At 33.1% G+C, this 48,185-nt stretch carries 58 protein-coding genes and 2 other annotated features; of the genes, 6 read left to right on the forward strand and 52 right to left on the reverse strand.

Annotated features, from left to right (window positions below; all coding sequences use genetic code 11):
• Window positions 1-100: 100 nt before the first annotated feature.
• The 6 genes from Q0X02_RS02590 to mgtE all read right to left on the reverse strand — a co-directional run bounded on the left by Q0X02_RS02590 (window position 101) and on the right by mgtE (window position 5,152).
• The gene (locus Q0X02_RS02590; protein ID WP_297811120.1) at window positions 101-1,486 is read right to left on the reverse strand and encodes an aminopeptidase; all 1,386 of its coding nucleotides are present in this window, start codon (window positions 1,484-1,486) and stop codon (window positions 101-103) included.
• Between the two features lies 1 nt (window position 1,487).
• Complete coding sequence (gene murI, locus Q0X02_RS02595; protein WP_297811123.1) at window positions 1,488-2,276, reverse strand: glutamate racemase; 789 nt, start codon at window positions 2,274-2,276, stop codon at window positions 1,488-1,490.
• Complete coding sequence (gene ispE, locus Q0X02_RS02600; protein WP_297811125.1) at window positions 2,251-3,084, reverse strand: 4-(cytidine 5'-diphospho)-2-C-methyl-D-erythritol kinase; 834 nt, start codon at window positions 3,082-3,084, stop codon at window positions 2,251-2,253. The genes murI and ispE overlap by 26 nt, the downstream gene beginning before the upstream one ends.
• Complete coding sequence (locus tag Q0X02_RS02605) at window positions 3,071-3,340, reverse strand: glutaredoxin domain-containing protein (protein WP_297811128.1); 270 nt, start codon at window positions 3,338-3,340, stop codon at window positions 3,071-3,073. Before Q0X02_RS02605 ends, ispE begins: the two co-directional genes overlap by 14 nt.
• A gap of 76 nt (window positions 3,341-3,416) precedes the next feature.
• Complete coding sequence (locus Q0X02_RS02610; RefSeq protein ID WP_297811131.1) at window positions 3,417-3,656, reverse strand: Veg family protein; 240 nt, start codon at window positions 3,654-3,656, stop codon at window positions 3,417-3,419.
• Window positions 3,657-3,784: 128 nt separating this feature from the next.
• Window positions 3,785-5,152 carry a magnesium transporter gene (gene mgtE / locus Q0X02_RS02615; protein ID WP_297811133.1) on the reverse strand — a complete coding sequence of 456 codons (1,368 nt, stop codon included), beginning with the start codon at window positions 5,150-5,152 and terminating at the stop codon, window positions 3,785-3,787.
• Window positions 5,153-5,273: 121 nt separating this feature from the next.
• On the opposite strand from mgtE, the gene Q0X02_RS02620 reads away from it, so the two are divergent.
• Window positions 5,274-5,462 carry a DUF1858 domain-containing protein gene (locus Q0X02_RS02620; protein ID WP_297811135.1) on the forward strand — a complete coding sequence of 63 codons (189 nt, stop codon included), beginning with the start codon at window positions 5,274-5,276 and terminating at the stop codon, window positions 5,460-5,462.
• A gap of 71 nt (window positions 5,463-5,533) precedes the next feature.
• On the opposite strand, the gene Q0X02_RS02625 is transcribed toward Q0X02_RS02620, so the two are convergent.
• The 30 genes from Q0X02_RS02625 to Q0X02_RS02770 all read right to left on the reverse strand — a co-directional run bounded on the left by Q0X02_RS02625 (window position 5,534) and on the right by Q0X02_RS02770 (window position 27,680).
• The gene (locus Q0X02_RS02625) at window positions 5,534-5,764 is read right to left on the reverse strand and encodes a glutaredoxin family protein (RefSeq protein WP_297811138.1); all 231 of its coding nucleotides are present in this window, start codon (window positions 5,762-5,764) and stop codon (window positions 5,534-5,536) included.
• 51 nt (window positions 5,765-5,815) lie between these two features.
• Complete coding sequence (rsmA, locus tag Q0X02_RS02630) at window positions 5,816-6,667, reverse strand: 16S rRNA (adenine(1518)-N(6)/adenine(1519)-N(6))-dimethyltransferase RsmA (RefSeq protein WP_297811141.1); 852 nt, start codon at window positions 6,665-6,667, stop codon at window positions 5,816-5,818.
• Entirely contained in the window at window positions 6,657-7,187 is a 531-nt protein-coding gene (gene rnmV, locus Q0X02_RS02635) for a ribonuclease M5 (RefSeq protein WP_297811144.1), read from the reverse strand. Before rnmV ends, rsmA begins: the two co-directional genes overlap by 11 nt.
• 3 nt (window positions 7,188-7,190) lie before the next feature.
• Entirely contained in the window at window positions 7,191-7,958 is a 768-nt protein-coding gene (locus Q0X02_RS02640) for a TatD family hydrolase (protein WP_297811147.1), read from the reverse strand.
• Window positions 7,958-9,958 carry a methionine--tRNA ligase gene (gene metG / locus Q0X02_RS02645; protein ID WP_297811150.1) on the reverse strand — a complete coding sequence of 667 codons (2,001 nt, stop codon included), beginning with the start codon at window positions 9,956-9,958 and terminating at the stop codon, window positions 7,958-7,960. The genes Q0X02_RS02640 and metG overlap by 1 nt, the downstream gene beginning before the upstream one ends.
• 68 nt (window positions 9,959-10,026) lie before the next feature.
• Window positions 10,027-10,263 (reverse strand) — a binding site (T-box leader).
• A gap of 89 nt (window positions 10,264-10,352) precedes the next feature.
• Window positions 10,353-10,724, reverse strand: coding sequence for a 50S ribosomal protein L7/L12 (gene rplL, locus Q0X02_RS02650; protein WP_297811153.1), 372 nt, complete (start codon window positions 10,722-10,724; stop codon window positions 10,353-10,355).
• A 32-nt stretch (window positions 10,725-10,756) separates the two neighbouring features.
• Window positions 10,757-11,299, reverse strand: coding sequence for a 50S ribosomal protein L10 (rplJ, locus tag Q0X02_RS02655; RefSeq protein ID WP_297811156.1), 543 nt, complete (start codon window positions 11,297-11,299; stop codon window positions 10,757-10,759).
• Between the two features lie 19 nt (window positions 11,300-11,318).
• Window positions 11,319-11,442 (reverse strand) — a sequence feature (ribosomal protein L10 leader region).
• A 45-nt stretch (window positions 11,443-11,487) separates the two neighbouring features.
• Window positions 11,488-12,633: an AI-2E family transporter gene (locus Q0X02_RS02660; RefSeq protein WP_297811160.1), complete on the reverse strand. Its 1,146-nt coding sequence runs from the start codon at window positions 12,631-12,633 to the stop codon at window positions 11,488-11,490.
• Window positions 12,634-12,691: 58 nt separating this feature from the next.
• Window positions 12,692-13,393 (reverse strand): 50S ribosomal protein L1, encoded by a 702-nt coding sequence (rplA, locus tag Q0X02_RS02665; protein WP_297811163.1) that lies wholly within the window; start codon window positions 13,391-13,393, stop codon window positions 12,692-12,694.
• Window positions 13,394-13,431: 38 nt separating this feature from the next.
• Window positions 13,432-13,857 carry a 50S ribosomal protein L11 gene (rplK, locus tag Q0X02_RS02670; protein ID WP_297811166.1) on the reverse strand — a complete coding sequence of 142 codons (426 nt, stop codon included), beginning with the start codon at window positions 13,855-13,857 and terminating at the stop codon, window positions 13,432-13,434.
• A 90-nt stretch (window positions 13,858-13,947) separates the two neighbouring features.
• Entirely contained in the window at window positions 13,948-14,529 is a 582-nt protein-coding gene (gene nusG / locus Q0X02_RS02675; RefSeq protein ID WP_297811168.1) for a transcription termination/antitermination protein NusG, read from the reverse strand.
• 18 nt (window positions 14,530-14,547) lie between these two features.
• Window positions 14,548-14,772 carry a preprotein translocase subunit SecE gene (gene secE, locus Q0X02_RS02680; protein ID WP_297811170.1) on the reverse strand — a complete coding sequence of 75 codons (225 nt, stop codon included), beginning with the start codon at window positions 14,770-14,772 and terminating at the stop codon, window positions 14,548-14,550.
• A 9-nt stretch (window positions 14,773-14,781) separates the two neighbouring features.
• Window positions 14,782-14,931: a 50S ribosomal protein L33 gene (rpmG, locus tag Q0X02_RS02685; RefSeq protein WP_002835319.1), complete on the reverse strand. Its 150-nt coding sequence runs from the start codon at window positions 14,929-14,931 to the stop codon at window positions 14,782-14,784.
• Between the two features lie 76 nt (window positions 14,932-15,007).
• Entirely contained in the window at window positions 15,008-15,565 is a 558-nt protein-coding gene (gene efp, locus Q0X02_RS02690; RefSeq protein ID WP_297811172.1) for an elongation factor P, read from the reverse strand.
• A 57-nt stretch (window positions 15,566-15,622) separates the two neighbouring features.
• On the reverse strand, window positions 15,623-16,111 hold the full coding sequence (locus tag Q0X02_RS02695) for a molybdenum cofactor biosynthesis protein B (protein WP_297811174.1): 489 nt from the start codon (window positions 16,109-16,111) through the stop codon (window positions 15,623-15,625).
• A gap of 71 nt (window positions 16,112-16,182) precedes the next feature.
• Window positions 16,183-16,524 carry a YraN family protein gene (locus Q0X02_RS02700; protein ID WP_297811177.1) on the reverse strand — a complete coding sequence of 114 codons (342 nt, stop codon included), beginning with the start codon at window positions 16,522-16,524 and terminating at the stop codon, window positions 16,183-16,185.
• Window positions 16,505-17,128 carry a ribonuclease HII gene (locus tag Q0X02_RS02705; RefSeq protein ID WP_297811179.1) on the reverse strand — a complete coding sequence of 208 codons (624 nt, stop codon included), beginning with the start codon at window positions 17,126-17,128 and terminating at the stop codon, window positions 16,505-16,507. Before Q0X02_RS02705 ends, Q0X02_RS02700 begins: the two co-directional genes overlap by 20 nt.
• The gene (gene ylqF / locus Q0X02_RS02710) at window positions 17,115-17,972 is read right to left on the reverse strand and encodes a ribosome biogenesis GTPase YlqF (protein ID WP_297811182.1); all 858 of its coding nucleotides are present in this window, start codon (window positions 17,970-17,972) and stop codon (window positions 17,115-17,117) included. The genes Q0X02_RS02705 and ylqF overlap by 14 nt, the downstream gene beginning before the upstream one ends.
• A gap of 50 nt (window positions 17,973-18,022) precedes the next feature.
• Window positions 18,023-18,370, reverse strand: a complete 348-nt coding sequence (gene rplS / locus Q0X02_RS02715) for a 50S ribosomal protein L19 (protein WP_297811185.1) — start codon at window positions 18,368-18,370, stop codon at window positions 18,023-18,025.
• Entirely contained in the window at window positions 18,370-19,071 is a 702-nt protein-coding gene (gene trmD / locus Q0X02_RS02720; protein ID WP_297811188.1) for a tRNA (guanosine(37)-N1)-methyltransferase TrmD, read from the reverse strand. The genes rplS and trmD overlap by 1 nt, the downstream gene beginning before the upstream one ends.
• Window positions 19,071-19,559, reverse strand: coding sequence for a ribosome maturation factor RimM (gene rimM, locus Q0X02_RS02725; RefSeq protein ID WP_297811191.1), 489 nt, complete (start codon window positions 19,557-19,559; stop codon window positions 19,071-19,073). The genes trmD and rimM overlap by 1 nt, the downstream gene beginning before the upstream one ends.
• On the reverse strand, window positions 19,559-19,789 hold the full coding sequence (locus Q0X02_RS02730) for a KH domain-containing protein (RefSeq protein ID WP_297811194.1): 231 nt from the start codon (window positions 19,787-19,789) through the stop codon (window positions 19,559-19,561). Before Q0X02_RS02730 ends, rimM begins: the two co-directional genes overlap by 1 nt.
• Window positions 19,790-19,811: 22 nt before the next feature.
• Window positions 19,812-20,063 (reverse strand): 30S ribosomal protein S16, encoded by a 252-nt coding sequence (rpsP, locus tag Q0X02_RS02735; RefSeq protein WP_297811196.1) that lies wholly within the window; start codon window positions 20,061-20,063, stop codon window positions 19,812-19,814.
• A gap of 18 nt (window positions 20,064-20,081) precedes the next feature.
• Window positions 20,082-21,422, reverse strand: a complete 1,341-nt coding sequence (ffh, locus tag Q0X02_RS02740; RefSeq protein ID WP_297811199.1) for a signal recognition particle protein — start codon at window positions 21,420-21,422, stop codon at window positions 20,082-20,084.
• A complete protein-coding gene (ylxM, locus tag Q0X02_RS02745; RefSeq protein WP_297811202.1) occupies window positions 21,412-21,777 on the reverse strand; it encodes a YlxM family DNA-binding protein in 366 nt (121 codons plus the stop codon). The genes ffh and ylxM overlap by 11 nt, the downstream gene beginning before the upstream one ends.
• Window positions 21,778-21,905: 128 nt before the next feature.
• Entirely contained in the window at window positions 21,906-22,865 is a 960-nt protein-coding gene (locus tag Q0X02_RS02750) for an NAD(P)H-dependent glycerol-3-phosphate dehydrogenase (RefSeq protein WP_297811204.1), read from the reverse strand.
• 24 nt (window positions 22,866-22,889) lie between these two features.
• Window positions 22,890-23,294: a hypothetical protein gene (locus tag Q0X02_RS02755; protein ID WP_297811207.1), complete on the reverse strand. Its 405-nt coding sequence runs from the start codon at window positions 23,292-23,294 to the stop codon at window positions 22,890-22,892.
• A 224-nt stretch (window positions 23,295-23,518) separates the two neighbouring features.
• Window positions 23,519-25,006 carry an aspartate ammonia-lyase gene (locus Q0X02_RS02760; protein WP_297811210.1) on the reverse strand — a complete coding sequence of 496 codons (1,488 nt, stop codon included), beginning with the start codon at window positions 25,004-25,006 and terminating at the stop codon, window positions 23,519-23,521.
• 157 nt (window positions 25,007-25,163) lie between these two features.
• Window positions 25,164-26,456 (reverse strand): NAD(P)H-dependent oxidoreductase, encoded by a 1,293-nt coding sequence (locus Q0X02_RS02765; protein ID WP_297811212.1) that lies wholly within the window; start codon window positions 26,454-26,456, stop codon window positions 25,164-25,166.
• Complete coding sequence (locus Q0X02_RS02770) at window positions 26,457-27,680, reverse strand: NAD(P)/FAD-dependent oxidoreductase (protein WP_297811215.1); 1,224 nt, start codon at window positions 27,678-27,680, stop codon at window positions 26,457-26,459.
• Between the two features lie 488 nt (window positions 27,681-28,168).
• Here Q0X02_RS02770 and Q0X02_RS02775 point away from each other — a divergent pair, with 488 nt between their 5' ends.
• Window positions 28,169-28,345 carry a hypothetical protein gene (locus Q0X02_RS02775; RefSeq protein WP_297811218.1) on the forward strand — a complete coding sequence of 59 codons (177 nt, stop codon included), beginning with the start codon at window positions 28,169-28,171 and terminating at the stop codon, window positions 28,343-28,345.
• A 107-nt stretch (window positions 28,346-28,452) separates the two neighbouring features.
• On the opposite strand, the gene Q0X02_RS02780 is transcribed toward Q0X02_RS02775, so the two are convergent.
• Window positions 28,453-28,689, reverse strand: coding sequence for a glutathione S-transferase N-terminal domain-containing protein (locus Q0X02_RS02780; protein ID WP_297811221.1), 237 nt, complete (start codon window positions 28,687-28,689; stop codon window positions 28,453-28,455).
• An 82-nt stretch (window positions 28,690-28,771) separates the two neighbouring features.
• On the opposite strand from Q0X02_RS02780, the gene Q0X02_RS02785 reads away from it, so the two are divergent.
• The gene (locus Q0X02_RS02785; protein ID WP_297811224.1) at window positions 28,772-29,092 is read left to right on the forward strand and encodes a hypothetical protein; all 321 of its coding nucleotides are present in this window, start codon (window positions 28,772-28,774) and stop codon (window positions 29,090-29,092) included.
• Between the two features lie 96 nt (window positions 29,093-29,188).
• Window positions 29,189-29,323 carry a hypothetical protein gene (locus Q0X02_RS02790; RefSeq protein ID WP_297811227.1) on the forward strand — a complete coding sequence of 45 codons (135 nt, stop codon included), beginning with the start codon at window positions 29,189-29,191 and terminating at the stop codon, window positions 29,321-29,323.
• Window positions 29,324-29,363: 40 nt separating this feature from the next.
• Here the strand turns inward: Q0X02_RS02790 and Q0X02_RS02795 are convergent, their stop codons facing one another.
• The 5 genes from Q0X02_RS02795 to dnaX form a co-directional block, all read right to left on the reverse strand.
• Window positions 29,364-29,666, reverse strand: coding sequence for an AzlD domain-containing protein (locus Q0X02_RS02795; protein ID WP_297811230.1), 303 nt, complete (start codon window positions 29,664-29,666; stop codon window positions 29,364-29,366).
• On the reverse strand, window positions 29,659-30,348 hold the full coding sequence (locus Q0X02_RS02800) for an AzlC family ABC transporter permease (protein WP_297811233.1): 690 nt from the start codon (window positions 30,346-30,348) through the stop codon (window positions 29,659-29,661). The genes Q0X02_RS02795 and Q0X02_RS02800 overlap by 8 nt, the downstream gene beginning before the upstream one ends.
• A 63-nt stretch (window positions 30,349-30,411) precedes the next feature.
• Window positions 30,412-31,020: a recombination mediator RecR gene (recR, locus tag Q0X02_RS02805; RefSeq protein ID WP_297811236.1), complete on the reverse strand. Its 609-nt coding sequence runs from the start codon at window positions 31,018-31,020 to the stop codon at window positions 30,412-30,414.
• 17 nt (window positions 31,021-31,037) lie between these two features.
• A complete protein-coding gene (locus Q0X02_RS02810) occupies window positions 31,038-31,379 on the reverse strand; it encodes a YbaB/EbfC family nucleoid-associated protein (RefSeq protein WP_297811239.1) in 342 nt (113 codons plus the stop codon).
• A gap of 8 nt (window positions 31,380-31,387) precedes the next feature.
• Window positions 31,388-33,007 carry a DNA polymerase III subunit gamma/tau gene (gene dnaX, locus Q0X02_RS02815; RefSeq protein WP_297811242.1) on the reverse strand — a complete coding sequence of 540 codons (1,620 nt, stop codon included), beginning with the start codon at window positions 33,005-33,007 and terminating at the stop codon, window positions 31,388-31,390.
• A gap of 200 nt (window positions 33,008-33,207) precedes the next feature.
• Between dnaX and Q0X02_RS02820 the strand changes: the two genes are divergently transcribed.
• Window positions 33,208-33,984, forward strand: coding sequence for a ZIP family metal transporter (locus Q0X02_RS02820; protein ID WP_297811245.1), 777 nt, complete (start codon window positions 33,208-33,210; stop codon window positions 33,982-33,984).
• A 37-nt stretch (window positions 33,985-34,021) separates the two neighbouring features.
• On the opposite strand, the gene nox is transcribed toward Q0X02_RS02820, so the two are convergent.
• The gene (gene nox / locus Q0X02_RS02825; RefSeq protein ID WP_297811248.1) at window positions 34,022-35,359 is read right to left on the reverse strand and encodes a H2O-forming NADH oxidase; all 1,338 of its coding nucleotides are present in this window, start codon (window positions 35,357-35,359) and stop codon (window positions 34,022-34,024) included.
• 184 nt (window positions 35,360-35,543) lie between these two features.
• Here nox and Q0X02_RS02830 point away from each other — a divergent pair, with 184 nt between their 5' ends.
• Window positions 35,544-37,496 carry a fructose-1,6-bisphosphatase gene (locus Q0X02_RS02830; protein WP_297811251.1) on the forward strand — a complete coding sequence of 651 codons (1,953 nt, stop codon included), beginning with the start codon at window positions 35,544-35,546 and terminating at the stop codon, window positions 37,494-37,496.
• Window positions 37,497-37,740: 244 nt separating this feature from the next.
• Here the strand turns inward: Q0X02_RS02830 and lepB are convergent, their stop codons facing one another.
• The 9 genes from lepB to Q0X02_RS02875 form a co-directional block, all read right to left on the reverse strand.
• A complete protein-coding gene (gene lepB / locus Q0X02_RS02835) occupies window positions 37,741-38,268 on the reverse strand; it encodes a signal peptidase I (protein WP_297811254.1) in 528 nt (175 codons plus the stop codon).
• 110 nt (window positions 38,269-38,378) lie between these two features.
• On the reverse strand, window positions 38,379-40,652 hold the full coding sequence (locus tag Q0X02_RS02840; protein WP_297811257.1) for a xanthine dehydrogenase family protein molybdopterin-binding subunit: 2,274 nt from the start codon (window positions 40,650-40,652) through the stop codon (window positions 38,379-38,381).
• Complete coding sequence (locus Q0X02_RS02845; protein ID WP_297811260.1) at window positions 40,639-41,100, reverse strand: (2Fe-2S)-binding protein; 462 nt, start codon at window positions 41,098-41,100, stop codon at window positions 40,639-40,641. Before Q0X02_RS02845 ends, Q0X02_RS02840 begins: the two co-directional genes overlap by 14 nt.
• Window positions 41,097-41,870 carry an FAD binding domain-containing protein gene (locus tag Q0X02_RS02850; protein ID WP_297811263.1) on the reverse strand — a complete coding sequence of 258 codons (774 nt, stop codon included), beginning with the start codon at window positions 41,868-41,870 and terminating at the stop codon, window positions 41,097-41,099. The genes Q0X02_RS02845 and Q0X02_RS02850 overlap by 4 nt, the downstream gene beginning before the upstream one ends.
• A 121-nt stretch (window positions 41,871-41,991) precedes the next feature.
• The gene (locus Q0X02_RS02855; protein WP_297811266.1) at window positions 41,992-43,212 is read right to left on the reverse strand and encodes a glycosyltransferase family 4 protein; all 1,221 of its coding nucleotides are present in this window, start codon (window positions 43,210-43,212) and stop codon (window positions 41,992-41,994) included.
• An 11-nt stretch (window positions 43,213-43,223) separates the two neighbouring features.
• Window positions 43,224-44,306 (reverse strand): non-hydrolyzing UDP-N-acetylglucosamine 2-epimerase, encoded by a 1,083-nt coding sequence (gene wecB / locus Q0X02_RS02860; RefSeq protein ID WP_297811268.1) that lies wholly within the window; start codon window positions 44,304-44,306, stop codon window positions 43,224-43,226.
• Between the two features lie 184 nt (window positions 44,307-44,490).
• Window positions 44,491-45,702 (reverse strand): peptidase T, encoded by a 1,212-nt coding sequence (gene pepT, locus Q0X02_RS02865; RefSeq protein ID WP_297811271.1) that lies wholly within the window; start codon window positions 45,700-45,702, stop codon window positions 44,491-44,493.
• A 9-nt stretch (window positions 45,703-45,711) separates the two neighbouring features.
• Window positions 45,712-46,884, reverse strand: a complete 1,173-nt coding sequence (locus Q0X02_RS02870) for an NADP-dependent malic enzyme (protein ID WP_297811273.1) — start codon at window positions 46,882-46,884, stop codon at window positions 45,712-45,714.
• 110 nt (window positions 46,885-46,994) lie between these two features.
• Entirely contained in the window at window positions 46,995-47,912 is a 918-nt protein-coding gene (locus Q0X02_RS02875; protein WP_297811275.1) for an AEC family transporter, read from the reverse strand.
• Between the last annotated feature and the right edge of the window lie 273 nt (window positions 47,913-48,185).

Here is a 48,185-nt window from a genome sequence, read left to right on the forward strand (position 1 = left end):
TGCTTTTTGTTTTGCATTTTAAAAAGCACTTAACTTCAAGTGCTTTTATATGATATCAATATATACACTAGTTGTCAAGTGCTTTATTTTTTATTTTATTTTATTTTAAAAATGCGTGGTAAGCTTTACTTGTCATATAGCAATCTGCTTTTGATAGTAATTCTACTGGGGCATGCATCGATAACATTGCAGTACCCATATCTACTACTTCTGCTCCTTTGTTTGCAAGTATATAGGCTATAGTTCCTCCGCCTCCTTGGTCAATTTTCCCAAGTTCTGTTGTTTGCCAGATTACATTTTCTTTTTCGAATAATTCTCTTAGTTCGTTTAAAAATTCTGGGTTAGCATCATTTGAGTTGAATTTTCCGCCATGTCCTGTGAATTTTGCTATTGAAATTCCACATCCACAAAGAGCTGTGTTTGAGTCTTCAGTTGCTTCTGAATACAATGGGTCGATTGCTGCTGTTACATCTGCTGATAGCACTTTTGAATTTGCTAAAATTCTTCTCATTGTCAAGTCGTTGAATTTTTCAGATTGATTGTTTGCTATTTCTGCAATCATATTTTCCATATATGGTGCTTTCATTGATGTATTACCAACTGAGCCAATTTCTTCTTTGTCTACAAATAGTGCAATTGCGGTTCTTTTTGGGCTGTCAACTTTTAGAATTGCTTCTAATGTTGCATAAGAGCATACTCTGTCGTCATGACCATGTGCTGCTATCATTGCTCCGTCAAATCCAACATCTCTGGCTTTTGTTGCTGGTACTATTTCGATTTCTGCTATTTGGAAATCCGATTCTGTGATTGAGTATTTTTCGTTTAAATATTTTAATATACATTTTTTTATAGGATTTTCTTTTTCATCTTTGAAATTGTAGCTGTCATGTCCAGCAATTATCGATAGTTTTTCCCCTTCGATTGCTTGTCCTAGTGTTTTTGCGTTCAAATCTTTTGATAAGTGTGCCAATAATTCTGTGATGTAGAATACTGGTTCGTCTTCTTTTTCACCTATTTTGATTTCTACTTTTTTCCCTTCATTTGTGAAGATAACTCCGTGCATTGCTAGTGGTATTGTTGTCCATTGATGTTTTTTTATTCCTCCATAATAATGAGTTTTCATCATTAATATGTTTTTATCTTCATTAAATGGTACCGCTCTTAAATCTAATCTTGGGCAATCTATGTGAGCTCCAACTATGTTTAGTCCTTCGTTTATGTCATCACCAATAACCGCTAATACACAAGATTTTCCTTTGTTATTGATGAAGATTTTGTCACCTTTTTTTATTTTGTTTTTCAATGCTTCTTTAAGTTCTATAAATCCGTTTTGTTTTGCTTGATTTATTATGAATTGTGTTGCTTCTCTTTCTGTTTTACAATTGTCTAGGAAATTCTTGTATCTTTCTCCATAGGCATATATTTCTTTGTGTTCTTTTTCATCTACCATATTCCAAATGTTTGTCTTTTCGTGTTCCAATTGCATATTATCTCTCCATTTCTATAACTTTTTCTATTGGTTCTCCCATAATTTTTGAGCCGTTTGTTTGAAAATCCACTGGTTTTTTCGTGACATAGTATTCAACATTGCTTCTATTTTCATAGTTGCCACAAATTTCATATACATCTTGTGATAGCAAGTCTGCGGGGTCTATGAATTTTATTTTTTCTCCGGTGTATTTTTTTAGGTAATCCAACAATATAGGATAATGTGTACACCCCAAAATTATCGTGTCTGCTCCAAATTCAACTATTGGCTTGATGTATTCTTCGACTTTTTCCATAATCAACTCGTCATTTTTGCACCCTTCTTCTACGATACTAACAAAGTCAATGCAAGCTGATTGTAGCACTTCAATGTGATTGTGTTCGAGGAGTTTCTTGTACAGTCCGTTATTTACCGTCGCCTTTGTAGCTATTACTCCGACTTTTTTGTTTATAGTCTGTTGCAGTGCCGATCTTACTCCGTAATCTACTACTCCAATAATGTCAAATTTTGCTGATTTTTTCATATGTTCTAGTGCTATTGATGTCAGCGTATTGCACGCAACTATCAATAAATCTATATTTTTATTATTGAAAAATTTGACAATATTGTCAGATATTTCAAGCATTTCATCTCTTGTTTTTGAGCCGTATGGAACATTTTTGCAGTCAGCAAAATATATATATTGCTTGTTCGGCATTAGTTTTTTTACTTTTTTGAATACTGTTAGTCCGCCTAGTCCTGAATCTACAAAGCCTATTTTATTATAAGGTTTTTGTTTTAAATACATACTTATACTTATCCTTTAATTTATTATAGCAATTTTCATAGTCTTCAGTGTTTTCGAAAATCCCAAACACAGTTGGTCCCGAACCACTCATTAAAGATAAGTTTGCTTTTAAATTAATCAATTCTTTTTTTATTGTTGATATATCTTTTACTAATTCTTCTGACACACTTTCCATGACGTTAAATGCGTATTGATAAAATTTGTCATACTCACAATTGTTGATGAAATTAGCTATTTCATCTAATCCACCTTTTTCAATCTTCAATTTATCGTAGACCTGTTTAGATGATATTTTCATCCCATTATTCACTATTATTATTTTTTTGCCGGAAAAATCTGATAATCTTTCCAGTTCATTTCCTATTCCAGTAGCTCTGACACATTTTTTACAAGTAAAGTAATAGGTGTCTGCGCCTGTCAATCGTGAGATTTCTTTGTATTCTTCTTGTGTAAGATTTAGATTCAAATCTTCATCGACAAACATCAGAAATTCTGCTGCGTTGGAACTTCCTCCAGCTAGTCCTGCCGCAATCGGAATTTGTTTGTCAACAAATACATCGTAGCCTGAATTTATGTTTCTGAATTTTTTTAAATTATCGTATATTTTGCATATTAAGTTTGACTCGTCCGTCGGAAAATCTTGACTGTTTGAACTTAATGCCAATTTATTTTTGTTATTTCTTGTTATTTCAATAACATCGTGGAGTTGTATTAAGTTCATAATCGTGTCTATATTGTGGTAACCGTCATCTCTTGTGCCTACTACATCAAGTGACAGGTTGATTTTAGCGTAGCTATTTATTTTCATTAAACACTCTTAAATCTTCTATACCTTGGAAGAAGACGATTGTTTTTTCATCAGTAATCATAGGTATTCCGACTCTATTTTCTTTTTTTATCGATTCAAACTCTTCACGATTGTCTCTGAATTTTAAAAATTCTTTTAAATTTTTCATACAATCTGTTATGTTTATCATTTCGTATTCAATGCCAGCTTTTTGTAATTTATCAATTGCTTCTACACAACCTGGGCATTTTTCTGACATAAATAATTTTAATTTCATATTGCACCTCTATTATTAGATTATACTATTGTTTATTTGTGAAATCAAACTAAAAAAACGACCTCTCGGTCGCTTTTTAACATAATTCCAATTTTACTGTTGATGTAAGAATATCTGAGTAAGTATAAGAAATTGTTCTTTCAGAATCATATTCATTAGTTACTTTAATTGTGAACAAGCTTGGGAACACTTGACAAATAGTTCCTTTGTTAGTGACAATTTTATTTCGTCCTTTATCTGCCTCGACAATAACATCTTTTCCAATATTATTTCTAACTTGACTTCTAATCATGTTCAAATCATTAATTTCCTTCACGTTATTCCTCCTAACAGATTCAATCGTTAGATAAATTATATCACTAAGAGGGCTATAAGTCAAATTAAATATTTTATTTTACAGTAATAATTTAATTATGTCAATAGTTTTTCAAAAATTTTTATTTTTTATATTCCAAGTGCGATGTGTGCCATTTCAAAATAAATTAACAAACTCAACGCGTCTACTATTGTTGTAATCAATGGTCCCGCCATTATTGCTGGGTCGAGTTTTAATTTTTTGGCGATAATTGGCAACATTCCGCCGATTAATTTAGCAGTTACTATTGTGAATACCAAAGTAATTGACACTACAAATCCAATTGGAACACTGACTCTGTCTACTATCATTGTTTTGATGAAACAAACAATGCTCATTACAATTGATACAAGAATCGCTACTCTGAACTCTTTGAAGAAAACTTTGAACCAATCTTTGGTGCTGATTTCACCTGTCGCCAGTCCACGTATTATCAATGTTGATGATTGTGAGCCGGAATTTCCTCCCGTGTCCATTATCATAGGAATAAATGCCGATAAAATAATTGCTTTTCCGATTAGACTTTCGTAATGCGTCATAATAGAGCCTGTAAACGTCGCAGAAATCATCAAAATCAATAGCCAAGCTATACGTTTTTTTGCCAAAGTGAACACAGTTTGATCCAAATATTCATCTTCATCCGGACTCATACCTGCCATCAATTGAAAGTCTTCTGTTGCCTCTTGTTCCATAACTTCCATGATATCGTCAACTGTTATTATTCCTGTAAGTCTTTTTTCATTGTCTACAACTGGAAGAATTACAAATCCGTATTTTTTGAACATATCTGCAACGGTTTCTTGGTCGTCATCTGTGTGTACATATATTACATCTTCATCCATCAAATCTTCTATAAGAGTTTCTGGTTCGTTTGTCACTATAGTTCTTAGCGACACAAATCCAAGTAATGTTTTCTTTTCGTTTGTAACATAACAAGTATAGACGGTCTGTTTGTCAACTCCTGTTTTTTTGATAACTTCGAGAGCTTTTCTGACAGTATAATAAGATCTGAGTTCAATATATTCGATTGTCATCAAAGAACCCGCCGAGTCTTCAGGATAATTTAAGAATTGATTGATAAGATTTCTCTCGTTTTTGTTAGTGTGTCTGAGCACTTTTTTGACAATACCAGCAGGCATTTCTTCAATCAAGTCAATCATATCGTCGAAATACAATTCATCAACTATGAATTTGACTTCTTTATCACTGAATGCGTCCAACAACCTGGTCCTATGGTCATTCTCCATATGTGAAAAAACATCGATGCAATCGTCTTTGTTCAGTAATCTAAAAACCAACATAGCACTTTTTAAATCCAATGACTCGATGTATTCGGCAATATCAACTGGATTGTATTTTTGAATTTGGCTTTTGAGTTTCAAATAATCTTTATCAGAAAGATATTTATTGAGCAAATCCATATCTATTTCTTGACGCTTAAAATTTGTATCCCTCATATTTCTCACCACCTATAATTTTAGTTCTTATTAAATTATATCATAGCTGGTCAAATTTTATACTTGAATGAATGCAAAGGTTATATTATAATAAGAATATAAATGATAAAGGGGTGATTTTATGGAAATTACTAAAGATATGTTAATCGGAGATATTATCAGAACTAATCCAGATTCTGTTGAGGTGTTATTTAGAAACGGATTATCTTGTATAGGTTGTCCAGCAAGCCAAATGGAAAGTTTGGAAGAAGCTTGCATGGTTCACGGATTAGATGTCAATTATTTATTAGAACAATTAAACAAAAACTAATATAACTCCCACTTCGCTGTGGGTTTTTCACACTAAAAAAACTACCTGCATATTTGCAAGTAGTTTTTTTCTTATAATCCCAAAGCTTCTTTTAATTTTTCTTGGTCAAAACCAACAATTTCTTTGTCACCTATGATAGTAACAGGAACTCCCATATGTCCTTTTTTCATAAGTTCTTTTCTAGCTTCTTGGTCTTGTGAAATGTTTTTTTCTGTATATTTTACATTGTTTTCATCCATATAGTCTTTTGCTGCGTGACAATATTGGCATCCATCACTTGTATAAATTGTTACATCTTTCATAAAAATACCTCCTTAAAGTTTCTACAGTATTTATACCCTTATTTGAAAATATTAATCATTTTCAATTAATTTTTTTGTTATGTTTTTATAATCGTCAAGCGACAAATTTTCTGCCCTTAAATTTTCTTTCAAGCCCAACTCAGATAGTATTTTTTTTAAATCTTCTTTTTTTATATTCACGAATCCCGTTGATAAACTATTTAAAATCGTCTTTCTTCGTTTACTAAACCCAGATTTTATTAAATTTGTGAGCAAGACATTGTCAACTGACTCGTCCAATTTTTTAAGCTTGAGATTGACAACTGCACTATCAACTTTTGGTTGAGGCATAAAAACGAATTTAGGAGCATTCAAAATAATCTTTGCATCGCTATTTTGTTTGACAAAAAGGCTTAGTGCACCGTAATCTTTGCTGGATTTTTCCGCAACCATTCGATTTGCTACCTCTTTTTGAACCATCACTGTAATAGAATCTATAATATCTCTGTAATTAAACAAATGCTCTATTATAGGCGTCGTGATGTAATAAGGCAGATTTGCAACAACTTTGAATTTTTTCCCTTCGTGTTCGAGTTTTTTTAAATCAACCTTTAACACGTCTTCATTGATTATCTGGAAATTTTCCCTATCACCGACAGTGTATCCCAATACATCCATAAGTCTTGTATCAATCTCGATAGAGTACAAAAATTTGCAATTGTCGACAAGCCTTTCTGTTAATGTTCCAAATCCTGGGCCGATTTCAATCACATAGTCATCTTTTGTAATTTCTGAGTATTCAATAATATTTTCAATAAGATTACCATCTATAAGAAAATTTTGGCCCAAAGCTTTCGAAAACTTAAATCCAAATTTATCCAATATCTCCTTAATATATGAAGGCTTGTGAAGGTTATAACTCATAATTTATAGCCTCCTCTAACTTTTCTCTTGAAATATTGTAATTATTCAGCATTCTAAGAAAGCTTTTTGCGTTGCCATAACCTATATTCAAAATTTGTCCAACTTTTATTCGCAAAGCCTTCGAACCATCTCCAACCAAGCCATAATATATCATATCATCCATCGTGTACTCTTTCTTTTTATCGACGATTGATGGGTGAGCATTTTCGATAGCAATTAAGATATCTTCTTCTTTTGCATTCTCAATTCCAATATCTTTATCTTTGATACACAAATTCTGTGCTACAAAAGCATTTTTAGCATCAGGAATGAAATCATTGATTCTTTTTCTGATTTTATTTCCCGCATAATCAGGGTCTGTGAGAATTATAATTCCTCTATCTTTGCTTATTTTTTTTAATCTTTGAAGAAGTTTTTCACCGAAATAAATCCCGCCAGTGCACACCACTTCACAATCCAATGCCCTTTTTACTCTTTGTTCGTCATCTCTTCCTTCGACAACAATTATTTCTTTTATCATAATTTACCATCCAAAAATATCGTCAGCGTTCTTGCAAATTATCCGTGCCGCCTGTTTTTCAGTCATATTGTGAAGAAGACTGACTTTTTGTAAAACCAGATTGACGTATTTCGGCTCATTCCTTTTCCCACGATATGGATGTGGCGTCAAATAAGGCGAGTCCGTCTCCACCAAAATCTTGTCCATCGGAAGCTTTGCGCATATTTCTTGTACATTTCTAGCGTTTTTGAAAGTAACGACACCACTAAACGAAATATAATATCCAAGTTCTATAAATTTTTGTGCCATTTCATAACTACCAGAATACGAGTGCATTATTCCTCTTACATCGTGATATTTTGCCAATATGTCATAAGTATCTTGAATTGCATCTCTAGTGTGAATTATAACAGGCAATTTTTTCCTTTCAGCTATCTCCATTTGTTTTTCAAACAAATATTTTTGCTTTTGTTTGTCATATTCATAATGATAATCTAGCCCAATTTCACCAATAGCCTTGCATTTTGGGTTGTCAGCCAATTCTTCTATTTTCAAAATATCTTCATCTGTAAATCTACTATCCTCTTCCGGATGGATTCCTACAGCGTTGTACAAAAAATCATACTTTTCAGATAATTCAATGGCTTTTACGGAGTTTTCAACATTATCACTTGGAAGCATCGCTTTTACAACAGAATTAGATTTTAAGTCTTCGATAATTTTGTCCCTATCAAAATCAAATTTTTCATCTGTCAAGTGACAATGTGTGTCATAAATTACATAATCTCCCATTAAGATACAGTCGCTCCATCCTCAAATTCCGAATCAAGTAAGCTTGCCATAGTCAATTTATCGCCCTTACTTGCAGCAAGAAGCATACCTTGAGATTCCACTCCCCTTAACTGAACAGGTTTCAAATTGTAAACAACAATGACCTTCTTGCCAATCAAATCCTCTGGTTCATACCAGTTTTTAATGCCAGAAACTATTTGTCTTGTTTCATCGCCGATTTTAACCTTGAAAACCAAAAGTTTATCTGCATCCGGATGTTGTTTAGCTTCAACGATTTGTCCAACTCTCAAATCAAGCTTATCAAAGTCATCTATTGTGATTTCTTCTTTAACCTTGGATTTTTTTGATTTTTTCTTAGGTTTTTTAGAAGATTCTTCCTCGCTGTTTCCTCTCAATTCAGAAACTTTTTTACCAGTTCGTTCTTCAATCAATTTATCGTTAACTTCATTCAATCTTTCAGTTTCCTTCTTGATATCCAATCTATTGAACAAGTTTTCTCCTCTTTGAACCTTAGTTCCTGCAACAGTTTTGCCGAACACTTTTCCATCTTCCCATTTTATTTCAGAAAGACCGATTTGTTCTTTGATTTTGTTGCTAGTTTCTGTGATAAATGGAGAATTTAATATGCAAATAACTCTAATAGCATCCATCAAATTGTACAAAACAGTCTTCAATCTTTCTGGATTATCTTTTATTAAAATCCAAGGAGTAGTTTCATCGATGTATTTGTTTGCACGTCTGATAACTTTCCAGATTTCTTCCAAAGCATTAGAAAAATCCAAATTATCCAATAAAGTTTCAACTTTTGATTGGCAACCTTCAACGACAGACATCAAATCCTTGTCAGTATCATTGTTTTCGTTAGGTTGTGGAATTACACCATCAAAATACTTCTCAACCATTGAAACTGATCTGCTTACTAGATTTCCCAAATCATTGACCAAATCAGAATTGAATCTATTCATAAATCTTTCTGTTGTAAAATTACCATCATTTCCGAATGTAAAATCTCTTAAGATGTAGTATTTTAACGCATCTACCCCGTACAAATCAATAATTGGCTCTGGATAATAAACATTTCCCTTGGATTTACTCATTTTATCCTCATTGAACAAAATCCATCCGTGAGCAAACACCTTCTTTGGCAACGGCAAATCCAACGCCATCAACAAAGCAGGCCAAATAATCGTGTGAAATCTAACAATTTCCTTGCCTACAAGGTGGATATCACATGGCCAAAACTTATTGAACAACTTCTCATCCTGACCATATCCAATACCAGTCAAATAACAACTAAGGGCGTCAATCCACACATATATTATGTGCTTATCATCAAAAGGAACCTTAACCCCCCAGTCAAAACTTGTACGAGAAACAGATAAATCTTCCAATTCTCCGCTTAAAAAGTTGTTTATCATCTCATTCTTACGAGATTCTGGCTTCAAAAAATCCGGATTATCTTTGTATAATTGTAAAATTCTGTCTTTGTATTTTGATAATCTGAAAAAATACGATTCTTCTTCATGATAGTGAACATCACGCCCACAATCAGGACACTTACCATCCTTTAATTGAGACTCAGTCCAAAAAGCCTCGCAATCCACACAATAATGTCCTTTGTAAGTAGATTTATAGATATCTCCCTGATCGTACAATTTTTGGAAAATTTCTTGAACATTTTTCTCGTGAACCTTGTCGGTACTTCTAACAAAACTATCTATATCAATGTCAAGTTTCTTCCACAAATCCTTTGCACTTTTAACGATTGGGTCAATATAATTCAATGGATTATCTCCCATATTTTTTTCTTTTGCCTTCTCAAACAATTTTTGACCATGTTCATCAGTACCAGTCGTCAAAAACACATCATAGCCTTGAATTTTCTTGAATTTTTTTAAAGTATCTGCGATGATTGTTGTATAAGTATGACCTAAATGTAAATTACTACTTGGATAATAAATCGGCGTAGTAATATAATATGATTTTTTTTCTTCTGACATAACTTCCCCCTATTTAATAGTGACTACAATTAGTAATAATAAAAAAACCCCTACATGATTATCCATCATATAAGGGCGAAAATCCGCGTTACCACCTTAATTTAGAATATGAAATATTCTCTCATTGTTTAGCACTCCAGTGCCTAGCATAAGATAACGGATGCTACCGAAAAAATTTAAAAGCAAATGCTATTCAACTTTTCAAACTCCAAGACCATATTCTGCAATCATTTAGTATCTTATTCCAGCAAGCTAAGACTCTCTATAAAAAAATTATTACATACTCATCTTCTCATAGTCATTTTAATAATACAAGTAAATAATATCATAAAATAGCGAATTGTCAAGCATTAAAAAAGAGAGGTTATAAAACATAACCTCTCAACTTTTTCTACTACTTTAATTCTACAGTAGCTCCAACTTCTTCAAGTTTAGATTTTAATTCTTCAGCTTCTTCTTTTGAAGCGCCTTCTTTAATTGCTTTAGGAGCTTCATCTACGATAGCCTTAGCTTCTTTTAATCCTAAACCAGTTAAATCTTTAACTGCTTTAATAACTTTCATTTTTGCATCGCCTGCAGAAGCTAAGATAACATCAAATTCTGATTTTTCTTCTGCTGCTGCTCCACCTGCTGCTGGAGCTGCACCTGCAACTGCTACAGGAGCTGCTGCTGATACTCCAAATTTTTCTTCTGCTTTTTCAACTAATTCATTTAATTCAAGAACAGTTAAACCTTCAACTGCTTCTAAGATTTCATCTATTGACATATATTTACCTCCAAATTTATTTTTATTTTTTATTATTCTTCTACTGTTTCAGTAGTTTCTTTTGATTCAGCTTCTTGTGAATCTTCTTGTTTTGATTTAGCAATAGCATCTGCTAAATATACAAATTTTGATACTGGAGCTTTGAAGCTTCCAAGCATTTTTGTAAGAAGAACTTCTCTTGAAGGAATAGATGCGATTTTCTTCACACCTTCAACATCTAAGAATTTGTCTCCTAAATAACCAGCTTTAATTTCTAAGTTTTCGTGTTCAGCTGCAAATTCTTTTGCTATTCTAGCAGCGGCGATTGGATCGTCCATGCTAAATGCAACTGCGTTAGGACCAGATAAGAAATCCAAGAATCCTTCAAAACCTAGTTCTTTAAAAGCGAAGTTCATCATAGTATTTTTGTAAACTTTGAATACTACATTTTCGTTTCTGAACTTTTCTCTTAGTTCTGTTGCTTCGCCAACATTTAGTCCTCTGTAATCAACGATAACCATTGATTTAGCATCGTTAATGTGACCTTTAATTTCATCAACAACAGCCTTTTTTTGATTTAAAACGTACTCTTTCATTATTTCACCTCCATGAAAAGGCTACACTAAAAAAGTCTTTCCATCCAAAGACAGAAAGACTGATAAACTCATATCTTATGCTCCTCTGTAGGATTATTAAACTAAAAAGTCCCTACTGTCTTCGGTAGCCCAAATTAATTACCTGTATATTATATCATAGTAGAAGTAATTGTCAATACTTTTTAATATTATTTTTCATGTATCACACAAATATTTTTTTCTTCCAATTTGTGTTTCTTGTATTTGTACAACAATTCATACCCTGTTGCGAAAATTGGAACAAAAACAAGCATACCAACTATCCCCCCAACAGCAGCACCAATTGTAACTGCTACCAAAACCCATATAGAAGGAAGACCCACTGACGAGCCCACAATTCTTGGATAAGTTACGTTGCCATCAAATTGTTGCAAAATTACAATGAAAACCAAAAAAATCAAAGCTTTATTTACCGAATCAATAAAAACAATTAATGTCCCTAGAGCCGCTGCAACTATCGCACCAACCAAAGGAATCAAAGCACCAAATCCTATTAAAACCCCAACCGTTGCTGCATTCGGGATTTTTAGTAAATACATTCCAATAAAACACATAAATCCCAGCATAAATGCTTCCAAAAATTGTCCTCTAAAAAACATATAGAATTTCTCGTAACAAATCTTGGATGCTACTATAATTTTCTTCGCTGTATCGCCCTTAAATTGAGCATATATCATTTCTGTAAATTGTCTTTTCAAAGTTTCCTTTGAAAACAATAAATAGACTGCAAATGTAAATGATACTATAAAACTAATAATCACCGAAAAAATCGTACTAATTCCAAAATAGACATTGCTTAAAATATCCAAACCATTTTTTGTCAAATACGGTTTCAAAATAATAAACAAATCCCTCGTGTTTTTGATTGCGTATTTATCGTATATTTTATCCAATTGATTAGCAATTTCTGGATATTTTCTGAGTTTTTGCACAATAACCGGTATTCCCTGAATCAAAGATTTAAGCGCGTCAAAAAATTTTGGAATTATCAATATAATTACAAATGCAATCAGTGCACTTACTATAATCAAACTTAGTAAAAGACAGATAGCTCTTTTCAAGGAAGAATTTATCTTCATTTTTTTAAGTAATTTATCCTCAATGAAATGCATTGGAATATTCCATATAAATGCGAAAGCCGCCCCTATTATAAAAGGATAGACTATCTCTACAAATAGATTAATGTTTTTGAAAATCAATTTTTTGTTGAACAAAAAATAAGTCAAAATTACTGGAACTATTAAAATCAAAATTCCCATTAAAATTTTTTTCTTATCTTCTTGTGAAAATTTCATATTTCCTCCACATGAAACAAAAACCACCTAAAAAGGTGGTTAAATTGTCTTATTAATATTATTCTTTTGCAAATTGCAATGGATTAACCTTGATTCCAGGGCCCATTGTTGATGAAATTGATAAAGATTTAATATATTTACCTTTTGATGAAGCTGGTTTTGCTTTTAATAATGCTTGCATTAAAGCGTTGATATTTTCTGCAATTTTTCCTTCTCCAAAAGATACTTTTCCAACTGCAACATGAACGATGTTGCTTTTATCAGTTCTGTACTCAACTTTACCAGCTTTAATTTCTTTGATAGCATTAGTAACATCCATAGTTACAGTACCAGCTTTTGGGTTAGGCATTAATCCTTGAGGTCCTAAAATTCTACCGATTCTACCTACAACTCCCATCATATCTGGTGTAGCTACTGCAACATCAAATCCTAACCAACCTTCTTTTTGAATTTTGTCTGCCAATTCTTCTGCTCCAACAAAATCAGCTCCTGCAGCTTTTGCTTCTTCAGCTTTATCGCCTTTTGCAAAAACAGCAACCTTTTGGTCCTTACCAGTACCATTAGGGAGTACTATTGTACCACGAACTTGTTGGTCAGCGTGTCTACTGTCAACGCCCAATTTTGCGTGTAACTCTACTGATTCGTCAAATTTAGCTTTAGCTGTTTCAACAACTAATTTACATGCTTCGTCTAATTTATATTCAACTGATTTATCTATCAATTTTGAACTTTCTTGATATTTTTTACCTTTTTTTGCCATATAATCCTCCTTGTGGTTCTAGCGAATTAAATCTCCCACTATTCTTCTACTGTAACTCCCATACTTCTTGCTGTACCTTTAATCATACTCATAGCAGATTCTAAGTTTGCTGCATTCAAGTCAGGCATTTTGATTTCAGCAATTTTCTTAACTTGTTCTTTAGTTAATTGTCCAACTTTAGTTTTGTTAGGTTCTCCTGAAGCAGAATTTAATCCTAATTCTTTTTTAATAAGAACTGGTGCTGGTGGAGTCTTTGTAATAAATGTGAATGATCTATCTTGGTAAATAGTCATAACTACTGGAATAATCATTCCCATTTGGTCTTGAGTTTTTGCGTTAAACTCTTTTGTGAATTGCATTATATTAACACCATGAGGTCCAAGTGCTGTACCTACTGGTGGTGCAGGTGTTGCTTTACCTGCAGGAATTTGTAACTTTACTATTGCTTGTACTTTTTTAGCCATATTAGTTCCTCCTTAAAAACTATTGTGGTTATCGGGGCTAACCTCCCACATCGATCTATATGAAATTAATTAAATAACTTATATTCAAATTTAAACTTTTTCGATATCATCAAAGCTAATTTCAACAGATGTGTCTCTGCCAAACAAGGAAATCAAAACTTTACAAATAGCTTTTTCGTTGTTTATTTCTTCAACGATTCCTACTTGGTCACTAAAAGCTCCTGAAACAATGTTTACATTGTCTCCTACATTTACATCAATTTCTTTTTTTGATAATGATTGATTTTTAAGAGCAAATTTCTTCATTTCCTTTTCACTAACTGCTACAGGTTTGGACTCAGGTCCAACAAATCCTGTAACTCCTCGAGTATTTCTAACTAAATACCATGAGACATCGGTTATTGTCATCTTAACAAAAACATAACCCGGGAAGATTTTTCTTTCTTTTAACTTCTTAGCTCCACCGACCTCAGATACATATTCTTCAGTAGGTACTACTACTTCGAATATATCATCGATATAACCACGATTTTCTACCATTTTTTCAATATTAACTTTTACTTTGCCTTCGTGTCCAGAATAAGTATGTACTACATACCATTTTCCATCTTTCGCACGATTTTTAAAATCTTCAGTTGCATTTTCAATAAATGTATTTTTGTTCTCGGTCATTGTGGATACTGTTCCTTTCTATATAAATAGTCCGATGATACGTTGGAACACAGTATCTAATCCGTAAACTATTAATGCAACTATAAAGGAAATTATTACAACTACTATTGAGTATTCAACAGTTTCCTTTGAAGTTGGCCAAACAATTTTATTCCATTCAGTCTTTACGCCTTTTAAAAATCCTTGATTTTTAGTATTTGCGGCTAATTTTTGATTAGAATTTTGTGGGTTTTTTACTGCCATAAGCTCCTCCTATCTTGTTTCTTTGTGTAGAGTGTGCTTTTTACAGAATTTACAATACTTATTAGTTTCAACTCTATCAGGGTGAAGTTTTTTGTTCTTTTTAGTTGTGTAGTTTCTGCTTTTGCATTCAGTACATTCTAAAATTACTTTATCTCTCATATTAGACCTCCTCTATTAGTATGGACAAAATCCACTGTACTACTCTATCATAAAAAGCTATAAAAGTCAATAAATACTAAACTCTTGACAAATATTCTCCAGTTCTTGTATCTATTTTGATTTTATCTCCTTCGTTTACAAATAAAGGCACGTTAACTGTGGCACCCGTTTCAACTGTTGCAGGTTTTGTAGCACCAGTTGCAGTATTTCCTTTTATTCCTGGTTCTGTTTGTGTAATTTCTAATTCGACAAAGTTTGGTGGCGAAACTTGGAATGCTTTACCCTTGAAAAATTTGATTGTAGCCATATCATTTTCCTTTATGTAAAGTATTGCTTCTTCAACGCTTTCTTTATCAATTGGCAATTGTTCGTAAGATTCTGGATCCATAAAATAATATAATGTTCCATCGTTGTACAAATATTGCATTTCTTTTGTTTCAATTCTGGCTTCTTCGTATTTTTCATTTGGATTAAATGTCATATCTCTGTTAGAACCAGTCATAACTGATTTTATTTTTGTTCTTACAAAAGCTGCACCTTTTCCAGGTTTAACGTGTTGGAAATCTATAATTTGCCACACATCTCCATCCATTTCAAATGTTGTACCTTTTCTAAAATCTCCTGCTTGAATCATATATACCTCCTATATTTATCTATCATATATTATACATTACTAATTAATTATCAACAACTATTTTCTTGCGCATTCTGACGATTCGCCGTTTAAAATTTTTATTGCATGCTCTAGTGTTTCTATTATATATTCTAAACTCTCTTCAACAGCTTTAGGACTTCCTGGAAGATTTATGATTATAGAATTTTGTCTTATAACAGATACAGCCCTTGAAAGCATTGCTCTTTTTGTTATTGTCATTGAATAGTTTCTTATAGCTTCGCTGATTCCAAGGCAAAGTTTTTCCGAAATTTCTAACGTAGCTTCCGGAGTTACATCCCTTTTCGAAAATCCTGTTCCTCCTGTCGTTAAAATCAATTCTATATTTTGATTACAATATTGAATTAATTTTTCTTTTATCGCTTCTTTTTCATCAGCTACTATATCGTATTTTTCTACTGAATACCCTTTTTTTTCGACAATTTCGATTATTTTTTTGCCACTCAAATCTTCTCTTTTTCCTTGAGAGCCTTTGTCCGACACCGTTAAAACTGCTACCTTATACATATCTCAAACCTTTCTGTCAATATTTTTACTTGACCTTGATATTATATAAAATTACCCATTCATTGTCAATACTAAAATGCGTCAATATAGTGATTTATTTTAAAATCGTTCAAGTAAATTTCTATAACGTCAAATCTTGGTTGATAGTCATACAAATCTTTTTTTTCGATGTAAATTTCAGTTGTTTTTCTGATTTTGTTTTGTTTTGATGGTGTTACAAAATCAGAAGGTGCACCGTGTTTGTCATCGATTCTAGCTTTTACTTCAACTATTACTAAAAAATTTTCGTAAATACATACTATGTCTAATTCTCCGATTACTTCAGAGTAATTTCTGTCAATTATTTCGTAACCTTTTTCTAGTAAATATTCGCAAGCGTAATCTTCTGCAAATTTACCTCGGTTTTTTTCCATTTTCATATAATTTCCTCAAAAAAGTTTTTCTGTGAAGAGGACAAGCTCCGTGTTCAATTATCATTTCTCGGTGAAGTTTCGTTCCGTAGCCTTTGTGTTTTTCAAATCCGTATTCCGGATATATATTTGCCATTTCTTTCATATACTCATCTCGAACGACTTTTGCTACTATAGATGCACAAGAAATTGGATATAATTTTTCGTCACCTTTTATAAATGACATTTGCTTTATTTCTGTGTCTATTTTTTCTGCATCTATTACAATTAAATCTGGTGTAACTAATTTATTGTCTTTTGTTTTCAAACTTTCAACTGCTCTTTTCATTGATAATCTTGTCGCTTGTTTGATATTTATGTCATCAATTATTTGTTGATCTACGAAGTTTACGCTGTAAGCTATCGATTGCTCGATAATCAAATCCTTGTACAGCAATCTTTTCTTTTCGGATATCTTTTTTGAATCGGTAACTCCTTCTATTATATTACAGTTTTTTGGCATTATTATCGCACAAGTTACGACTGGACCTGCCAGCGGACCTCTGCCAACTTCATCTACTCCACATATTAAATTTTCTTCAAAATCATTGTAATTAATCGCAAACATCTTCTAATGAAATTCTTCCTAACGTTGTTTTTCTAAATTCATCAATCAAAATCGATGATACTTTTGAATAATCAATATTTTTTCCCTTTAATAGACAGCCTCTCCTGATAGCAATTGCATCCATTATTTCGATTGTTTCCTTGTTTTCGGTGTCAATCGAGTATCTGTTTTCTAAAATTTGTGGATTAATAGCCATCAATTTTTCTATGAGTTTGTACGCCAAGTTCTCTTCGTCGAGTATTTCGTCTTTGATAGCTCCCGTAAATGCGAGGTTTAATCCTATCTCGTTGTCTTCAAACTTCGGCCACAAAACTCCTGGCGTGTCCAACAATTCGAGCTTTCCTTTAATCCTTATCCATTGATTAGTTCTTGTGACACCTGGAATATTGCCTGTTTTTGCAGATTGTCTATTGGACAATTTATTGATTATCGTGGATTTTCCAACATTAGGGATTCCTACTATCATCATTCTTATTATTTCTGATTTGATGTTTTTATCTTTTCTATTTTTTAACAGACCTTCCAGGATTTTTCTGGCTGTGGGTTCTATTTTGTCCAAATTTTTGCCATTTTTGCTGTCAATTGGCAGCGCAGTTATATTGTTTTTTGCAAAATAGTTTATCCATTTTTGTGTTATTTGTGGGTCAGCCATATCCATTTTGTTCATGAGAATTAGTTTTGGTTTGTCTTTTAGTATTTCTTCTATCACAGGATTCATAGATGATTTTACAATTCTCGAATCTACTAATACCAGAACTATATCGACAAGTTTAATATTTTCTTTTATCTTGTCGATTGCTTTTTTCATGTGACCAGGATACCAGTTAATATTGTTAATGTCCATGTGTGTTCCTTCCATTTAAAAAAAGTACTGAGAAAATCTCAGCACTTAATTTAGAATTTTTGTTTTTCTTTAACTTTAGCAGCTTTACCTTCTCTGTCTCTTAAGTAGAATAATTTAGCTCTTCTTACTTTACCTTCTCTAACTAATCTAACGTTAGTTACTCTTGGAGAGTTGATTAAGAAAGTTCTTTCAACGCCTACACCATAAGCTAATCTTCTTACTGTGAATGTTCTTCTTAGTCCAGTTCCTTGAATTTTTATTACAGTTCCTTCGTAAACTTGAACTCTTTCTTTGTTACCTTCTTTGATAAGATAGTCTACTTTTACAGTATCTCCAACATGAAAGTTGAACTGAGATTGTCTTAATTGTTCATCTTCTAATGTTTTTATAATATCCATTATGTTCCTCCTTGGTTTTTTTCTTTCAGATATTTCTGATATATATCTTCTCTTTTATTTTTTGTATTTTCCAGTCTTGATTTTTCTCGCCACTGTTCAATTTTTTCATGATTACCTGATAGCAAAACATCAGGTACCTCTAATCCGTTAAATACTCTGGGTCTTGTGTAGGAATCTTCTTGTAGCAATAAATTGTAGTGCGAATCTGTTTTATAACTTTCATCATTACCCAAAACATCGTCAATCATTCTGCTGACGCAATCAATCAAAACCATACATCCTAACTCTCCGCCTGTCATTACATAATCTCCAATAGAAATCTCTTCATCACAATAATTATTTATTATTCTACTGTCGACTCCTTCGTAATGGCCGCACAAAATTACTATTTCTTGTTCTTTTGATAGTTCGATACATTTTTTTTGATTGAGTACTTTGCCCTGAGGAGACATAAAAAAGACTTTCGATTTATTTTTGTTGACATCCATCAAGCAATCATAAATCGGTTGGCAAGTCATAATCATTCCCGCTCCTCCTCCATACATTTCATCATCTACTTTGTTGTGTTTGTTTTTAGAGTAATCTCGAATATTTACAACTTCAAGTTCGATGATATTTTTCTGGATGGCTTTGCCAATGACTCCATACGATTTTAAGTAATCAAAACTTTCGGGAAATAATGTCAAAATTATAAATTTCATCACATACCCTCGATTAAAACTACATCGATTAATCCATTTTCAATATCTATTTTTTTTATAAACTCATCCACAGCAGGTATCAAGTATTCCATAGAATCATTTTTGATTCTATATACATCATTTCCGTACAAACTTATGACTTCGACCAAATCACCAATGTATTCACCATTTGAGTAAGCCTTTAAGCCAACCAAATCGTCTATATAATAACTTCCATCTTTTAATTCATATCTGTCTTTTTCATCTATATACAAAAATTGTTTTTTGAATCCGATAACCTCGTTGATGTCATTAAATTCTTCAAAATCCATATACAAAAACCCTTTGTACATTCTGTAGTTTTGAATAGAAACCTTGATTTTTTTATCTCCAAGATAATAACAAATATCTTCGTCAAATCTTTCGATATTGTCAGTCAAAGGTCTCATTTTAAGACATCCTTTTATTCCATGTGTATTGAGCACTTCCGCTACAGCTATATATTCCATTATTGCATTATATCAACGACAACTTTTTCGCCACTTTTAATCGCAGCTGCCTTTGTGATAGTTCTAATTGCCTTCGCAATTTTTCCCTCTTTGCCGATAATTTTTCCCAAATCATTGGAATCTGCTCGAACTTCTATAATAACTGTATGTTTGTCTTGTCTTGATGTTACTTCAACCGCTTCTTTGTTATCAACCAACGCAGTGGCGATTGTTTTAACTAATTTTTCCATGACAACTCCCAACCTGTATTATTTATTTTGCTTCGTAAACTCCATTATTTTTGAATAATCTGTCTACTGTGTCTGTAGGTTTTGCACCATTTTTAATCCATTGTTGAACTTTCGCACTGTCAACTTTAACAGTTTTTTCTTCTACTAATGGGTTGTAGTAACCAATTTCTTCGATGAATTTACCATCACGAGGACATCTTGAATCTGCGACAACTATTCTATAAAATGGTTTCTTCTTTGCTCCCATTCTTTTTAATCTAATTTTTACTGACATAATTTACCTCCATACTTATTATCTAAAAAAAGGCATTTTCATTTTACCTTTTTTCCCAAATTTTTTCTGTAGTGCTCCCATATTCTTCATCATCGTCTTCATTTCTTTGAATTGTTTAAGAAGTTTGTTCACAGCTACTTGGTCTTGACCACAGCCTTTTGCTATTCTTTTTCTCCTTGATATGCTGATGATATCAGGATTTTCTCTTTCTTTTTTTGTCATAGATTTTATAATTGCTTCAATCTTGTCAAATTCCTTGTTGTCGAAATTAACTTGTTTAAGCATTTTGCTATCTACTCCTGGAATCATAGCAAGAATATCTTGCATAGGCCCCATTTTTTTGATTTGCTGCATTTGGTCAAGAAAATCATTAAAGTCAAAATTTTGTGCTTTAATTTTCTCTTCTAATTCTTTTGCCTTTTTTTCGTCAAATTGATTTTGTGCTTTTTCAATTAAGCTAAGAACATCTCCCATTCCCAATATACGAGATGCCATTCTGTCTGGATGGAAGGCTTCTAAATCTTCAAGTTTTTCACCGACACCAATGAATTTAATCGGCTTGTCCGCTACTTGTCTGATTGATAAAGCAGCTCCACCTCTCGCATCTCCATCTAGCTTGGTCAAGATAATTCCTGTTATATCCAAATCTTCGTTAAATTTCGCTGCAACGTTAACCGCATCTTGTCCGGTCATTGAATCCACGACCAACAATATATCCGAAGGTTTAACTTCTTGTTTAATATTTTTTAGCTCGTCCATCAGAGTATCGTCAATATGAAGACGACCAGCAGTATCTATGATTACATAGTCAATGTTTTTTTTCTTAGCTTCTTCTATTGCTTTTTGTGAAATCAAAACGGGATTTGTATTTCCCATTTCAAAAACTTCAACTCCAACTTTTCCACCGACAACTTGAAGTTGTTTGATGGCAGCAGGTCTATAAATATCGCACGCAACGAGTAAAACTTTTTTGTTTTTGTTTTTTAAATTCAACGCCAACTTTCCTGCATGAGTTGTTTTACCAGCTCCTTGCAAACCACAAAGCATTATCACTGTCGGTTTCATTGGTGAAACATTAAGTTTTTCTTCCTTTTCACCCATCATTTTAGTCAATTCTTCGTTGACTATCTTGATGACTTGCTGACCTGGAGTCAGGCTTTCCATAACAGAAGAATCAATAGCTCGTTCTTTTACTTGAGAAATGAAATCCTTGACAACTTTGTAGTTGACATCCGCTTCCAATAACGCAAGCTTAACTTCTCTCATCGCAACGTCTATATCTTTTTCTGTTAATTTTCCTCTATTGGTCAATTTTGACAAGGCATTTTGTAATTTATCGGACAAATTTTCAAATATCATTTTCCACATCCTCTAAATCATTTAAGAAATCTCCAATTTCTTTTATTATATTTTCGATTTCTTTGCTTTTAATGTCAGGTGACAAAGAGAAAAGGTCATCTCTGATTTTTCTCAAAAAATACTGACTTTTTTTGGATTTTTCAATCAATCCTAGTTTTTTTTCGTATTCGTTGAGTTTGTTCTCAGCTCTTTTCAAACTATCACTTACAGCTTGTTTCGAAATATTACAAATCTGAGCAATCTCATTCAAAGACAAGTCCTCGTTGTAATATTTGTCAATAACATCGTATTCTCTTTTTGTAAGTAATTTACCATAATAATCAAACATCATAGTAATATTCAATAATTTTTCCATTCAATCACCGTCAACATTTTTACTTGACTTGTATATTATATAAACTTAGATTTCATTTGTCAAGCATTTCAGAAAAAAAGAAGTGTATATTTTACACTTCTTTTTTTGAAATTTATTGATTTTTTATTTTAATAAAATTCCTTTTTCAAACTTCTGCTGAATAATTTATTTATTTCTTCTTTTAATGAAGAATTTTCGTATAGCACTCTGTACACTGCATTATTTATCGGCAAATCCAAATTCATTTTGTCTGCAATTATTTTGATTGCCTTCGCAGTATAATACCCTTCAGCTAATTTGTCATAATTTTCTGATTTTGCACGCATTTCCCCGAACATTCTGTTGTGAGAGTATTTAGAAAACACCGTCGCCTCATAATCTCCAAGATGGCACAAACCATACGCGCTCAATTCTTTTCCTCCTGCTGATTTGATGAATCGTGCCACTTCCCTGCAACCTCTACTCATCAACGCTCCTTTTAACGAACTAATTTGAAGGCCATCTAGCATACCGGCGGCAATTCCTATTACGTTTTTGTAGGCGGCGCCTATTTCATTGCCAATCAAGTCCTCTCCGTAGTAAAATCTAATCAAATCAGAGCTGTAGTTTTCAATCAACATTTCCTTGACATCTTCATCTTCTGAATCAATTACCATACAATTTGGAACGTTTCGGTAAAATTCTTGCGGATGGCCAGGTCCTATCCATGCTGCAACTTTGTTGGATTTATCCATTATTTCTTCGCACACTTCGGAAAGTCTTTTGCCGGTTGATATTTCAATTCCCTTCATATTGGTTACTATGATTTTATTTTTAATTCCTATTGAATTTAACTGTTCTAAGACGCTCCTGAATCCCTGTGCGTTTACACTCACATGAATTACATCACAATTTTTGGCTTCATCAATATCATCAGTCAATTTTAAATCATCTTGTAGAGTGATGATTCCATTAGAACGAGTCTTCTTGAAATTTTCAAAATCTTCAGTTCCATTAAGTCCATACAACAAAACATCATGACCTATTTTTTTAAGATACCAAGCGATGAAACTTCCCCATCTTCCTGGCCCAATAACCATTATTTTCATTATATACCTCTTTAATATATCTCTTTATTTTTTCTTTTTTGATATTTTCTTTCTCGATTTTTTGTTTTGTTTTGGGTTTGTAGTAGAATTTTCCAACGCCCTCATTACGACCATATTAATCCACAAAATCGTGTTGTAAATTACGAATACAAAATAAGTTAAAAATACATACACTTTATTTGGATGATAGTAAATCAACATAAATCCAACAAGTAGTACTAGAAAACTCGCATACTCCAACTTTGTCCTTTTTCGTTGAAGAGTTTTAGCGACAATCATTTTGTTTCGATAAGCGTACACCGCCCACGCTAGAAGAATCACCATAGCAACTATGTTTTGATTTTTTAACAACATTGAGACAAATACAACCATCAAAGCATTTGAAATTGCCAACGCAAAGTTGCCAGTATTTTTATAAGTTTTATTCATTTTATCACCTAGATAAATTATATCATAATACTAAATTTAATATCATCAGATTTAGTAGTTATTTCACATCTTATCAATTTTTTTTTAATTACTAATTTGTTTAACAATTCATTGAACAATTTTGTCCATAATTTTTGTCTGTATTGAAAATTTAATTTTCGTGTCGTTACTATCAAAAAAGAAAAAAGCCTATTATCGTTAATTTTGATAATAGACTTTTGGATTTATTTTTCGATTTGTTTTTTTTCTTCTTTTAATTTTTTGATTTCTTTTTTCTTTTTGTCAATGTACGCCTGCTGTTTTTGTTTAATCAAATATTCCGCTGCAATTCCCGGCATCGTCATTGCAATTGGGTCGAGAATTTCTTTTAATTCATCTTCTGTTAAGATTTTTTCATCCAAAACAATGTTTCTTACAGTGATACCAGTACTCAATGCACGTTTTGCGATTTCCGCAGACTTTTTGTATCCAATGTGAGGAACTAGCGCTGTTACAATTCCCACAGATTTTTCGACGTCGTTGGATAATTTTTGTCTGTTTGGTTTGATTCCAAGAATGCAATTTTCCCTGAAAGTTCTTACGGCATTGGTCAATATGGAAATAGATTCAAACAAGCTGTCAAACAACACTGGTTCGAATGCGTTTAATTCCAATTGTCCATGCTCTGCACACATTGTAACTGTGTTGTCATTTCCAATTATTTTGAAAACAACTTGGTTTACTACTTCTGGTATAACCGGATTTACTTTGCCCGGCATAATTGATGAGCCATTTTGTCTTGGAGGTAGTTCTATGTCACCAACCATTGTTTTTGGACCGGAGCTCATCAATCTCAAATCGCTCGCCATTTTTGATAAGCTTACAGCTGTAGATTTGACTGCGCTTGATATCTCAACAAGACCGTCTAGGTTGTTAGTTCCGTCGATCAAATCTTCCGCTTGATGCAAATCAAATCCAGTTAATTCTGCGAGAATTGGCACGATGTTTGTGAAATAAACTTTGTCAACGTTAACTCCGGTGCCAATAGCCGTCGCTCCCATATTTATCGATTCTATTTGGTCAGATGACCTTCTTATTCTTTTGATATCTCGTTTGATTACTGAATAATACGCATGAAATTCTTGACCTAATCTAATTGGAACAGCATCTTGAAGTTGTGTACGTCCCATTTTTAGTACATCGTCAAATTCTATAGATTTATTTAAAAGTGAAATTTCTAATTGTTTTAATTCGTTTAAAGATTTTATTAAAAGTCTTAGCGTTGCAATTTTTCCTGCAGTTGGAAAAACATCGTTAGTTGATTGACTCATATTGACGTGGTCATTTGGATGAACAAATTCATAAGTTCCCAATCCGCCACCGAGTTTTTCGTTGGCAATGTTCGCTATTACTTCATTGGCATTCATATTTGCAGTTGTTCCAGCGCCACCTTGAATAGGGTCTGTTAGAAACTGATCGTGATATTCTCCGTCTAGGATTTTGTCGCAAGCGTAAACGATTGCGTTTTTTACATCCTCTCTCATAATTCCCGCTCTGTGGTTAGCGATAGCACAAGCTTTTTTTACAATTGTCAATCCATAAATCAATTCTTCGTGTAAAGTTCTTCCAGTTATCGGGAAATTTTCCATTCCCCTCAAAGATTGCACGCCATAGTAGGCATCTTTTGGAACTTGTTTTTCTCCAACACTGTCTGACTCTAATCTATATTCCATATTAACCCCCAAAAACGTTTATCTATTACGTTATAAGTTGATATTAACACTTTTAAAAACCATTGTCAAAAATTTATAAAATTTGTTCAAAAGCAAAAAAAGAAGGCAAATAATGCTTTCGCAATAAATTTGCCTTTCTGATTTTGAATTTTTAATTTTATAATCCCAATTCATCTTGTTTTTTACGAAGTTTTGTTATTATGTGATTTTCATCCAAGTTAACCATATCATAAGTTATCAATGTGTCTTTTGGTATGTCAACTTTTGCGGTTGTTTTTTCGGTGATTATTGGCATTGGCAACAAATTATTTTCCATTTGATTTTTGTGTGAAGTTATTTTACCGAAGCAATCACGCCCACCGATTCCTTCAATTGTTTGTCCTTTTTTGATATTTCGTTTCGCAACGGTAATCGTATCAGAAACTTGACCGTATTTTGGATAAATTGTCGGTTCTTTTTCTACGATTGCATCGTAAATTGTAAGTGGTGTTTCCAAGCTCGTCAAATGATATGGTCTGTAGAGCGTGTAGTTTGGTCCCTTACCCATTGACAAATATTCCATCAAATCGTGAACTTCGTTTGTATCGTGAGTTACAATTGCAAATACACCTGGTGCTACTCCGAAAGCAAAATCAACGATGTTGTAATTATTTAAAATACCACCTTGTTCTTTTAATTTAAATTTGTCAGCAATGTCGTGGATATTTGTTGTAATACCATGACAGCCCAAAACATCAGGTGTAAATCCCAAAGCGTTGGCAACCGCTGTGAGTTCTATCATTGTATTTGTTCCGTCTACAAATGATGTCAACATTTTTGGAACTAATCCTTTTGACAAGGCCTCTTCTCGTAAAATATCTTCATTAGCATAATTATTCAACGGATTGTTTTTTCCTTTTCCAACTGCCAACAATTTAAATCCCAAACCCAATGCGAAATCCGACAATTGAATTATAGCTCCCGGTTCATCTCCTGCTGAGCCAGTGTACACGACGCCTTTTTTTTGTGCCATTTCATTTAAAATCGGACCAACTAAAGCGTCGCACTCTACATTTAATAATATCGTGTGCTTTTCGTGTTCGATGCTTTCAACGGCAAGTTGCGTTCCAAAAGGAGGATTTCCTGTTGCGTCAATCACTCCGTCAATCATATCCAATTTGTAACTTAGAGTGTAGTCATCGCTGACAACAAATGAATTATTTTTTACAGCATTCTCTGCAACTTTTACATCCGTAGTTTTTATAATATCCACATCTTTTACGCCAGCTTTTCTGAGGGCGTCGATGCACTTGTCAACTTTTCTATCTATTATAACGGATGGTCTCATACCTTTTATTCTACTCAACTGACTTATAAGACCTTGTCCCATTTTTCCACAACCAACTAAACCTACTCTAACTTTTTGACCGTGGTTATCTAAGTCAACAAGTTTTCTTTGCATTTTGTTCATTTAGTTCTCCTTTTTTATTATAGACATTGCACAAGAATACGCTGATGAAAAAGCCCATTGAAGATTGTATCCGCCGCAGTCCCCGTCAACATCCATAATTTCGCCAATAATATACAAATTTTTTATTTTTTTCGATTCCATAGTGGAAGGATTGATTTCATCCGTAGAAACTCCGCCACAAGTAATCTGACCAGAATCCTCATCCTTGTACCCACTCACACTAAATTCTAAATTTTTCAACGTGTGTGATATTTTGTAGATATCTTCTTTTTTCAACTCACATACATTGATTCCTTTATTAATATTTGCTTGGTTCAACACTTCATCAATCAAATTATCGTTAATCAAACCAACCAACAGCTCATTTATTTTCTTATAATAATTTAAAGATATTATGTAGATTAAATGTTCGTACAATTTATTTTCATCCAAATCCACAGTGTCAATTCTTATCAATACATCTGAGCCTTTATTTTTAGCACGAATAGCTTCTCCAGATAATTGCAAAATAGTTGGTCCGCTTATGCCATAATCTGTAAACAAAACATCGTGATAAAACTCGGACACCTCCTTGCCATCAACGATTAATTTGGCCGTCGCTTTGAACTTTGTACCGCTCATTTTTTTGAAACTATTTCCATGCAGTCTTAATTGTACAATACCGGGATGAGTTTTTACAATACTATGACCCAATTTCTGCAAAAGTTCGTAACCATTGCCATCAGAACCACTTTTTTTGTAAGCTCTGGAACCGCAAGCCACAATCAAATAATCAAACTCGATAACTTTCCCTTTGGATTTTACTTCAAAAACATCTCCATTTTTCCTAATATCATCGACGAAACTATCGTAAATAAAATCTATCTGCAAGTGATTTGCCAAGCACATCATTTGTTTGACGATTGATGAGGCCTGCAAACTTTTCGGAAAAATCTTGCCATTTTCAAGCTCAACTTCAAAAACCCCCATATCATTGAAAAATTCAATGACATCGTAATTGTCAAATTTTTTGATGGCACTTATTGTGAATTTTGGATTTTCGCCATGATAATTTTTGTATGATAAATTTCTATTCGTGAAATTGCACCTGCCATTTCCAGTAGCGTAAATTTTCTTTAACGCTTCGGAATTTCTCTCGATAACAGTCGTGTCTATGTAATTTTGTTTTAAAATTAATGCTGCAAAAACTCCGCTAGCTCCCGCTCCTATAATTCCGACTTTCATTTTTCCCTCAATTTCCTAAATCGTAATAAATTTGTAACTTATTAAGTCAATATTTGTGATAATATAAAGGTACGAATAAATGGTTGTTCATCCTCCTAATATGAACTTGCCAATGTTATTTAATTAATAGCAAATCTCTCCCAAGGATTTGCTATTTTTTATTACGATAATTATTCTATCACAAATTGCTCAAATTATTATAATCAAATATATTTAAACAATTCAAAAAGCAAATTTTTTCGAATTTTAATGATAATAATTATTGACAACTCAAAGCAATTTTTTTGTAAATATAAATGCGAATTGCATTCACTATTATTTTCACTACTTAAGTGAATAATCAGATTTATAATAAAATTATAGTAATATATCATCTTTTGAGTTTTGGCTACATTTTGGAATGCAAGTTGCCTAAACCATGGATTGAAATTTAGAAATAAAAATAAATACAAATGACTGCGTGATGTCATAACTATAGAAAGGTAATAATGAAAAACAAAAATACAAAAAGAATAGTAGAATTTATTTATTTGGTCACATTAATAATTATGTTTTTGAATTTCAACGAAATAATCAAATTGAACAGAATACTCGAAGGTTCTCTTATTTTTTTGAACATAATATTAGCTATTATTTACTTCAACGTACTTAATAAAAACAATTAATATTCCTAAAAAAAGTAATGCAATTCTCAACAAGCCAGCGTAAATTTTACAAAAATATCAAAACAAAAAATGCTACATTCATCAATATGTAGCATTTTTTTAAATTTTTATTTGAATTTTTCATCCAAGAATTTTATTATATCCATGGACTCATACATTGGTTTGCCATCAATGAAAAGGCAAGGCACTTGATCCATTCCACCTTTTTCTATCAAAAACTTTTCATTTGCTTCATCAGCTTTGATGTCCACTAATTCAACACCTTCAATTTTTTTATTTTCAATAAATCTCAACACCTTCTTGCAGAAAGGACAAGATTCTTTGTAGTACAATTTTAATTCCATTTTTAATCTCCTTTGCGTATATCTTTGATATAATATGTATACCCTAACTCGAAAATAATAAACAACAGCAAAAGGAGAATTTATGATAAAATACAAAATAGATGTATACATTCCAGAAGAATATGTTAATTTATTAGTAAAAAAATTAAATGACAAAAAAATTTTGACGATTGGAAACTACGATTATTGTTACTCTACTTCGAAAGTTAAAGGTCATTTTATGCCAAATGACTTTGCTAATAATTTTTCTGGTGTAAAGAACAAAATAAACGAAGTCGACGAAATAAAACTAGAGTTTCGCGTATCCGATGAAAATCTTCAAGAATGTATACAGATTATTGAGGAGGTTCATCCATACGAAGAATGTGTGTATGACATTTTTGAAATAAAAAATATCAAATAACAAAAGGAGAAACAATGGAAAAAACTAACACTATTTGTGGGAATTATTGGGATACGTAGATGTGAAAAGTGGAGTTCTAATAAACAAAACAAACCAATGAAAAGAGCACATGCTTCAACAGATAGTGCAAAAGAAATTAAAATAATCGGCTTACGTCAACAAGATAAATCAATCGGGCAATCTCAATTTACGAAACTTTCGTTTTTAATATTAGAAAAGTTAAATAATTGAAAATACCTTCTGTGTAATAATTGAACACAGAAGGTTTTTTTTATAAAAATTTCAAACAGACAAACGCTGTTAAAACCGCTAATATAATTGTTAATCCAACATTTTCTTTCAAATAAGCGATAATGATTGCTACGATGGATGCCACTATTGTTGGAATTATCATTTCACTAGACGCTGTCAAAATTCCTCTTATAACCATTATACTAAGCGACGTATAAGGTATTATATTTAAAAATTCTGCAGTCTGTCTGGACAGTTGTTTTCCTTTTAAGTACTTAAGAGGTATTATTTTAGGCACAGCTGTAACTAAGCTACACAATAAAATTAAAATTATATTATACATTTTGGCCTCTTTTCATAATTACTTTTAATCCAATAAACGATGACACCAAGATTGAAAGTATTATATCCCAACCGTCTGGTATGACTTTCAAGTAAAAAATAATCGTATACGTCAACACTCCAATCAAACTGACAACTAATCCGTTTGAACTTTTTTTAATTGATGGAACTACTAGAGCAATAAACATCGCCGTGAGACCAACTTCCAAAGATGTTTGAACCGATTTGGGCATTAATTGTCCTATAAGATATCCAATTGGAGTGAATAGTCCCCAAGCTAAGAAAGGTCCAAACTCAACCGCTAGTGCAAATTTTGTATCTAGTTTATCTCTATTAAAACTCATAACCGAAAATGATTCGTCAGTCAACATAAATCCAATAGCAGGAAGTGCTTTTGGGTTTATGTTTTCTGTATGTATTCCCAGCGACGTCGACATTATGAACAGCCTCAAATTGAGCAAAAAAACGGAAAACACAATGGAAAACATCCCGACTCCTGCTCCCAACAATTCAACAGCCATAAATTGCGCTGCTCCTGAATAGAAAATAAAAGAAAACAAAGTCGAGTCCAACATACTAATGTCTTGCCCTTTACATAACAATCCAAAAGCCATCGCTACAGGAATATATCCCAACATAATTGGAGACGAAAATTTTATTGCTTCTTTTATGTTTGAATCCATAAAATTTCCTCCATTTCATTTAAAATATCGAATAATTGCAGTCTTGAAAATTTAAGACTACAATTATTTTATTTCTCTCCTATCTAAAATAGCTTTGTACAAGCTCATTTCGTCATAATATTCTAAATTAGCTCCCAATGGTACTCCCATTGCAATTCTGGAGATTTTTACGTTGTATTCTTTATTTTTAAGAACTTCAATTATGAAGTTAGTTGTTAAATCGCCATTAGTTGTCGGTGACAATGCCAAGATAACCTCCTTGACATAATCTTTTTTGCATCTCAAAAACAAATCTTCCAAATTCAAATCCTTGGGAGTTATATTGTCTCTTGGCGATAATAATCCACCCAAAACGTGATATTTACCATTGTATTCTCTTGTTTTTTCAATAGAAATTACATTCATAGAATCTTCCACGACAGTAATCACACTGTTATCTCTTTTTGGATTCGAACAAATATCGCAAACTTTTTTATCAGTAAGATTTCCACAATTAGCGCATGGTCTAATACTCGTCTTGACATTCACAATGCTGTCGACAAGCTCTTTGACCTTTTGAGCATCCATATCAATTATTTTAAAAGCTAATCTTCTCGCACTTTTTCTGCCAATTGTTGGCAGATTAGACAAATTTTTAATCAATTCGTCCATTGCTTTAGGGTATAGCGACAAATTTATCCCCCCTTTTTTTAAAATCCTGGAATGTTAATTCCTCCAGTGATTTTTCCAAGTTCAGACTCACTCATATCCAAAACTTTCTTGATGGCATCATTGACTGCTACCATAATCATATCTTGTAGCATTTCAACATCGCCTTCTTTTAGCAAATCTTCATCTATTTTTATAGAAACTATTTCTTTTTTTCCGTTAGCAACAACCTCGATTGCCCCGCCACCACTAGTTGCAGTAACTTCTGTTTCTTCTAATCTTTTTTGAGTTTCTTCCATCTGTTTTTGCATTTTTTGCATTTGTTTCATCATATTTCCCATGTTTCCCATTCCTGGCAAACCACCTCTAAATTTACTTCCCATAATTCCTCCTATTTATTATAAATATCTATATTATTTCCAAACATATTATGCAATTTTTCAACTTTTTCTCTCGCCTCATTTTTTTGTTCATCGTCTTCTTTAATCTCTAATTCATCAAATTCAAAGTGAGCTTTGAGAATTTCTTCTAAGATTTTCTTGTGAGGCATTAGAGCGTACAAATATACATTATTGGTCTTCAATACCATTTTTTTGTTGTGTAATTCTGGTTTTATCGAACTCAAAACTTCGTCCGGAAGTTTATCGAACCCACTCAATACTTTTTTTAAATTTTGAAGTAGATTGTTATCTTCGTTGTTATCACCATTCATTATTATATCATTTTTATCAGACAAATCATCTTGTTTTTCAATTTTTTCTAAATTTTTTTCTTCAAAATTAATATCTTTTGCAGAGTTTTCTTCTGATAAATTTTTTCCCTCGATTTTTTCTTCAAATTCATCTAATTTTTTCGAACAATTTACAGCTATTCCATTTTTTTCGATTGATTGTAACTTGTCTTCTAATGTATTTACCCTCGCTATTAAATCGTCATAATCAATGAAATCCACAAGTCTCATCAACAAAATTTCGAGTAGCGCTTTTTGATTGTCTGAAGATTTGAGCTTTTTTTGGTGCTCAATTATTATTGACATACTCTCAACTATTTGTCTATTGGATACAAAATCAGCTTGCTTGTTGTATTCATCGTTGTACTGCAGATTGTTTTGTCTAATATCTTGAAGTTCATTTTTTGACAGCAATAAATTTCTGTAATGGTTGAGTAGTTCTTCCATCACATTTTCAACGGGCTTATTGTTAGAAATTTCGTACAAATTACTCAACACATCTTTGGCGTTTTTTTTGATTATGCTGTTGACAAGCTTGAACAAGCCCGAATTGTCGACAATTCCAAGTATATCATTGATGTCTTTTTTCGTGATAACTTCTTTATCGATGCTTAAAACCTGGTCTAAAATCGATAGAGCATCCCTCATAGCACCATCGGCCTTGTTTGCAATGAGTTCAATTGCATCCTCATCCATTCTTCTATTCAAATCATTTAAGATGTAGTTAATGTTGGCTGAGATATCATCTGCATTTATCATTTTGAACTCATAACGTTGGCACCTCGATAGTATTGTCTGAGGAATCTTGTCGATTTCCGTTGTCGCCAGTATAAAAACCAAATGTTTAGGTGGTTCTTCCATAATTTTCAACAAAGCGTTAAATCCCTCGTTGGTAATCATATGTGCTTCGTCTATGATGTAAACTTTGTATTTAAGCTTTGTCGGTGGATAAATAACCTTGTCTCTTAATTCTCTAATATCATCAATTCTTCTATTACTCGCAGCATCCATTTCCACAATATCTAATGTGGATTCTTCCAGAGAACTCAAACAATTTTCACATTTGTTGCATGGATTTCCATTTTCCAAGTCCAAACAGTTAATTGCTCTCGCAAAAATTTTCGCACAACTCGTTTTTCCCGTTCCTCGTGAGCCTGAAAAAATATACGCGTGCGAAATGTTATTGGTTTCTATTTGATTTTTTAAAATATCTGTTATGTGTTTTTGACCATATACTTTGTCGAATGTATCAGGTCTGTATTTTCTATAAATTGCTTGCATTGAACACCTCGGTCCACAATTTTTCAAAATTATTTGTGCAAATTCAAAATTTTTCTCACATTGATAATAATATCATAAATTTTTGTTTTTTTTACAATTCATTTTACATTAATTCTGATATCATTATAACATATTTGATTAATTTTGATTTAATAGTAAAATATAAATAACAATTTCATTTTAAATTATTGGGGGTTTTTATGTTTAAAGGTATCGACCCATTTTTATTAATAATTATAGGTTTGATTGCGCCAGGTCTTTTAACAGGTGTCGGAGCAATTCCTGTTTTTTTTACTAGAAATGTCAGTCAAGCAAAGTTAGATGTGTTCTTGGGAGCTGCTGCCGGTGTAATGTTATCTGCAACTTGTTTTTCTCTAATTCTTCCAAGTATTGAACAGAACGGCGGCGGATTAACGGGAGTGTTGATTTCATCACTTGGAATTTTTTCTGGGGCAGTTTTTTTGGATTTAATTGACAAGTACTCTCCCCATGAACATTTATTGGACAAAAGAGTTGAAGGAAATCCATCCGAATCGTTGAAAAAGATTTGGCTATTTATAATCGCAATCACTATCCATAATTTTCCGGAAGGGATGGCAACAGGTGTTGGATTCGGTGGAAATTCAATTTCAAATGGATTGCCAATTGCAATTGGTATTGGACTTCAAAATATGCCAGAGGGATTGGCGGTTGCTCTATCTCTGATAAGAGAAGATTATTCTGTAAAAAAAGCATTTTTAATCGCATTGTTGACAGGTCTTGTGGAGCCGATAGGTGCTTTCTTGGGATTCGGACTTGTTACATGGTTTTCTCCAATTTTGGGATTCATCCTCGCATTTGCAGCTGGCGCAATGTTATTTGTAATTAGCGATGAAATTATACCAGAAACTCACAGCAACGGCTTCGAAAGGCAAGCAACGTATGGAATCGTAATTGGATTTATTATTATGATGATTTTGGATGTTGCTTTGGGCTAAAAAATTAGCGACTACTTTTTTGTAGTCGCTAATTATTTTATAACGCTTGAATAGCTGCCATTGTCACGTAGTTGTATGGTTGATTGTAATGTGGTAAGAAGAAAATATCCGTCAACGCCAATTTATCAATTGTAACGTGTTCTTGGATTGCCAAGCTGAACATATGAATCATCATTGAAATGTCATATTCACTCATAATTTGACAGCCTTTAATTTCCCTGCTGTTTTTGTCGTAGACAATTCTTATTGTAACTTCTTTGTTGTCATTTTCCATAAAAGCTGGTTTTTGTAAATCTGTAAAATCGGTGTATTCAACTTCGATTCCTTTTTCTTTTGCATTTCTAACTGTAAGACCAGTTGATACCATACATAAATCGTAAATCTTGATTCCATTTGAACCTTGTACACCATTTGATTCCAACTTCGTTCCACATACATTGTGACCTGCTACAATACCACTTCTAACTGCATTTGTTGCCAATGCGATGTATTCAAATTTTCCAGTTGAATTATTGTAAATAGTTGTAGAATCTCCAACTGCATACACATTTTCATCCGAAGTTTGTTGATGTTTGTCTGTTACGATTGCTTTTTTGTCGTCGACTTTCAAATGGTCTTGAGCGAGAACACTATTTGGTTTAAAACCAATTGACATTATAACCATATCACAATCGTATTCGTTTTTATCAGTGATAACTTTGTTTACTTTTCCATCTTTTCCTTCTAATTTTACAACATTTTCATTGAAAACTAATTCTACGCCGTGATTTTTAAGATTTTCTTCCATTTTTTTGCAGAATTTTTCGTCGTAGTAGCTTTTTAATACGCTGTCTCCTCTTTCGATGAGCACAGATTCCTTTCCCAATCTCTTGAAAGCTTCTGCAAGTTCTGTTCCTATGTATCCCGCACCGACAACAACAACCTTTTTGATTTCTTCGTGATTTAATTTATCGATAACTGATTGAGCATCCTGGAAAATTTTAACTTTTTGAACATTTTCCAAATCCATTCCTTCAATATTTGGCAAAACTGGTTGTGAACCTGTTGCTAATACTAATTTGTCGTACGATTCTTCGATTTTGTTTCCGTCCTTGTCTGTTGCGTAAACGATTTTCTTGTCGTAATCAATTTTTTCTACTTTCGTTTCCATATGAACAGTAGCGCCCTTTTTTTCGAAAACTTCTTTGCTGCAATAAAATAATTTTTCTGCCCCTTTAATTTGCTTACCAATCCAAAGTGCCATTCCACAACCTAAAAATGAAATATTAGAATTTTGATCAAAAATCACTAATTCCTCGTCTTTGTAATTGTCCAAAATTGTGTTTGCACAAGCTGTACCTGCATGATTTGCTCCGATTAAAACTATTTTACTCATAAAAATACCCCCTTCATTATTCCCTACTATTTTAGTAGAATTAATAAGTAAAAAAATTTTTGCACTTGTTTGATATTTAACAAATACTTTTGAATATATTATATCAAATCCAAAAACGTTTTTCAATACCCAACTATTTCTTTTTTTATTTGTTAAGTTATAATAATATTATGGAGGTATTAAAGTGAACAATATAAAATATTTGAAATTGCTTTCAAAAGAATTTCCAACAATTGAACAAGCTGCAAATAAAATAATAAGTTTGACCTCACTTTCGGTTTTGCCGAAGGGAACAGAATATTTTTTATCTGATTTGCACGGTCAATACGATAGTTTCAATAGAATTATAAAAAGTGCTTCTGGTAATACGAGAATTAAAATTGACCTTGAATTTAAAAACACTTTGTCTGAATCCAAAAAAAATCAATTGGCCAATTTAATATACGATCCACACACAATTATCAACATAACAAAGGAAAATCACGAATACACTGAAACTTGGATTAGAAATACGATTTTTTATTTGATAAAAATAGCCAAGAGAGTTGCAAGCAAATACTCAAGGCAAAAAGTCAGAGAAAAAACTCCCCTGTTTTACAGAGATTTAATCGATGAAATGCTCAATATTCAATACGAATCTTTGAATAAAAAAGAATATTTTGACCAATTATTAGACAGCATAATAAAAATCGAAGTTAGCGAGAATTTTATCGTGACATTATGCGAATTGATTCAGGACTTGAATATCGGTTGGCTGCATATTGTCGGTGATATTTTTGATAGAGGAAAAAGACCTGACATAATTATGGATACTTTGATTGCAAAAAAGGATGTCGATATTCAATACGGAAACCACGATGTTACTTGGATTGGCGCATATCTCGGAAGCGAGGTTAATTGCTGCAACGTTGTGAGAAACGCGATTAGCTATAACAATTTTCAATCACTAGAAGATGGATATGGGATTAATTTGAGGTTGCTGTCGTCACTTGCAGATGACGTGTACTTCGATGACCCTTGCGAGAGATTTAAAGTTAGAATTTTGGATGACGATAAACACAAAGAATCTGATTTGCTACACGCAGCTAGAATGCACAAAGCTATTTCCATAATTCAATTTAAATTGGAAAATCAATTGTTCAAGAGAAATCCCGAATTTGACCAACTTGACAGAGTTTGTCTCGAAAGAGTTGATTTTAGGAATGGTATCTACAAGGATTTCAATGGAAAGTCTCATGCGCTTTTGGATATAAAATTTCCAACTATTGACCCCGACAATCCTTTGGAACTTACCGAAAGAGAAAAAGAAGTTGTAAATTGTATCTCGAAATCATTCACAACGAGTTCACGTTTAAAAGAACATATGGATTTCTTGTTTGCTTATGGCTCTGTATACAAAATAGCCAACAGCAATCTCTTATTTCACGGTTGTATTCCAATGAAAGAAGACGGAAGTTTCGAAGAATTTACTTACCAATCTAATAGTTACAGCGGTAAATCGCTATTGGATTTTTTTGAGGGAATCATCAATTCCGCAAAAAATATGGATGATAACGACCCAGACAGAAAAACTGCTCTCGACTTTTTTTGGTATATGTGGTGTGGTCCAAAATCTCCAATGTTTGGAAAGAGCAAAATATCGACATTTGAAAATTTCTTCATAACTGACAAGGATGTTCGCAAGGAAGTCAGAAATCCATATTTCAGTTTAAGTAAAATCGAAAAATACGCCGATAGAATTTTCGAGGAATTTAATTTAAATCCTGACACATCTCACATAATCAACGGCCATGTTCCGGTAAAAAGCATCAACGGAGAAAATCCTATCGCCGCAAATGGAAAGACTTATGTAATTGACGGCGGAATTTCCGAAGCTTATCAAAAAAAGACGGGGATAGCGGGATACACGTTGACTTTCAACTCGCACCACTTGGCACTTGCAAAGCACAAAAATTTCAAGGTAATGGAATCGGTACACGGTGCATATACTCCAGAGGTAAAAATCACCGAAGAATTTCCTAAAAGAATGTTGATTAAAGATACCGATGAAGGAAAAGCAATACTTGAATTAATTACTGATTTGGAAGATTTGATTGATGCGTACAGAAGTGGAACGATACAGCAAAATTCAAACTAATTCAAGAAACCAAAATGAGTTTAGCCCGTAATCACGAGACAAATTAATATTATTTTAAACGGAATGTAATCCTCACATACAGGTCGCATTCCGTTTATTTTTTCATCCTAGCAATTTTAGTTTTTATATTGAGTTCTTCTAGTATAGTATTTTTAATTCACATTTGAGGCATAAATCTATGCAATAAAAAACCCCTCCATCCGTATTTTGGATTTTGGGGTTAAGTTCAAAACAAGTTTGGCTTTTATAATACGCCTAATTTATGAAATGGAAAATATCTAAAAAATGCACGTCCTACGATTGCTTTTTTGTGAATTGGTCCAAATATTCTGCTGTCGTTTGACTCACGAGGAAGTCTGTTATCTCCCAATACAAAATATTCATCATCACCTAACACCCATTTTGTTTCTGTTCCAGAAACCAAAGTCGTAGGGCTACTTGTGTAATTTTCTTCTAATTTTTCATTATTGACATAAACTTTGTTGTCCTTTAATTCAACAGTGTCTCCTGGCAATGCCACGATTCTCTTGATGTAATCTTTTCCTGATTTGTCTGGTGCATGCAATTCAACAATGTTACCTCTTTTTAATCTGTTTTTGAAAAATCCTATTCGATTCACAAAAATCCTGTCACCACTTTCAATTGTAGGGTTCATACTGTTGCCATCGACATGAGTTGTGCTCAAAACAAAATTTCTCAAAATAAGAGCTAGCACAATTGCAATTACTATTACAAATATCCAGTCAAAAAAAGATTTTGCTTTTTCTGTCATATTCCATTTTACCTTTCTAAAAATTATATCTTGATTATAATACTAATCAACAAATGTGTAAAGTTTAGAGTTTGTTGATATTATTTAATATTAAAAATGTAGGTTCATTTTTATTCGTACATTTTTAGTAAAACATCTTCTGCTTTTATCGGCAATTTATTAAATGAACAGCCCAACGCGTTAATCAATGCTCCATTTATCGCCGGAGCTGGTGTGTTTGAAACTATTTCTCCGATAGATTTTGCTCCAAAAGGTCCTGTTGGCTCATAACTTTCACAAAAATCAACTTTAATTGTTCCGATGTCTTTTCTCGATGGAAGATTGTAAGAAATAAAAGAGTGTTCTTTTAATCTGCCTTCATCATCCCACAGCGAATCTTCGTATAAGCTGTATCCAATTGATTGTACGATTCCACCTTCAACTTGGACTGTCGCGAGTTTTGTGTTCATTACCGTTCCACAATCCACAACTGCAGCGTAATCTTCTACTTTCACTTCTCCTGTCAATTTATCTATGCTTATTTTTACAAATCCAGCCATATAAGGTGGAGGAGATGTTTTAGAATCAAAATTCCCAATCCCAATCAACTGCATTCCGTTTGGCCCAGATGATAAATCCCTCGCCAAATCTTTTATTGCTATCAATCTTTTGTCATTTAAGTATACCTCTTGATTTCTAATCTCCAACCATTCAATTGAGGTCTCAAATTTCATCGCAACTTTCTTTTTTATTTTATTTACTAGATTTTCGCAGGCACGAACTACCGCACTTCCTGTGATGTAAACTCCACTTGATGCGTAACTTCCCGGGTCAAATGGTGTGATATCAGTGTCGGCAATAATAGGAATGATGTTTTCCATTTTGCATTGTAGAACTTCACTGGCGAGATTTACCATTATTGAATCTGTTCCCTGACCAACATCAGTTGGACTCATGAGCAAAGTGTAGTCTCCCTGTTCGTTGAGTCGTACTTCAACTGTCGATGTGTCGACATTTTGTATCCCACTTCCCTGTTGAGCGATTGCCATTCCGACTGAAATTATTTTATTCTTTTCTTCTCTGAACGGATAGTATTTGTCCCATTCAATCATTTCTTTTGCTTTTTTGATGCAGTCATTTAATCTGCAACTTTTGACATCTATTCCGTAGGCAAGGGTCTTCTCTCCTTCTACTACGGTGTTTTTTAACCTGAGTTCAACTGGGTCCATATTCAATTTAGCTGCCAATTTATTAATCATTGATTCCAGTGCGAATGTTCCCTGAACAGCTCCATATCCACGAAAAGCTCCTCCTGGAAGCTTGTTTGTGTAGACAACTTGCCCGAAAAATCTCGCAGCTTTCATTCTGCTGTAAAGAGGAAGTGTTTTATTGCCAACCAAGTTCAAAGTTGTAAAAGCATGATATCCATACGCTCCTTGGTCTGATAATGCGTAGATATCACAAGCTTCAATTGTTCCATCGTTCATAGCGCCGATTTTTACTTTTACCTGCATTTGATGACGTGAGTTGGACGCTTCGAAAGTCTCCTCTCTGTCAAAAACCAATATAGACGGTTTGCCCGTCATCAATGTTACAAATCCCGGATAAATTTCTGTTACACTTGTTTGTTTACCACCAAAACCACCGCCTACTCTAGGCTTTATAATTCTGATTCTTGAATCGCTTATTCCCAACGCAACGGATAATTGTCTTTTTATGTGAAATGGAACTTGGGTAGATGTTATGCAACACAACCTGTCAAATTGGTCCATATAGCAGTATGACCTGTAAGTTTCCATCATACAATGAGCTTGTGCTTTAGTTGTAAAAGTGTCTTCCATTACAATATCGCATTCACTCATAACTTTGTCGATATCTTCTCCCCACGACTCTCTTTTTTCCCCAACTATATTTCTCTTTGTGTCATATCCGAAAACTTTGGCAGGACCGTTGAAGAACACTTTTTCTTCATGAACGACAATATCGTTGTCGATTGCCTTTGTGTAATCCAACAGTGGCTCTTTGATGTCGTATTTTATTTTTATTCTCTTGATTGCATTGTTACATGATTTTTCATCAACTCCTACGACAATTGCGACCGGCTCTCTCAAATATCTGATTTGTTTCGATAAAATCGACATATCATAGGGACTCGGCTCCGGATAAGATTGCCCAGCTAGTGTAAATTTATTGTCGAAAACATCTTCGTAAGTGTAGATGGCTATAATCCCGTCCATTTTTTCTGCCCTTGATTTGTCTATATCCAAAATTTCGCATCTTGCGTATGGACTTCTCATTAGTTTAATCACGAGGGCATTTTGAGCTTTTAAATCTTCTGTGTAAACCGGTTTTCCCGTTACAAGTGAATTAGAATCAATTTTCTTGAAATCTCTATTTATCTTCATCTTCAATCTCCAAATATTTTTTTATAGCCCTCATCTGTGAAGCATAGCCTGTACATCTGCACAAGTTACCCATCAAGTAGTCGTTAATTTCATCTTCTGTAGGATTTTTAATAGTTTTCTTCAAACTGATGACATTCATAATAAATCCCGGTGAACAAAAACCGCATTGCTCCCCACCTTCTTCTGACAAAAGCTCGCCGAATTTCCTCTGGGCTTGACTGATTCCCTCCAACGTCGTGATTTTTTTGCCGCCACATCTAATCGCCAATACAGAGCAGGATAGAACTGGAACTTCGTCAATCCACACAGTACACAATCCACAATTTGAAGTTGAACAACCACACTTAACTGATTTGTATCCCAAATCTCTAAGCACACTATACAAAGTTGTGTCGCATTCAATACTCAAAGCGTGTTTTTTGTTGTTTACATTTAATTCAATTATCATTTTAATTCCTCCAACGCCTTTTGTAAAAGTCCAACGAACAATAACTTTCTGTATTTTTTCTTAGCCTTATTATTTGAACCAATATTGTCATCTATGATTGATAAAATCTTAGCTCGATCAAATCCATTTGTGTTAATCTCCTCTGATACATCATCCATAGTCATAGCTTTTTGTGGCCTAGCTGCGAAAACAATTTTAAATTTTCCATCGATTTTCGCTACACTAACGATTGCTATTGGAAAATCCTTACAGCAAATTCTCTGAACTATTTGTACACAATTGATGTTTTCATTTGGAATAATAACCTCTGTTAGAATGTCTTTTTTGATATCGCTGTTCAAAAATTCTTCCATTTCCATAATTCCATTTTTGTACAAATTGACCTTGGCATTGAGAAGTACAAGTACAGGAATAAAATCTGAGAAAGCATATCTCGAAAAAACACTCGCACCTACTTGGGCTGTATTTCTGAGTTGAGTTGACACGATTTTTTTCAAAGATTTAGGTATAATTCCGTTGCAAAAACTTTTGAGATATTCATCACATTCCAAATCTCTGTAAGTTGTAGTAGCTCCTATTTTTATATACTCGTCATCTATTTTTATGTAATTTAAATCTAATTTTGACAAATCAATTCCAACATTAAAACTCCTACAACCTGCCTTCAAAAAATGACAGCCGCCTAGAATCCTGTTTAATTTTGACTTCATCAACAATTCATACGCATCATCCAGTGTTTCGGGACTCGCATAATCTCTTAATGTAAACATAACCCCTCCGTAAATTTATTCAGTCTTTATTATATCACAAAAAAAAGCCGATTATCTTATAAGAAAATCATCTCAATCCATATTAAGGATTTGATTTTTTTATTTCGACATCGGCTATAAATTATTTTTGTAAACCATTCAAAAATTTTTCTGCTAATTTTTTGTAAGTAAAATTCTCCTCAATAGCTGCCCTGGCGTTTTTACCCATTTGAGTCAAACTTTCTTCATCCATATCGACAAATTTTTCAATACCTTTTTTCAATTCTTGTAAATTTTCTGATTCAACGTTTATCCCACATTTATAATCCAATATATAATTGTTAGGTGCACTTATTGCGTATATTATAGGCTTTGCTCCCATCATCGAATCAAATAATTTGTTCATACACACTCCATATCTGAACATATCATTGTCCATAGCTGCGACATAAGTCGCATCGATGTAGTTGAATAAATCAGGAATCGAAGTCTTAGCAATAGAATCCAAGAAATAGATGGAGTCAGTGTATTTTGAGTATTTTTTTACAAGTTCATCCTTGTAAATTCCTCCACCTATAAAAACAGCTGCGACATCTTTGTTGTCGATTGCAGCCTGTGCTAAATTGTCCAAGCAGTATGATTTCGTGTGACTTCCAAAAAAGCAAATAATTTTCTTGCCTTCGGAGTGGATTTTGTCGAAAATTTTCACATAGTCTTCTGGAATTTTGTCATAATTTTTCCATTCAGATTCTACTATGCCATTTGGAACGTGGAAGAACTTGTCAGCTTTCATTCCGTGTTGTATTAGATAATCTTTGGCTGCAGGAAGAAGCGAACAAACATAATCAGAGTGTTTGCAAAACGAGTTTTCTCCGATTTGCATCATCACTACAAATGGATGATATTTTGGCATATTTCCCACTTCTATCAAAGTTATTGGCCACATATCGTGAATTTCATGGACAAGTTTAGCATCTTTTTTGAATTTTTTCATTTTTTGTCCGGCAAATGTATCCAAAGGATAAGTTGATGAAGTGATTATGACATCTGGATTTACTTTTTCAACAATTTGCTTTGCATTTTTCCTTAAAGTACACACAAATCTGAACATACTCAAAGCTCTTTTTACGCCATTGCCTTCGTATTCTCCGGTTTTAATCCACATATATTTGATTCCATCAATCTCGTTGGTCTGAAAATTTTTAGTTACATCGGGATTTTTTCTTCTCAAATGAGAATAATCTCCTGCGATTATAGTCACATTGTGGCCACTTTTGACCCATTCACGAGCCAAATAATAAGTTCGAAATTCCATTCCCATATCAGGAGAGCCCGCATAATGATTAATATACAAAATATTCATTGATTTTCCTCTTATTTTTCAAAAAACTTGTTGATACACTCAATTATCTTCGCACTAGAATGTCCATCTCCAAATGGATAGTCATAGTCTTCAAAATCAACTTTTTCATTTAATAATTTAAGAATTTCGTTCTTCAAAGGCTTAGACAATTGATTTCTCTTTTTTGTCATCGTTTCCGGCCACACAACGTGATTAAAAATCGTCACGCATTGTTTTCTAGCAAAATAAGCTTCTCTTTGAAGTCCACCTGAATCTGTCACGATTTTCTTCGAGTGATTTACCAAGTACACGCTCATCATATATCCCACAGGCTTCAAGAAAATTATATTCTGGTAATTGTGTTTTTCGGAAAGTTCTCTTACCATTTTTTGATTTCTTGGGTGAACTGGATATATGCACTTTTCATCCAATTCTTCCATCGCCGACAATATTTCTGATAAAGGTTCAATACTTTGAGTATTTTCCGCTCTATGACAAGTCAAATAGTAAAATTCACTCGGAATTTTAACTTCATTATCATAGATATCATACACTTTTTCTGGAATTGTATCTCCAACTTGCTTTGAATACTGCAAGAAAGCATCGTACATTGGGTCTCCTACAAGTGTTGCCCTGTCTTGCAATCCCTCTTCTTTTAAAAATTCTAGTGCTGATTTTGTGCAACAACACAAAACCTTAGAACAATGGTCAGTCATAATCCTGTTCACTTCTTCGGGATTGTCCAGTGTACCCAATCTATTTCCAGCTTCAACATGGCAAATCGGAATATGAAGCTTCACCGCTGCAAGAGAGCCTGCTAATGTAGAATTTGTATCTCCATACAACAAAACCATATCAGGATTTTCTTTTACCAAAATTTTTTCAATCTCGATTAACATCTTACCAGTCATTTCCGCATGACTTCCACCAGAAATTCCAAGATTATAATCAGGATAAGGAATATTCATCTCCTCGAAAAAAACCTCAGACATATTGTAGTCAAAATGTTGACCAGTGTGTATCATTACTTCTTCGAAATTTTTTCTTAATTCTTTTGAAACCATCGCCGCTTTTATAAATTGTGGCCTTGCTCCAACTACTGTTACAATTTTCAAATTAGTACTCCTATTTCTATTTTTATCGTATAAAATTTTATTTTAAATTTTATTCTGTATCTAACTTATTGATTATATCACATATAAATTATCAATTTCAATTCACGCTAAATTTCAATTTTTTTTAATCAAAAACCCCATTTGATTCGAAAACCAAACAGGGTAAATTTTTTGATATTTTAAATTATTTGGAATAATTTTCAATAATCTTTAAAACCAATTGTGAAGCTTTTTTCATTTGTTCAATGGACAATAGCTCGTGTTTTCCGTGGAATGCGTATCCTCCAGTGAAGATATTTGGACAAGGAAGTCCTTTGTATGATAATTGTGCACCATCAGTACCTCCTCTTATCGGTTGAATCAATGGTTCAATTCCCAAATCCCTCATTGAATCATAAACCAAATCCACGACCTCCATCACAGGCTCTATTTTTTCTTTCATATTGTAGTAACTATCTTTCATTTTCAACTCGATAGCTCCATTGTATTTAACATTCAAAAATTCAACAAGTTTTTGCAAGTAAGATTTCTTATCCTCAAATTTTTTCTTGTCGTGGTCTCTTATTATCAATTTCATAACTGTATTTTCTACAGTTCCCTCGAATGAAGTCAACAAGTAAAATCCTTCATAATTTTCAGTGTGTTCAGGTCTTTGAGCGACTGGAAGTTCGTTGAATAATTCCATAGCAATTAGTTGGGAATTTATCATTGTGTTTTTTGCGCTACCTGGATGGACATTCTTGCCGTGAACTATTATAGTTGCACCTGCTGCGTTGAAATTCTCATACTCCAACTCTCCAATTGGTCCGCCGTCAACTGTGTATGCAAAATCAGCGCCAAATTTTTTAACGTCAAACAAGTCAGCTCCTCTACCTATTTCTTCGTCAGGAGTGAATGCGATTTTTATTGATGGATGTTTTATTTCTTTGTTAGTGCATAATTTGTTCACAACATCCATTATAATTGCTATACCTGATTTGTCGTCAGCACCTAATAAAGTCGTTCCATCAGTGTGAATTAGAGTTTGACCTTCTAATTCTTTTAAGAAAGGAAAATCTTCAACAGTTGTAGTGACTGTATCTGATAATTTTATATCTCCACCTTTGTACTCCAAAATTTGTGGCTTAACATTTTCACCCGACATATCAGGAGCTGTGTCCATATGGGAAATGAATCCTATCGACTTAGAAGGTCTATCCAAGTTAGATTCCAACGAAGCGTAAACATATCCATTTTCATCAATATGCGCATTTTCAACTCCCATCTCTTGCAATTGCTTAACCAAAAGATTTCCCAAATCTTTTTGTCTAGCTGTCGAAGGACAAGTATCACTTGATTCATCACTTGTCGTGTAAATTTTTGCGTATTCAATAAATCTATCAACTATATCAATCATATTTTTCTCCTATTTAATAACTTTATTTTCTTTCCAAGATTTCTCAACCGCTTCTGCTACGTTTCTTGCAACATTCTTGTTGAATGCTTCTGGTAAAATTTTTTCTTCTGTTGGATTTTCAACCATATTTGCAATTGCAAAAGCCGCCGATAATTTCATATCTTCAGTGATTTTGTCAGCTCTTGCATCCAATGCTCCTCTGAATATTCCTGGAAATACCAAAACATTGTTAACTTGGTTAGGATAATCACTCCTTCCCGTTCCGACAACTCTCGCACCAGCTTCTTTTGCTTCATCAGGGTAAATTTCTGGAACTGGATTTGCCATAGCCAGAACAATTGAATCGTGATTCATCGAAGATACCATTTCTTTTGAGACAATACCCGCAGCTGAAACTCCAATAAAAATATCCGCATCTTTCATAGCAGTTTTCAAATCGCCTTTTACCTTGTTTGGATTTGTAGATTTTGCAATTTTTCTTCTAGCCTCGTCAAGCTTTTCATCATCTGGGTCGATAATTCCTCGACTATTCAAAATCAAATTATTCCTAGCGCCTGCCAATGTCAACAAATTAGAAATAGCAATACCAGCTGCGCCTGCGCCACTGATTACGATTTTAACATCAGAAATATCCTTACCGACAACCTTCAATGCGTTTATAACCGCTGACAACACAATAACTGCTGTTCCGTGTTGGTCATCGTGAAATACTGGAATATTTAATTCGTCAATCAATCTTTTTTCAATTTCAAAACACCTTGGAGCTGCAATATCTTCAAGATTAATTCCTCCAAACGAAGGAGAAATAGCCTTTATCGTACTGATAATTTCTTCAGTATCTTGAGTGCTCAAACAAATCGGAAAAGCATCGACATTCCCAAATTCTTTGAACAAAACAGACTTACCTTCCATAACTGGCATACCAGCAATTGCGCCAATATTTCCCAAACCCAAAACAGCAGAACCATCAGTAACAACAGCAACCATATTGCCTTTATTTGTGTATTTATATGCCAAGGAATTGTCTTCGTGGATTTTTTTGCAAGGCTCTGCAACGCCAGGAGTATAAGCCAATGCCAAATCCATAGCATCATTCACCTTAACTTTAGAAACCACTTCCAATTTTCCTTGATTTTTTTCGTGAAGTTCTAGTGCTTTTTGTTTAATTTCTTCAATATTCATTTTTACCCCTCATTGATTATTTAATTCCAATAAATTTTTGTAGATTAATTATTACAATTTCATTTTAACACTAATAGAAAACAATTCCAATGAAAATTAACATACAATAATCACACTAGCTTAATCAACATCAAAATAGTCAAAAGATACAACAACGTCGTGCTAACAACGTAGTAACCAGCCAACGAATCATCTTGGTGATATTTTTTAGCAAAGACGTAGGTATTCACAGCAGTAGGAGCGGCAAATAAAATCAACGCGACTACTTTTTGAATTTCAGATAAATTGAAAAATTTTCCGATAAATAATCCTGTCAAAGGAAGAACCAAAAGCTTCACAATCGAAACCTTGGCTATTGATTTGATTTCTTTGAAATCAATTTTAAAATTCAAACCATATCCCATAGTCAACAACGCCAAAGTAGCAGCAATATCTCCCAAACTTTTTAGCGGTGTTTCTAAGAAAAACAAATTAACCTTGGTTACATACAAAAAAATTCCCATAAAAAGCCCAATCATCAAAGGTGTTTTCAAAACATTTAAAGCTAATTTTCTAGTTGAATTATTTTCTTTGACTAGACTCTCATACATAGTTACAGTGTAAATATTATAGAAAAATTGACTTATCCCCGTTATAGCTCCTGCCATTACAATTCCCTCGTTTCCAAATAAAGCGCTCAATATTGGAAATGACATTATAATGAAATTACCTCTGCTCATAGCATTTGCCTCGAGAACAACGTAAGATTCTTTATTGTTTGTTATTTTTGCAAGTGAATATGTAAGAAAAATATGAAACAAAAACGTCACATTCAAATATACCAAGTATTTTACACTCAAATCCTGCCCAAACTCAACACCATAAAAACTCATCATAATTTTCAACGGAAAAAGCAAATTGAAAATAAGTTTGTTCAATCCTGTCATTGTATTCTCGTCTACAATTTTAAATTTCCTCAACAAGAAACCAATAAAAATCAAACAAAACAAATTCACTATAGTTAGATACAACTGCGTATAATTTATCAAAAAACCACCTTATCTCATAAAAACATTGTCAAGTGTAACCACTTACCTTTACAACAATACTATTAATTTTCAAAAAAATCAAATTTTTTTATTTGTATGAATTTTGTATTTTAATTATATCTGAAAAGATTTGAAATACGAATTGATTACAAATTTTAGGTATAATAAAAAAGCACAAAAAAAGCTCCCACCTAAGTGAGAGCTAATTAGTCTTAGTATATTAATTATTCAATAATTTTAGAAACAACGCCTGCTCCTACTGTTCTTCCACCT

It is taken from the genome of uncultured Finegoldia sp. (assembly GCF_947252345.1).
Classification (GTDB): Bacteria; Bacillota; Clostridia; order Tissierellales; family Peptoniphilaceae; genus Finegoldia.

Coding starts and splice junctions, on each gene's coding strand:
- Q0X02_RS02775 (WP_297811218.1), top strand. CDS start 28,169: ATGAAAAACAAAAATACAAAAAGAATAGTAGAATTTATTTATTTGGTC.
- rplJ (WP_297811156.1), bottom strand. CDS start 11,299: ATGAAAGAGTACGTTTTAAATCAAAAAAAGGCTGTTGTTGATGAAATT.
- Q0X02_RS02625 (WP_297811138.1), bottom strand. CDS start 5,764: ATGAAAGATGTAACAATTTATACAAGTGATGGATGCCAATATTGTCAC.
- rnmV (WP_297811144.1), bottom strand. CDS start 7,187: ATGATAAAAGAAATAATTGTTGTCGAAGGAAGAGATGACGAACAAAGA.
- Q0X02_RS02785 (WP_297811224.1), top strand. CDS start 28,772: ATGATAAAATACAAAATAGATGTATACATTCCAGAAGAATATGTTAAT.
- Q0X02_RS02660 (WP_297811160.1), bottom strand. CDS start 12,633: ATGAAATTTTCACAAGAAGATAAGAAAAAAATTTTAATGGGAATTTTG.
- Q0X02_RS02795 (WP_297811230.1), bottom strand. CDS start 29,666: ATGTATAATATAATTTTAATTTTATTGTGTAGCTTAGTTACAGCTGTG.
- Q0X02_RS02760 (WP_297811210.1), bottom strand. CDS start 25,006: ATGGAATATAGATTAGAGTCAGACAGTGTTGGAGAAAAACAAGTTCCA.
- rplS (WP_297811185.1), bottom strand. CDS start 18,370: ATGGATATTATAAAAACATTAGAAGATGAACAATTAAGACAATCTCAG.
- Q0X02_RS02780 (WP_297811221.1), bottom strand. CDS start 28,689: ATGGAATTAAAATTGTACTACAAAGAATCTTGTCCTTTCTGCAAGAAG.
- Q0X02_RS02640 (WP_297811147.1), bottom strand. CDS start 7,958: ATGGGAGATTATGTAATTTATGACACACATTGTCACTTGACAGATGAA.
- Q0X02_RS02800 (WP_297811233.1), bottom strand. CDS start 30,348: ATGGATTCAAACATAAAAGAAGCAATAAAATTTTCGTCTCCAATTATG.
- dnaX (WP_297811242.1), bottom strand. CDS start 33,007: ATGCAAGCAATTTATAGAAAATACAGACCTGATACATTCGACAAAGTA.
- efp (WP_297811172.1), bottom strand. CDS start 15,565: ATGATTCAAGCAGGAGATTTTAGAAAAGGTACAACATTTGAAATGGAT.
- Q0X02_RS02855 (WP_297811266.1), bottom strand. CDS start 43,212: ATGAATATTTTGTATATTAATCATTATGCGGGCTCTCCTGATATGGGA.
- Q0X02_RS02730 (WP_297811194.1), bottom strand. CDS start 19,789: ATGGAAAAATTAGTTAAAACAATCGCCACTGCGTTGGTTGATAACAAA.
- murI (WP_297811123.1), bottom strand. CDS start 2,276: ATGTATTTAAAACAAAAACCTTATAATAAAATAGGCTTTGTAGATTCA.
- Q0X02_RS02790 (WP_297811227.1), top strand. CDS start 29,189: ATGAAAAGAGCACATGCTTCAACAGATAGTGCAAAAGAAATTAAAATA.
- Q0X02_RS02700 (WP_297811177.1), bottom strand. CDS start 16,524: ATGGAAAAAAACCGAGGTAAATTTGCAGAAGATTACGCTTGCGAATAT.
- Q0X02_RS02820 (WP_297811245.1), top strand. CDS start 33,208: ATGTTTAAAGGTATCGACCCATTTTTATTAATAATTATAGGTTTGATT.
- rsmA (WP_297811141.1), bottom strand. CDS start 6,667: ATGAGTTATAACCTTCACAAGCCTTCATATATTAAGGAGATATTGGAT.
- rplA (WP_297811163.1), bottom strand. CDS start 13,393: ATGGCAAAAAAAGGTAAAAAATATCAAGAAAGTTCAAAATTGATAGAT.
- ispE (WP_297811125.1), bottom strand. CDS start 3,084: ATGAAAATAAATAGCTACGCTAAAATCAACCTGTCACTTGATGTAGTA.
- Q0X02_RS02810 (WP_297811239.1), bottom strand. CDS start 31,379: ATGGGAAGTAAATTTAGAGGTGGTTTGCCAGGAATGGGAAACATGGGA.
- mgtE (WP_297811133.1), bottom strand. CDS start 5,152: ATGAGGGATACAAATTTTAAGCGTCAAGAAATAGATATGGATTTGCTC.
- nusG (WP_297811168.1), bottom strand. CDS start 14,529: ATGACCGAGAACAAAAATACATTTATTGAAAATGCAACTGAAGATTTT.
- lepB (WP_297811254.1), bottom strand. CDS start 38,268: ATGACAGAAAAAGCAAAATCTTTTTTTGACTGGATATTTGTAATAGTA.
- Q0X02_RS02705 (WP_297811179.1), bottom strand. CDS start 17,128: ATGTTTGCGATTAATTACAATGATTTTGAAGAAAATTTAATATGTGGA.
- ffh (WP_297811199.1), bottom strand. CDS start 21,422: ATGATATTTGAAAATTTGTCCGATAAATTACAAAATGCCTTGTCAAAA.
- rpsP (WP_297811196.1), bottom strand. CDS start 20,063: ATGTCAGTAAAAATTAGATTAAAAAGAATGGGAGCAAAGAAGAAACCA.
- Q0X02_RS02770 (WP_297811215.1), bottom strand. CDS start 27,680: ATGAAAGTCGGAATTATAGGAGCGGGAGCTAGCGGAGTTTTTGCAGCA.
- ylxM (WP_297811202.1), bottom strand. CDS start 21,777: ATGGAAAAATTATTGAATATTACTATGATGTTTGATTATTATGGTAAA.
- Q0X02_RS02850 (WP_297811263.1), bottom strand. CDS start 41,870: ATGTTTACATTAAGAGATTATGCGAGTCCCGAAACACTGGATGATGCG.
- rpmG (WP_002835319.1), bottom strand. CDS start 14,931: ATGAGAGATAAAGTAATTTTAGAATGTACTGAATGCAAAAGCAGAAAC.
- Q0X02_RS02765 (WP_297811212.1), bottom strand. CDS start 26,456: ATGAACAAAATGCAAAGAAAACTTGTTGACTTAGATAACCACGGTCAA.
- nox (WP_297811248.1), bottom strand. CDS start 35,359: ATGAGTAAAATAGTTTTAATCGGAGCAAATCATGCAGGTACAGCTTGT.
- Q0X02_RS02755 (WP_297811207.1), bottom strand. CDS start 23,294: ATGAATAAAACTTATAAAAATACTGGCAACTTTGCGTTGGCAATTTCA.
- ylqF (WP_297811182.1), bottom strand. CDS start 17,972: ATGGACATTAACAATATTAACTGGTATCCTGGTCACATGAAAAAAGCA.
- Q0X02_RS02870 (WP_297811273.1), bottom strand. CDS start 46,884: ATGAATATTGAAGAAATTAAACAAAAAGCACTAGAACTTCACGAAAAA.
- Q0X02_RS02605 (WP_297811128.1), bottom strand. CDS start 3,340: ATGAAATTAAAATTATTTATGTCAGAAAAATGCCCAGGTTGTGTAGAA.
- secE (WP_297811170.1), bottom strand. CDS start 14,772: ATGGCAGTAAAAAACCCACAAAATTCTAATCAAAAATTAGCCGCAAAT.
- rplK (WP_297811166.1), bottom strand. CDS start 13,857: ATGGCTAAAAAAGTACAAGCAATAGTAAAGTTACAAATTCCTGCAGGT.
- Q0X02_RS02840 (WP_297811257.1), bottom strand. CDS start 40,652: ATGAAGATAAATAGAGATTTCAAGAAAATTGATTCTAATTCACTTGTA.
- rplL (WP_297811153.1), bottom strand. CDS start 10,724: ATGTCAATAGATGAAATCTTAGAAGCAGTTGAAGGTTTAACTGTTCTT.
- Q0X02_RS02695 (WP_297811174.1), bottom strand. CDS start 16,111: ATGTATAAGGTAGCAGTTTTAACGGTGTCGGACAAAGGCTCTCAAGGA.
- pepT (WP_297811271.1), bottom strand. CDS start 45,702: ATGATTGATATAGTTGATAGATTTATTGAATACGCAAAAATTTACACG.
- trmD (WP_297811188.1), bottom strand. CDS start 19,071: ATGAAATTTATAATTTTGACATTATTTCCCGAAAGTTTTGATTACTTA.
- Q0X02_RS02590 (WP_297811120.1), bottom strand. CDS start 1,486: ATGCAATTGGAACACGAAAAGACAAACATTTGGAATATGGTAGATGAA.
- Q0X02_RS02620 (WP_297811135.1), top strand. CDS start 5,274: ATGGAAATTACTAAAGATATGTTAATCGGAGATATTATCAGAACTAAT.
- Q0X02_RS02845 (WP_297811260.1), bottom strand. CDS start 41,100: ATGATAATTGAATTAAATGTAAACAACAAAAAACACGCTTTGAGTATT.
- metG (WP_297811150.1), bottom strand. CDS start 9,958: ATGTCAGAAGAAAAAAAATCATATTATATTACTACGCCGATTTATTAT.
- Q0X02_RS02750 (WP_297811204.1), bottom strand. CDS start 22,865: ATGAAAATAATGGTTATTGGGCCAGGAAGATGGGGAAGTTTCATCGCT.
- rimM (WP_297811191.1), bottom strand. CDS start 19,559: ATGGAATATATAGCTGTAGCGGAAGTGCTCAATACACATGGAATAAAA.